This is a genomic window from Achromobacter arsenitoxydans SY8, from assembly GCF_000236785.1.
In the GTDB taxonomy this organism is placed as follows: domain Bacteria; phylum Pseudomonadota; class Gammaproteobacteria; order Burkholderiales; family Burkholderiaceae_B; genus Achromobacter; species Achromobacter arsenitoxydans.
The window spans coordinates 1-54,431 of record NZ_AGUF01000102.1; the positions used below are offsets into that span (position 1 = coordinate 1).

At 67.0% G+C, this 54,431-nt stretch carries 52 protein-coding genes; 15 read left to right on the forward strand and 37 right to left on the reverse strand.

Annotated elements, in window-relative coordinates; genetic code table 11:
* The 6 genes from KYC_RS27645 to ppc form a co-directional block, all read right to left on the reverse strand.
* The coding region (locus KYC_RS27645) for a T6SS effector BTH_I2691 family protein (protein WP_008168846.1) at positions 1-1,277 on the reverse strand (1,277 nt) is incomplete at its 3' end.
* Positions 1,274-2,218 carry a DUF4123 domain-containing protein gene (locus tag KYC_RS29175; RefSeq protein WP_081478127.1) on the reverse strand — a complete coding sequence of 315 codons (945 nt, stop codon included), beginning with the start codon at positions 2,216-2,218 and terminating at the stop codon, positions 1,274-1,276. The genes KYC_RS27645 and KYC_RS29175, both read right to left, overlap by 4 nt.
* Positions 2,215-2,475: a hypothetical protein gene (locus KYC_RS27655; protein WP_238532004.1), complete on the reverse strand. Its 261-nt coding sequence runs from the start codon at positions 2,473-2,475 to the stop codon at positions 2,215-2,217. The genes KYC_RS29175 and KYC_RS27655 overlap by 4 nt, the downstream gene beginning before the upstream one ends.
* A gap of 296 nt (positions 2,476-2,771) precedes the next feature.
* Positions 2,772-3,170: a VOC family protein gene (locus KYC_RS27660; RefSeq protein WP_008168852.1), complete on the reverse strand. Its 399-nt coding sequence runs from the start codon at positions 3,168-3,170 to the stop codon at positions 2,772-2,774.
* A 51-nt stretch (positions 3,171-3,221) separates the two neighbouring features.
* A complete protein-coding gene (locus KYC_RS27665) occupies positions 3,222-4,046 on the reverse strand; it encodes an alpha/beta fold hydrolase (RefSeq protein ID WP_008168855.1) in 825 nt (274 codons plus the stop codon).
* On the reverse strand, positions 4,043-6,892 hold the full coding sequence (gene ppc, locus KYC_RS27670; protein ID WP_008168857.1) for a phosphoenolpyruvate carboxylase: 2,850 nt from the start codon (positions 6,890-6,892) through the stop codon (positions 4,043-4,045). Before ppc ends, KYC_RS27665 begins: the two co-directional genes overlap by 4 nt.
* Positions 6,893-7,058: 166 nt before the next feature.
* Between ppc and queC the strand changes: the two genes are divergently transcribed.
* On the forward strand, positions 7,059-7,778 hold the full coding sequence (gene queC, locus KYC_RS27675) for a 7-cyano-7-deazaguanine synthase QueC (RefSeq protein ID WP_008168859.1): 720 nt from the start codon (positions 7,059-7,061) through the stop codon (positions 7,776-7,778).
* A 502-nt stretch (positions 7,779-8,280) separates the two neighbouring features.
* On the opposite strand, the gene KYC_RS27680 is transcribed toward queC, so the two are convergent.
* Both KYC_RS27680 and KYC_RS27685 read right to left on the reverse strand, forming a co-directional pair.
* On the reverse strand, positions 8,281-9,519 hold the full coding sequence (locus KYC_RS27680; protein ID WP_008168861.1) for an MFS transporter: 1,239 nt from the start codon (positions 9,517-9,519) through the stop codon (positions 8,281-8,283).
* On the reverse strand, positions 9,516-10,061 hold the full coding sequence (locus KYC_RS27685; protein WP_043519442.1) for a GNAT family N-acetyltransferase: 546 nt from the start codon (positions 10,059-10,061) through the stop codon (positions 9,516-9,518). Before KYC_RS27685 ends, KYC_RS27680 begins: the two co-directional genes overlap by 4 nt.
* A 123-nt stretch (positions 10,062-10,184) precedes the next feature.
* On the opposite strand from KYC_RS27685, the gene KYC_RS27690 reads away from it, so the two are divergent.
* From KYC_RS27690 to KYC_RS27705, 4 genes are all read left to right on the forward strand, one after another.
* Complete coding sequence (locus KYC_RS27690; protein WP_008168865.1) at positions 10,185-11,081, forward strand: LysR family transcriptional regulator; 897 nt, start codon at positions 10,185-10,187, stop codon at positions 11,079-11,081.
* Positions 11,082-11,144: 63 nt separating this feature from the next.
* Positions 11,145-11,960, forward strand: coding sequence for an AraC family transcriptional regulator (locus KYC_RS27695; protein WP_008168866.1), 816 nt, complete (start codon positions 11,145-11,147; stop codon positions 11,958-11,960).
* Between the two features lie 106 nt (positions 11,961-12,066).
* Positions 12,067-13,935, forward strand: a complete 1,869-nt coding sequence (ilvD, locus tag KYC_RS27700; protein WP_008168867.1) for a dihydroxy-acid dehydratase — start codon at positions 12,067-12,069, stop codon at positions 13,933-13,935.
* A 144-nt stretch (positions 13,936-14,079) separates the two neighbouring features.
* Positions 14,080-14,961: a LysR family transcriptional regulator gene (locus KYC_RS27705; RefSeq protein ID WP_008168868.1), complete on the forward strand. Its 882-nt coding sequence runs from the start codon at positions 14,080-14,082 to the stop codon at positions 14,959-14,961.
* Between the two features lie 39 nt (positions 14,962-15,000).
* On the opposite strand, the gene lpdA is transcribed toward KYC_RS27705, so the two are convergent.
* The 10 genes from lpdA to KYC_RS27755 form a co-directional block, all read right to left on the reverse strand.
* The gene (lpdA, locus tag KYC_RS27710) at positions 15,001-16,398 is read right to left on the reverse strand and encodes a dihydrolipoyl dehydrogenase (RefSeq protein WP_043519444.1); all 1,398 of its coding nucleotides are present in this window, start codon (positions 16,396-16,398) and stop codon (positions 15,001-15,003) included.
* Positions 16,399-16,406: 8 nt separating this feature from the next.
* A complete protein-coding gene (locus tag KYC_RS27715) occupies positions 16,407-17,714 on the reverse strand; it encodes a pyruvate dehydrogenase complex dihydrolipoamide acetyltransferase (RefSeq protein WP_008168870.1) in 1,308 nt (435 codons plus the stop codon).
* Positions 17,715-17,724: 10 nt separating this feature from the next.
* Positions 17,725-18,213 (reverse strand): VOC family protein, encoded by a 489-nt coding sequence (locus KYC_RS27720; protein ID WP_008168871.1) that lies wholly within the window; start codon positions 18,211-18,213, stop codon positions 17,725-17,727.
* A complete protein-coding gene (locus KYC_RS27725) occupies positions 18,210-20,393 on the reverse strand; it encodes an alpha-ketoacid dehydrogenase subunit alpha/beta (protein ID WP_008168872.1) in 2,184 nt (727 codons plus the stop codon). Before KYC_RS27725 ends, KYC_RS27720 begins: the two co-directional genes overlap by 4 nt.
* Positions 20,394-20,429: 36 nt before the next feature.
* Positions 20,430-21,224 (reverse strand): SDR family NAD(P)-dependent oxidoreductase, encoded by a 795-nt coding sequence (locus tag KYC_RS27730; RefSeq protein WP_008168873.1) that lies wholly within the window; start codon positions 21,222-21,224, stop codon positions 20,430-20,432.
* Positions 21,225-21,259: 35 nt separating this feature from the next.
* Positions 21,260-21,979 (reverse strand): ABC transporter ATP-binding protein, encoded by a 720-nt coding sequence (locus tag KYC_RS27735; protein ID WP_008168874.1) that lies wholly within the window; start codon positions 21,977-21,979, stop codon positions 21,260-21,262.
* Positions 21,976-22,728, reverse strand: coding sequence for an ABC transporter ATP-binding protein (locus KYC_RS27740; RefSeq protein WP_008168876.1), 753 nt, complete (start codon positions 22,726-22,728; stop codon positions 21,976-21,978). The genes KYC_RS27735 and KYC_RS27740 overlap by 4 nt, the downstream gene beginning before the upstream one ends.
* Positions 22,725-24,005, reverse strand: a complete 1,281-nt coding sequence (locus KYC_RS27745) for a branched-chain amino acid ABC transporter permease (protein ID WP_008168877.1) — start codon at positions 24,003-24,005, stop codon at positions 22,725-22,727. The genes KYC_RS27740 and KYC_RS27745 overlap by 4 nt, the downstream gene beginning before the upstream one ends.
* Positions 24,002-24,943 carry a branched-chain amino acid ABC transporter permease gene (locus KYC_RS27750; RefSeq protein ID WP_008168878.1) on the reverse strand — a complete coding sequence of 314 codons (942 nt, stop codon included), beginning with the start codon at positions 24,941-24,943 and terminating at the stop codon, positions 24,002-24,004. Before KYC_RS27750 ends, KYC_RS27745 begins: the two co-directional genes overlap by 4 nt.
* 149 nt (positions 24,944-25,092) lie before the next feature.
* The gene (locus KYC_RS27755; protein ID WP_008168879.1) at positions 25,093-26,328 is read right to left on the reverse strand and encodes a branched-chain amino acid ABC transporter substrate-binding protein; all 1,236 of its coding nucleotides are present in this window, start codon (positions 26,326-26,328) and stop codon (positions 25,093-25,095) included.
* A gap of 490 nt (positions 26,329-26,818) precedes the next feature.
* On the opposite strand from KYC_RS27755, the gene KYC_RS27765 reads away from it, so the two are divergent.
* Complete coding sequence (locus KYC_RS27765; RefSeq protein ID WP_008168881.1) at positions 26,819-27,556, forward strand: SDR family NAD(P)-dependent oxidoreductase; 738 nt, start codon at positions 26,819-26,821, stop codon at positions 27,554-27,556.
* Positions 27,557-27,726: 170 nt separating this feature from the next.
* A complete protein-coding gene (locus KYC_RS27770) occupies positions 27,727-28,473 on the forward strand; it encodes a FadR/GntR family transcriptional regulator (RefSeq protein ID WP_008168883.1) in 747 nt (248 codons plus the stop codon).
* Positions 28,474-28,499: 26 nt separating this feature from the next.
* On the opposite strand, the gene KYC_RS27775 is transcribed toward KYC_RS27770, so the two are convergent.
* The 6 genes from KYC_RS27775 to KYC_RS27800 form a co-directional block, all read right to left on the reverse strand.
* Entirely contained in the window at positions 28,500-29,837 is a 1,338-nt protein-coding gene (locus KYC_RS27775; protein WP_008168885.1) for an NAD(P)H-dependent oxidoreductase, read from the reverse strand.
* 71 nt (positions 29,838-29,908) lie between these two features.
* Complete coding sequence (locus KYC_RS27780) at positions 29,909-30,469, reverse strand: 5'-3'-deoxyribonucleotidase (protein ID WP_008168887.1); 561 nt, start codon at positions 30,467-30,469, stop codon at positions 29,909-29,911.
* A 36-nt stretch (positions 30,470-30,505) separates the two neighbouring features.
* On the reverse strand, positions 30,506-31,036 hold the full coding sequence (thpR, locus tag KYC_RS27785) for an RNA 2',3'-cyclic phosphodiesterase (RefSeq protein WP_008168888.1): 531 nt from the start codon (positions 31,034-31,036) through the stop codon (positions 30,506-30,508).
* 109 nt (positions 31,037-31,145) lie between these two features.
* Positions 31,146-31,937: a chemoreceptor glutamine deamidase CheD gene (gene cheD / locus KYC_RS27790; RefSeq protein WP_043519435.1), complete on the reverse strand. Its 792-nt coding sequence runs from the start codon at positions 31,935-31,937 to the stop codon at positions 31,146-31,148.
* A 333-nt stretch (positions 31,938-32,270) separates the two neighbouring features.
* Positions 32,271-33,179: a cell division protein FtsX gene (locus tag KYC_RS27795; RefSeq protein WP_008168890.1), complete on the reverse strand. Its 909-nt coding sequence runs from the start codon at positions 33,177-33,179 to the stop codon at positions 32,271-32,273.
* On the reverse strand, positions 33,176-33,934 hold the full coding sequence (locus tag KYC_RS27800) for a cell division ATP-binding protein FtsE (protein WP_008168891.1): 759 nt from the start codon (positions 33,932-33,934) through the stop codon (positions 33,176-33,178). Before KYC_RS27800 ends, KYC_RS27795 begins: the two co-directional genes overlap by 4 nt.
* Before the next feature lie 290 nt (positions 33,935-34,224).
* Here KYC_RS27800 and KYC_RS27805 point away from each other — a divergent pair, with 290 nt between their 5' ends.
* From KYC_RS27805 to KYC_RS27825, 5 genes are all read left to right on the forward strand, one after another.
* The gene (locus KYC_RS27805; RefSeq protein ID WP_008168892.1) at positions 34,225-35,241 is read left to right on the forward strand and encodes an amino acid ABC transporter substrate-binding protein; all 1,017 of its coding nucleotides are present in this window, start codon (positions 34,225-34,227) and stop codon (positions 35,239-35,241) included.
* Between the two features lie 168 nt (positions 35,242-35,409).
* Positions 35,410-36,600: an amino acid ABC transporter permease gene (locus KYC_RS27810; protein ID WP_043519437.1), complete on the forward strand. Its 1,191-nt coding sequence runs from the start codon at positions 35,410-35,412 to the stop codon at positions 36,598-36,600.
* A gap of 1 nt (position 36,601) precedes the next feature.
* Positions 36,602-37,702 carry an amino acid ABC transporter permease gene (locus KYC_RS27815; RefSeq protein WP_008168894.1) on the forward strand — a complete coding sequence of 367 codons (1,101 nt, stop codon included), beginning with the start codon at positions 36,602-36,604 and terminating at the stop codon, positions 37,700-37,702.
* A gap of 61 nt (positions 37,703-37,763) precedes the next feature.
* Complete coding sequence (locus KYC_RS27820; protein WP_008168895.1) at positions 37,764-38,504, forward strand: amino acid ABC transporter ATP-binding protein; 741 nt, start codon at positions 37,764-37,766, stop codon at positions 38,502-38,504.
* Positions 38,505-38,693: 189 nt separating this feature from the next.
* Complete coding sequence (locus KYC_RS27825) at positions 38,694-39,710, forward strand: Bug family tripartite tricarboxylate transporter substrate binding protein (protein WP_008168896.1); 1,017 nt, start codon at positions 38,694-38,696, stop codon at positions 39,708-39,710.
* A 570-nt stretch (positions 39,711-40,280) separates the two neighbouring features.
* On the opposite strand, the gene KYC_RS27830 is transcribed toward KYC_RS27825, so the two are convergent.
* A complete protein-coding gene (locus tag KYC_RS27830) occupies positions 40,281-40,640 on the reverse strand; it encodes a hypothetical protein (RefSeq protein ID WP_008168897.1) in 360 nt (119 codons plus the stop codon).
* Between the two features lie 52 nt (positions 40,641-40,692).
* Between KYC_RS27830 and KYC_RS27835 the strand changes: the two genes are divergently transcribed.
* Entirely contained in the window at positions 40,693-41,055 is a 363-nt protein-coding gene (locus tag KYC_RS27835) for a glyoxalase superfamily protein (protein ID WP_043519448.1), read from the forward strand.
* A gap of 14 nt (positions 41,056-41,069) precedes the next feature.
* Here KYC_RS27835 and KYC_RS27840 read toward each other — a convergent pair whose 3' ends face one another.
* The 12 genes from KYC_RS27840 to gtdA all read right to left on the reverse strand — a co-directional run bounded on the left by KYC_RS27840 (position 41,070) and on the right by gtdA (position 52,306).
* Positions 41,070-41,762: an ABC transporter ATP-binding protein gene (locus KYC_RS27840; protein WP_008168900.1), complete on the reverse strand. Its 693-nt coding sequence runs from the start codon at positions 41,760-41,762 to the stop codon at positions 41,070-41,072.
* A complete protein-coding gene (locus tag KYC_RS27845) occupies positions 41,762-42,514 on the reverse strand; it encodes an ABC transporter ATP-binding protein (RefSeq protein WP_008168902.1) in 753 nt (250 codons plus the stop codon). The genes KYC_RS27840 and KYC_RS27845 overlap by 1 nt, the downstream gene beginning before the upstream one ends.
* A complete protein-coding gene (locus KYC_RS27850) occupies positions 42,511-43,539 on the reverse strand; it encodes a branched-chain amino acid ABC transporter permease (protein ID WP_008168904.1) in 1,029 nt (342 codons plus the stop codon). The genes KYC_RS27845 and KYC_RS27850 overlap by 4 nt, the downstream gene beginning before the upstream one ends.
* A 10-nt stretch (positions 43,540-43,549) precedes the next feature.
* Positions 43,550-44,464 carry a branched-chain amino acid ABC transporter permease gene (locus KYC_RS27855; protein WP_008168906.1) on the reverse strand — a complete coding sequence of 305 codons (915 nt, stop codon included), beginning with the start codon at positions 44,462-44,464 and terminating at the stop codon, positions 43,550-43,552.
* An 85-nt stretch (positions 44,465-44,549) separates the two neighbouring features.
* Positions 44,550-45,725, reverse strand: coding sequence for an ABC transporter substrate-binding protein (locus tag KYC_RS27860; RefSeq protein WP_008168909.1), 1,176 nt, complete (start codon positions 45,723-45,725; stop codon positions 44,550-44,552).
* 73 nt (positions 45,726-45,798) lie between these two features.
* The gene (locus KYC_RS27865; protein ID WP_043519438.1) at positions 45,799-47,022 is read right to left on the reverse strand and encodes a 3-hydroxybenzoate 6-monooxygenase; all 1,224 of its coding nucleotides are present in this window, start codon (positions 47,020-47,022) and stop codon (positions 45,799-45,801) included.
* 19 nt (positions 47,023-47,041) lie between these two features.
* Positions 47,042-48,394, reverse strand: coding sequence for an FAD-dependent oxidoreductase (locus KYC_RS27870; protein ID WP_008168912.1), 1,353 nt, complete (start codon positions 48,392-48,394; stop codon positions 47,042-47,044).
* Between the two features lie 52 nt (positions 48,395-48,446).
* Positions 48,447-49,463 (reverse strand): Bug family tripartite tricarboxylate transporter substrate binding protein, encoded by a 1,017-nt coding sequence (locus tag KYC_RS27875; RefSeq protein WP_008168913.1) that lies wholly within the window; start codon positions 49,461-49,463, stop codon positions 48,447-48,449.
* Entirely contained in the window at positions 49,456-49,836 is a 381-nt protein-coding gene (locus KYC_RS27880) for a chorismate mutase (protein ID WP_008168914.1), read from the reverse strand. Before KYC_RS27880 ends, KYC_RS27875 begins: the two co-directional genes overlap by 8 nt.
* A complete protein-coding gene (gene maiA / locus KYC_RS27885) occupies positions 49,833-50,471 on the reverse strand; it encodes a maleylacetoacetate isomerase (RefSeq protein WP_008168915.1) in 639 nt (212 codons plus the stop codon). The genes KYC_RS27880 and maiA overlap by 4 nt, the downstream gene beginning before the upstream one ends.
* A gap of 15 nt (positions 50,472-50,486) precedes the next feature.
* On the reverse strand, positions 50,487-51,185 hold the full coding sequence (locus tag KYC_RS27890; RefSeq protein ID WP_008168917.1) for a fumarylacetoacetate hydrolase family protein: 699 nt from the start codon (positions 51,183-51,185) through the stop codon (positions 50,487-50,489).
* Positions 51,186-51,238: 53 nt separating this feature from the next.
* Positions 51,239-52,306, reverse strand: coding sequence for a gentisate 1,2-dioxygenase (gene gtdA, locus KYC_RS27895; RefSeq protein ID WP_008168918.1), 1,068 nt, complete (start codon positions 52,304-52,306; stop codon positions 51,239-51,241).
* A 182-nt stretch (positions 52,307-52,488) separates the two neighbouring features.
* Between gtdA and KYC_RS27900 the strand changes: the two genes are divergently transcribed.
* Both KYC_RS27900 and KYC_RS27905 read left to right on the forward strand, forming a co-directional pair.
* Complete coding sequence (locus KYC_RS27900; protein WP_008168919.1) at positions 52,489-53,424, forward strand: LysR family transcriptional regulator; 936 nt, start codon at positions 52,489-52,491, stop codon at positions 53,422-53,424.
* On the forward strand, positions 53,421-53,969 hold the full coding sequence (locus KYC_RS27905) for a hypothetical protein (protein WP_008168920.1): 549 nt from the start codon (positions 53,421-53,423) through the stop codon (positions 53,967-53,969). The genes KYC_RS27900 and KYC_RS27905 overlap by 4 nt, the downstream gene beginning before the upstream one ends.
* Positions 53,970-54,431: the final 462 nt, after the last annotated feature.

Genomic DNA, 54,431 nt, shown 5'->3' on the forward strand with positions numbered 1-54,431 from the left:
AGAGGCGCTTCGGTGATGCCGCCGCGCAGGCATAGTTCCAGGGTCTGGATATAAGCGGCCACCGAGTAGACGTTTCGCGCATCGTAGTCGTACCGCTCGATCAGGCGAAACAAGGGATCGTGGCGAATCTGGCTTTCGTAAAGTTCAGCCATCTGATCCACTTGCTGCTGCAAGCGATCCCTGGCGGCCTCGAAGGTCTTTTCCCAGGCCGCGCGCGCCGCTTCGTCGTAGCGCTCGTCAAGGCGCGCGATCAGGCTCTTAGCCTTGTGCTCCACCTGTTCGGCGCGTTCGCGTGCAGGATCTCTGAATATTGGCGGACTGCCGGCTTCGCTGGGCATTATTTCCCAGCCCGCATTCGGTCTTTCGGGAACAAAGTCGTCGGCCGCTTGCTTGCAGAGTTCGCGCAGGCGCTTGAGGGTTTCCGAGGTGAAGAACTTGTAGTGATTGACGGGGTCGGCCTCGAAGGCCTGCCGCTCACGCACCCAGCCCGCGCGCTGGTGATTGATTTCCTGCACCAGGCCAACCGGATCCGGCAGCACCACCGCCAGCACCCCGTTGGGCAAGTGCTCACACTGGGCCTGAACCCGCACAAACCCGCGCAAGGCTTCAAGACGGTGATTGCGGGTGCAGAATCCGTGCACACTGTTGAAGTCGCCTGCCGTGGGCGAGGCGTACTCCAGCACTTGCTGGTCGACCTGCAGCGCATCTTCCGTCATGGCGATTCCCACACTGGCGGGATCGTTGCGCGCCGCTTTCAGGTCGAGCTTGAGGAATCGCGGCTCGAGCGAGGTCTTGTCCTGACCGAAGCCTATTTCATAGCGCTGCAGCACGCTTTCCGACCACGGGTCGCTGGAAAAGGCGATCCACGCCTCTGAATGACGTGCGGTGTTGATGTTGATGAACGAGGCAGGGGTAACGTGGTCAGCCTTGATGCACTTTTCGCTTAAGGGCTGAGGCTTGGCGCGCGGTATGGCGAAGGGGTTGAACTGGCGCAGCGCGCCTTCAGGCGTGACCTGGTAGGCCTGCCACAGCGCTTTGTCCAGCAGCACATACAGATAGCCCTGGCGCAGGGTGCGCGGTTGATCCAGCCGCATCTGTACGGCTTCCAGACCACCGGCGCCGGCGACTGCCCGCTTCCCCATGGCCAGCGGCGAAGGCGCATACGCGGCCCGCAACGGCAGAATCGGAAAACCCATGCGCTCGCAAGCGTTGCAGTCTCCGGTGGGGTTGGGCACGGCGTGGTGCAGGGCTCTGCTAAGCAATTGGCTGGTGTTCATGAGTAGTTTGCTGCTTGCGGCAAGGAGGCAAAAATATCTTTCCAGTCGGCGGCGTTGTAGCGTTCGAAGCGGGCTTCCAACGGAGCCACACCCTTAACGGCATCAAGAATGTCCCGTTGGATCTTCGGATGCCTGGGCAATTGCGGATGAATCCCAACCCGCTGCAGACAGAGCGCGATGATGTCGCGACTGTCCCTGAGCCCAAGCTGCTGGGCGTCACGGACAAGCCGGAAGGCATGGACGCCAGCCTGCGGGGGCAAAATCCCCGCTCCGTTCCACCGCCAGGGCGCGAACGAATGGCGGCCTTGCTGCGCGAGCCGCCAAGCGTCCAGAAAATCGCTCACCAGCTTCGCCGCGCGCTGCGTATGACGGACCAAGTCGGCGTCTTCTCTTTTGGCGTTTGATGGGCCGCCCGGCAATATGGAGAAGCTGCCCCAAGTGGTTGGAAGCAGCCAGGCGCTGATGGGGGAAAGCACTCCTGCAAGCCCAGTCCCCAGGGCGGCTGCAAGCAGCTCCAGGCGCAGCGGTTCGTACCATGGGGTCATGGAGTTGCTTGAACTGGACGAGGAAATTCGGCATTGCTCGGCCACGTGGCGGGCAACAGCGCCGAGCGGAGCCGGACTCAGCAGCCATCCGCAGACGTACCGCTTTTTGTAGGCGAGGTCTTCCTGCGCGTAGCAGGCGCTGAGTTCAAGGAGCCGTTTCGAGCATTCCCGTCCCGGCGCCGCAAGTTCCACCAAAGCCGGACACGCTTCGCGCGCATAGGCAAGGTCAGGCCGCAAGATCCGTTCGACCGCGGCCTCGCCGCGATCCTGGCTCAGCGACGGAACGCTCAGGGGATGGGATGATTCGCACTCGGCCAATGCATCGACGAGCAAGTACAGGTGATCATGCGGGCCACGATGCCGTTCGGCGAAGGTTAAGACGTGTTCCGCAGTCATCGGCAGCGCTCCGCGCACTTAGCCTTGGACCCGGTGTTCAAGTGACTGAGCTGAGCCAGGCTGTTTCCGCTGCCGCCGCCGGCATGCAGTTCATAGTCTTCGGTGCGCTGCAGGTTCGACTGACCAGCCTGCAGTTCTGAGCGCCCTGCCACCTCCGGTACATGGCGGACGTTGATGGCGGGATTGGCGCAGGCCAGTTTGATCGAAATGCTGTCGATGGGGGCGAAGGTGAAGCGTAGATCGGATTGGGAAGGCATGGCATGCTCCGTGCAGCGACAGGCCTTGTTCGCCAGAGCGGGCGAATAGCCCGCCTGTGAATAGGCGTCCGCTTGCAACGATGGATTGCGGTGGATGCGCGTGGATTCAGCGCTCAATCCTGAGCAATCGCCGGCTTCTCGTATACGGGACTAGTCCTGATCTATCGGGCGATTGCTAGGACTTGTCCTAATCGCATCGAAGGGATATCTACCCTTAATGGAATCCCTCTGATGCGAAGCCAGCGCGCACGACCGGGACATCTTGGGATGTCCTGCGACTCCTGACCGCCAACGCGCTAAGTGTCGGCCGGCGAATGGCAAGCCACGCAAAGCTTGTTGCCGTCAGGATCGCGAAAATAGGCGCCGTAGTAATGCGCGTGATACTCGGGCCGCAGGCCCGGGGGGCCTTCGCAGGTGCCGCCGTTTTCCAGCGCGGTGCGATGCGCCCGGCGGACGGCTTCTCTGGAATCAGCCATGAAGGCGATCATCTGGCCGTTGCCGGGTGCATGAGGCTGGCCGTTGTAGGGGCGGCATATCACGAAGTAGGGGCGTTGCTGCCCATGGCTTTGCCAGCCCGCCCAGGGCCGGTCTTTTTCGCAGAACCGCGATTCGATGCCCAGGATATCGAACATGGCGCTGTAGAAATGCAGGGCGCGATCGAAATCGCTGACGCTGACAAAAATGTGCGAGAACATCTTTCGTATCTCCTGCGGGCGCAACCGTCAGCATCTGGAGATTGCGCCCGCTCAAGCGCAGCGCTTGATCAGATGCCTGATCAGGCCGGTGACGATATCGGGCTGCTCCAGGCCCGGCAGGTGGGCAACGCCCTGCAATTCGTGGGCTTCTGCATTGGGCAGCAGTTGTGCGACCAGGCTGGCGCGCTCCTGGATATGGGGAAAGTCCAGATTGCCCCAGATGACCGTGGACGGCGCGGTGATCGTCTTGAGGTGATGGTATGCCTGTCCATCGTCGCGATTGGTCCCCGATGGCGTGGCGGCCAGCGCGATGGCGTTCATCTCCAGGAACAGGCGCCGCATGGGGCCGCTTACCCGTCCTGGGGCAGCCAAGGGGCCGTCCAGGAACAGGTGCGCTTTGATCTCGTTGAGCCTGTCGAGGTCTTTGGATGCTTCCGCGTTTTGTTGCCGGATGACCAACGCCTGTAGTTCAGGCGTGTAGACCGCTGCCGGGGCGCCGTTCACCGTCGGCGAGATCAGCACAAGCCCACGCACCCGCGCCGGGTGCGACACCGCAGCATTCAAGGCGATGTTGGCGCCCTGTGAACAGCCGACCAGAATCGCCGGAGCTGCGCCGGCGGTTGCGTCGATGACCGCAAGCAGGTCCGCTACGGAGGAATGGCTTTCCGCTGGCGCCTGTGTCTGCCCAAAGCCGCGACGGTCGTAGCAAATCGCCAGGTAGTCCGATCCACTGGCTTTCATCTGCGCATGCCACATGCGTTTGTCGCAGATGTTGGCGTGCAGAAACACCACGGGGGCGCCGCTTCCAGTCATTTCCGCGGCAATGGTGGCGGCGCCCGAGGTGACCTTCAAGGCAGCATTCACGACGGCGCTCACCCCGAATTCCGCAGCCCCGCCGCGATCCCGTTGATCGTCAGGTGGATCGCGCGCTGCACGCGCTTGTCGACTTCGGCGGTGGGGTGCTTTTGCGCGGCGCGGTGGCGGCGGATCAGGTCGATTTGCAGGTAGTTCAGCGGGTCGATGTAGGCGAAACGCTCGCGCAGCGCGATCTGCAGGGTGGGGTTGTCGGCCAGCAGTTCGCGCTGGGTCAGGAGCTTGAGCATGGCGAGCGTGCGGCCGTGTTCGGCGCTGATGGCGCCGAAGATGCGTTCGCGCAGGGCGCGCTGCGGGACGAGTTGGGCGTAGCGGGCGGCGATGGCGAGGTCGGATTTGGCCAGCACCATCTCCATGTTGGAGAGCAGGGTGCGGAAGGCGGGCCAGTCGCGGGCCATTTCGCGTAGCTGGGCCAGGCGGCCGCGGCGCGAGCGCGGGGCGTCGGGGGCGCCGGCCTCAAGATAGGCCTCGATGGCGGAGCCCATGCCGTACCAGCCGGTGAGCATCAGGCGGCATTGAGCCCAGGAGAAGCCCCAGGGGATGGCGCGGAGGTCTTCGATGCGTTGGCCTTTCTTGCGGGACGCGGGGCGCGAGCCGATGTTCAGGCCGGCGATTTCGCTGATGGGGGTGGCGGCGAAGAAGTATTCGGCGAAGCGGGGCGTGTCGTAGACGAGGCCGCGGTAGGTGCGCTGCGCGGTCTCGGACATGAAGGACATGGCGGGGCCGTGGTGCGCCATGTGGGCGTCTTCTGCGCTGGTGGCTTCGGCGCGCGGGGCGAGGCTGGATTCGAGGGTGGCGGCGACGAGCAGTTCGAGGTGCCAGCGGCCGACTTCGGCGTCTTTGTATTTGCTCTGGATGACCTCGCCCTGTTCCGTCAGGCGGATCTGGCCGGCGACGGTGCCGGGGGGCTGGGCGAGGATGGCGTCGAAGCTGGAGCCGCCGCCGCGGCCGACGGAGCCGCCGCGGCCGTGGAAGAGGCGCAGGCGGACGTTGCGGGTGGAGAAGACGTCGACCAGTGCGCGTTCGGCCTGGTAGAGCGACCAGTTGGAGGTGAGGAAGCCGCCGTCCTTGTTGCTGTCGGAGTAGCCCAGCATGACTTCCTGCGCGCCGTTCTGCGCGAGTTTTACGCGCTGGCGGACTTCGGGCAGGTCGAGCCAGGCGGCCATGATGTCGGCGCCGCGCTGCAAGTCGGGAATGGTTTCGAAGAGGGGCACGACCATGAGGCCGTCTTCGGCAGGGATGTCCTGGCCGGCGGGGGCGATGAGGCCGGCTTCTTTTTGCAGCACCATGACTTCGAGCAGGTCGCTGAGGGTCTCGGTGTGGGACACGATGGTCTGGCGCACGGCCTGCTTGCCGTAGCGGGCGCGGCCGGCGGCGGCGGCGCGCAGGACGGCGAGTTCGCGGGTGGTGTCTTCGCTGTAGGCGATCCAGGGCGAGGCGAGCGGGCGCGCCTGCGCCAGTTCGGCGCGCAGCAGTTCGACGCGCTCTTCTTCGGTAAGCGCCAGGTAGTCCAGGGGCTTGCCGTCGCGGGTGGCGCCGGCGCGGGAGAAGAGTTCGGCCAGGGCGTTTTCGTGGACGTCGGAGCTTTGGCGCAGGTCGACGGTGGCAAGGTGAAAGCCGAAGACTTCGACGGCCTGCTGCAGGCCGGCCAGCCGCAGCTTGGCGACGGGCGCGCCGTGGTGGGCGGCGAGCGATGCGGCGATGACGGCGAGGTCGGCCGACAGTTCGGCGGGCGCGTCGTAGGCGGAGGCGGCGACGGTGCTGCGGCGGGCCAGGTCCTGGCCGGTGAGGCGCAGCGCGGTGGCGGCCAGACGGGCGTAGACGCCGACGAGGGCGCGGCGGTAGGGTTCGTCGCGGCGGTGGGGGGAGTCGTCGCCGCTGCTGTCGGCCAGCGCCAGCAGTTGCGGGTCGGCGGCGATGAGGAGGGTGGTGATGGACAGTTCGGCGCCCAGCGCGTGGACTTCCTGCAGGTAGTGTTCGAACAGGACGGTGGCTTGGCGCAGCAGGGCGCGTTCGAGGGTGGAGGCGTCGACGTTGGGATTGCCGTCGCGGTCTCCGCCGATCCAGCTGCCCATGCGCAGGAAGGGTTCCAGCGGCGCGGGCGGGGCGGCGAAGGGCTTGGCGGATTCGCGGCTCAGCAGCTTGGACAGGTCGCCGTACAGGCGGGGGATGACCTGCAGGAAGGTGCTGCGGTAGTACGAGAGCGCGTTTTCGATTTCGTCGGCCACGGTGAGCCGGGTGTAGCGCAGCATGCGGGTCTGCCACAGGGTGGCGACGCGGCCGAGCAGGGCGGTGTCGAGTTCGGCCTGTTCTTCGGGGGTGAGCTGGGCTTCGCGCTGCGCGAGGGCGGTGGAGATTTCGCGGTGCACGTCGAGGGTGCTTTTGCGCTGGACCTCGGTGGGGTGGGCCGTCAGGACCGGCATGACGCAGGCTTCGGCCAGCAGGCGGCGGATGCGGGCCAGGCCGACGCCTTGCCCGCCCAGGATCTGGATGGCTTCGCGCAGGCTGCCGCGGGCGGGCGTGTTGTCGGCCAGGGCGCGGGCGCGCTGGCGGCGGTTCTGGTCGCGGTCTTCGGCGATGTTGGCCAGGTGCAGGAAGTAGCTGAAGGCGCGCGCGACGGAGTTGGGGTCGCTGCCTTGCAGGCGCTTGACGCGCTGTTCCAGCAGTTTGCTGTCGGCGTCGTTGCCTTCGCGGCGGAATTTGACGGCGGTGCGGCGCAGGGTCTCGATGGTGTCGAAGACGCGCTTGCCTTCGCATTCTTCGATGACCTCTCCTAACAGTCGGCCCAGGAGCCGGATATCGTGACGCAAGGGTTCTGCGGAATCGGACTGCGTGCGCTTGGCATTCATCGTGCGGGGATCCGTCTGGCGGCTGTGGGAAAGGGGACGTCGAAGCGGGCGTTACGGGTGAACCTTGAAAATGACCCGGTCGATTTTACGCAGCGTTCCTTACGGGGAAGGCGGTTTGCTCGGTTAAAGTTCCAGTTGTCCCTTCGTCATTCCAGAAGCCCCCTTTATGCAAAATCATCAACGTCGCGCGCTCGTGCTGTTTTCGGGCGGCCAGGATTCCACCACTTGCCTGGCCTGGGCGCTGGACCGCTATGCCCATGTGGAGACGGTGGCGTTCGATTACGGGCAGCGCCATCACATCGAACTGTCGGCGCGGCTGAATGTGCTGCGCGAGATCCGCGCGAATTTCCCGGATTGGGCGCCGCGCCTGGGCGAGGACCATCTGCTGGACCTGAAGGTGCTGGGGCAGGTGGGCGATACGGCCATGACCAGCGACCGGGCGATCGAGATGCAGGCCAACGGGCTGCCGAATACGTTCGTGCCGGGGCGCAATCTGCTGTTCCTGACGCTGGCCGCTGCGCTGGGGTACCGGCGGCAGCTGGATGTGCTGGTGGGCGGGATGTGCGAGACGGATTTTTCGGGGTATCCGGATTGCCGCGACGACACGATCAAGGCGCAGCAGGTGGCGCTGGGCTTGGGGCTGGGGTCGCGGGTGACGATCGAGACGCCGCTGATGTGGATCGACAAGTCGGAGACGTGGGCGCTGGCTTATCAGTTGGGCGGGGATGCGCTGGTTGAGACGATTGTTGAGGAAAGCCATACCTGCTATCTGGGGGAGCGGGGGGCTCGGCATGACTGGGGCTATGGGTGCGGGGAGTGTCCGGCTTGCAAGCTTAGGAAGATTGGGTGGGAGAAGTGGGTGGTGGCTTCTGCTGCTGAGGGGTGATGATGGGCTGTGGGCTGTGGGCTGCGTTGCTGGTTCTTTTGACGCCCGGCGTGGCGGCGGCCTGGGGCGCGCGGGGCTACGATTGCGGTCCGGAGCGTTCGCTCCGGACTGCCCCTTCCTCATCCTTGTTGCCGCCTGCGGCGGCTGCCTTCGGATTCCGTCGGGCGCATCTACACGCCCCGCGCACCCCAGGCCGCCGCCACGCCGGGCTCCTGTGGTTTGAGCTTCACGGGGGCTGGGGCGGGCGGGGTTCTTTAGGTTCTTGCCAGCGCTGGGGTGGGGTTAGAGCGTCTTGCGGGGCCCGCCCCTGGCCTGCCGCGCGGGCGGCGGGCCTGGGGCTTACGCGGTGTCTTGCGTCGAGGTGATGGCGCTGCGCGTGTGGGGGCGTTTGGTGTGTCGTGCTTCGTTGCTCACCAAGCGTCTGACACCCGCCAGGGACGCCGGTCCGCATTGCGTCAGCGCCCTGTGGGTGTCAGACACCGTCCCATGTGACCAGTGCGGCTCACGCCGTCTCTTGCCTGGCTGGCGCTGCGCCGGGCGCACGGGCGTCCGCCTCGGGCGTCTCGTTGGCCTGTCCGATGAATTTCCATCTAAGCATGAACGCCGCGGCTGCGATGATGGCGGCCAGGGTTGCCGACACGGCCATGGCCGCGTGCGCGCCTTGCCATTCGATGATGAACGCATACGCGATCGGAGCCGCGGCGGTCAGCAGGAAGCTGGGGATCAGCAGGGAGCCGACGAGGGCGCCGTAGCTGCGGAAGTCAAAGAGGGCCAGCGGCAGCGTGCCGCGGGTGATGGTCATGAGGCCGTTGCAGGCGCCGTAGAGCAGGGTGTAGGCGGCGGTGGCGTAGAGGCTGCCGCCGGACAGCAGGGCGAGCAGGAAGCACAGCGGCAGCGCGGCACCCACGGCCAGGTTGAGGGTCAGCGGGTGCAGGCGGGAGCCCAGGGCGACGTCGCCCAGGCGGGCGGCGAATTGGCCGATGCCCCACAGGGCCGCGACGCTGGCGGCGGTGGCCGCGGCCAGCCCCAGGCCTGAGAGCAGGGAGAAGATGTGGGCGGCGTTGCCGGCGGCCAGGAAGTTGGTGAGCATCGCGATGACCGCGTACAGGGTGCCGGCCAGTCGGCGTTCGGCGGGGGTTCGGGTCAGGCCGGTGTTGGATTTGCCGTGGTCTGTTGCGGCGGCGGCGTGGCGCTGGCGGGGCAGGGCCAGGTAGAGGGGCACGGTGGCCAGGGCCAGCGCGGCGTAGGCCAGCGCGGCGCCGCGCCAGCCTAGCGATTCGGCCAGCGCATGGCCAACGGGCCACATCACGGTGGAGGCCAGGCCGCCAAACAGGGTGATCTGGGACATGGAGCGCCGCGCGGCGGGGCCGGCGGCGCGGGCCAGGGATGCGAAGGCGGCGTCGTAGAGGCACAGGCGCATGCCCACGCCCAGGACGGCCCAGGCCGCGAAATACAGGACGGGGGAGTGTGTGGCGGCGAGCAGGGCGCAGCCTGCGGCGGACAGCGCGGCGCCGGCAGGCATGACCCGGTGTCCGCCCCAGCGGTCCACCGCAGCGCCGGCGGCGGGCGATACCAGCGCCATGACCACGATGGCGGCCGAGAAGCCGCCGTAGACGAGGGGGGCGTCCCAGCCCAGGTCGGCGGTCATGGCCGGGCCCAGGGCGCCGATCAGGTAGAAGGTCACGCCCCAGCCCACCAGCTGGGTCAGGCCCAGGCAGATGATGGCGCGCGCGGGAATCATGGCCGCTGCGGGGGCGTCGTGTCGCCTTCGCCCAGGCTGCGTTGCATCAGGACGGTATCGCGCCATTCGCCATGCTTGTGTCCCACGGACCGCAACGTGCCTGCCGGGTGGAAGCCCTGGCTGGCGTGCAGCGCCAGCGACGCGGCGTTGCGGCTGTCGCCCACCACCGCCAGCATCTGGCGCCAGCCTGCCGCCGTGCAGCGCTCTACCAGCGCGGCCAGCAGCTTGCCGCCGATGCCCAGTCCGGCGCGGCCGGCCTTTACGTAGACGGAGTCTTCGACCGTGTGGCGGTAGGCCGGGCGCGGGCGGTAGGGGGTGACGTAGGCATAGCCGACGACTTCGCCGGCGATCTCGGCCACCAGGTAGGGCATTTCCTTTTCCAGCACGCTGGCGCGGCGCTGGCGCATTTCGGCGATGGGCGGCGGCTCCAGTTCGAACGAGGCGGTGCCGTGCTGTACGTGGTGCGCGTAGATGGTCTTGATGGCGGGAAGATCGGCTTCCGCGCTGTCGCGGATGAGGACGGTGGGCGTATGGGGCGACATGGAATGGCCGGCGAGGTGGGTGGCGAAAGTTTGGTCAGGCAGCCGCCAGTGTGCGGCAAGCGATTTCATTAATAAAGCTTTGGTCTATTATGCTTTTCATAAGTAAAACTTTGGATTGAGCCGATGCGTGGCCTGAACCTGGACCATTTGCGCACGTTTGCGCAGGTCATCGAACTGGGCAGCTTTTCCGCCGCCGCCGAGCGCGGCGGGGTGACGCAGCCGGCGGTCAGCCTGCAGATCCGCCAGCTGGAGCGCCGGTTCGGGGTGAAGCTGGTGGAGCGCATCGGCCGGCGCGCCGGGCCGACGGCGGCCGGGCTGGAACTGCTGGCCCATATCCGCGTGATCGACGGCGCGCTGGCGCAGGCCGAGCAGGCCATGACCGCGCACGCGTCGCAGGTGTCCGGCCGGATCCGGCTGGGCACGGGCGCCACCGCCTGCACCTATCTGCTGCCGCCGCTGCTGGCCGACCTGCGCCGCCGCTTTCCGGCGCTGGACATCGTGGCCAGCACGGGCAATACGGCGGACATGCTGCGCGGGCTGGAGGCCAACACGCTGGACATTGTGCTGATCACGCTGCCCGCGCCGGGCCGCATGTTCCAGGCGACGCCCGTGATGGAAGACGAATTTGTGGCGATTTTTCCTGCGCGGGACGAGGCCGCCATTCCCGAGGTTGTCACGCCGCAATCCCTGTCGCGGCTGCCGCTGGTGCTGTTCGAGCCCGGCGCGCGCACGCGGCGGCTGGTGGACGACTGGTTCGAGGCGGCGGGCGTGGCGGTCAAGCCCATCATGGAACTGGGCAGCACGGAGGCGATGAAAGAGATCGTGGCGGCAGGGCTGGGCTGCGCGGTTCTGCCCCGGCTGGCGGTGTCGGGGGCGGGCCGGCGCGATGCGCTGGCGCTGCGGTCGCTGACGCCGCGCCTGTCGCGCGACCTCGCCATCGTCCTGCGCCGCGACAAGCCGCTCAGCCGCGGGCTGCGCCATCTGCAGGATGCGCTGCTGGCGCTGGCGCCGGTCTCTTGAGGCCGCGAACCAGGGCCGCAGTCCGGTACCATCTGGCGTCAACCGAGCTGCAATCATCGAGAAATGGACATGCCTGCCCCTGCGCCGAGCCGTTCCCCGGCCGATCTGGACCTGTTTCCCTATGAGTCTTCGCGCCGCCCCGTGGCCGGGCTGGCGGTGGACTATCAGGACGGCCATCGGGTCAAGCGCCACCGGCATCGCCGCGGGCAGCTCGTCTATGCGATTTCGGGCGTGATGGTGGTGGATACCGACGCGGGCATCTGGATCGTGCCGCCCACGCGCGGCGTCTGGGTGCCGGCCTGGGTGTCGCACGGCATTCGCATGAGCGGCGAGCCCCGCATGCGTACGGTGTTCATCGAGCCGGGCGCAGCAAAGCACCTGCCGGCGCAATGCTGCGTGCTGTCGGTGTCGCCGCTTTTGCGCGAGCTGATGGCGGCCGCTGCCGAGGTGCCGTTGGATTGGGCGCCGGACACGCGCGACGGCCGGCTGATGATGCTGCTGCTGGACGAGCTGCGCCAGGAACCCGTGCTGCCGCTGCATCTGCCGCAGCCGTCGGAGCCCAGGCTGGCCCGCATCTGCCGGGCCATCGTGCGGCATCCGGAACGTCAGGACGGGGCGGCCGACTGGGCGCGGGAATTGGGGGTGGACCCCAAAACCGTGCATCGCCTGTTCGTGCGCCACACGGGCATGACGTTCGGCCGCTGGCGCCAGCAGGCGCGGCTGCTGGCCGCGATGGAGCGCCTGGCGCGCGGCGAGCGTGTGCTGGATGTGGCCCTGGACCTGGGCTATGACAGTCCCAGCGCATTTGCCGCGATGTTCCGCAAGGCGCTGGGGGAGTCGCCCAGCGCGTTCGCGGCACGCGGGCAGGCGTCCGCCTGATGGCCATTGACCGGCTCCGGCGCGGCCGCCGGGCGGTCCCGCCCCGAACCAGCGTATTATTTACCGTTTTGCCGCCCACGCTAACAGCTACAGCCTGAGACAGATCATGCCGCACTACCGTTCCCGCACCTCGACCCACGGCCGCAACATGGCCGGAGCCCGCGCCCTGTGGCGCGCCACCGGCATGAAGGACGGAGACTTCGGCAAGCCGATCATCGCGGTGGTGAACTCGTTCACGCAGTTCGTGCCGGGTCACGTGCACCTGCGCGACCTGGGCGCGCTGGTGGCCAAGGAAATCGAAGCCGCGGGCGGCGTCGCCAAGGAATTCAACACCATCGCCGTCGACGACGGCATCGCCATGGGCCACGGCGGCATGCTGTATTCGCTGCCGTCGCGCGAACTCATTGCCGACTCGGTGGAATACATGGTGAACGCGCACTGCGCCGACGCCATGGTCTGCATCTCGAACTGCGACAAGATCACCCCGGGGATGCTGATGGCCGCCATGCGCCTGAACATCCCGGTCGTGTTCGTGTCCGGCGGCCCGATGGAAGCGGGCAAGGTCAAGTCGCCCACCGACGGCACCGTCATCGCCAAGATCGACCTGATCGACGCCATGATCAAGGCGGCCGATCCCAACGTGTCGGACGCCGACGTGGCTGAAGTCGAACGCAGCGCCTGCCCGACCTGCGGCTCCTGTTCCGGCATGTTCACGGCCAACTCGATGAACTGTCTGACCGAAGCCATCGGCCTGGCGCTGCCGGGCAACGGCACCATCGTGGCCACGCACGCCTGGCGCAAGGGCTTGTTTGAACAAGCCGGCCGCCTGGTCGTGGACCTGTGCCGCCGCTACTACGTTGAAGAAGACGAATCCGTCCTGCCGCGCAGCATCGCCACCAAGAGCGCGTTCCAGAACGCCATGGCGCTGGACGTGGCCATGGGCGGGTCGACCAATACCGTGCTGCATCTGCTGGCCGCGGCGCAGGAAGCCGGCGTGGACTTCACCATGGCCGACATCGACCGCATTTCGCGCAAGGTGCCCTGCCTGTGCAAGGCGGCGCCCGCCACCGACAAGTACCACATCGAAGACGTGCACCGCGCCGGCGGCATCCTGGGCATCCTGGGCGAGCTGGCCCGCGCCGACCTGCTGGACCTGTCCTGCGGCAACGTGCACAGCGGCACGCTGGGCAACGCGATCCAGCAATGGGACGTGGCCGGCGGCGCTGGCGAAGCGGCGCAGAAGTTCTACCGCGCGGCGCCCGGCGGCATCCCGACCACGGTCGCCTTCAGCCAGGACGCCACGTTCCTGACCCTGGACACGGACCGCAAGACGGGCTGCATCCGCAGCAAGGAAAACGCCTACTCGAAGGACGGCGGCCTGGCCGTGCTGTACGGCAACCTGGCGGAAAAGGGCTGCATCGTGAAGACGGCCGGCGTGGACGAGTCGCAATGGGTCTTTACGGGCCGCGCGCGCGTCTTCGAAAGCCAGGACGACGCCGTGGAAGGCATCCTGGGCGACAAGATCGTGGCGGGCGACGTGGTGGTGATTCGCTACGAAGGCCCCAAGGGCGGTCCGGGCATGCAGGAAATGCTGTATCCCACGTCCTACCTGAAGTCCAAGGGCCTGGGCAAGACCTGCGCTTTGTTCACCGATGGCCGCTTCTCGGGCGGTTCGTCGGGCCTGGTGATCGGCCATGCATCGCCGGAAGCGGCGGAAGGCGGCACGATCGGCCTGGTGGAAGAAGGCGACGTGATCGAGATCGACATCCCGAACCGCAAGATGCATCTGGCGGTCTCCGACGAGGAACTGGCCCGCCGCCGCGCCGCGATGGACGCGCGCGCCGACGGCTGGGAGCCCGTGGGCCGCGAGCGCGTAGTGTCGCAGGCGCTGCAGGCGTATGCCGCCCTGGCGACGTCGGCGGACCGCGGCGCGGTGCGCGATCTGTCGCAGCTCAAGCAGAAGGGCAAGCGCTGATGGGCTGATTGCCTGTTGCGAGGAAAAAGCGGCGCTTTTGGCGCCGCTTTTTTTTCGCAGCTACGCCTGCGTCATGGCCGTCGTGGCAGTGCGATTCCTGGCCGCCGATAAAATCCTACGGGTCACCCACCGGAGCCCACCGCCATGTCCCTAAACTCCGAAGCCCTGCGCCTGTTCCTCGGCGTGGTCGACGCCGGTTCCCTCAGCGCCGCCGCCGAGATGCTCGGCCAGACCGCGTCGGGCGTCAGCCGTGGGCTGCAGCGGCTGGAGGAAGACCTTGGGGTCACGCTGCTTAACCGGACCACGCGCCGCATGGAGCTGACCGAGGAGGGCAGGCATTTCCTGCCGAAGGCCCGGCAGATCGTCGCGTCGCTCGAAGAGGCCGAGGAATGCATGCGCATGGTGCATCAGCGTCCGGCGGGCCGCTTGCGGGTGGATGCGTCGGTGCCGGTGATGTTGCATTGCGTGGTGCCGCATGTGGCGGAGTTCCGGCGCGAGTATCCCGAGATTTCGCTGGAGCTGACCAGCAACGACCGCATCGTGGACCTGATGGAGCATCGCACCGATGTGGCGCTGCGCATGGGGCCGCTGACGGATTCCACCCTGCACGCGCGCGCCATGCGGCCATCGCCGCGCTGGCTCATGGCCAGCCCGGACTACGTGGCCCGGCGCGGCGCGCCCAAGACCGTCGAGGATCTGGCCGGGCACGAGCTGCTCGGATTCACCCAGCCGGAAAGCCTGAACGTCTGGCCGCTGCGCCACGCGGGCGGCACGGGCTATCTGATCACGCCGACGCTTGCGACGTCCAGCGGCGAGACGCAGTTCCAACTGGCGCTGCTCGGCGTCGGCATTGCGTGCGTGTCGGATTTCATGGTGCGGGACGAAATCCGGGCGGGGCGGCTGGTGAAGGTGATGGAAAGCGAATACACCGATCACCTGCAGCCCATGCACGCCGTGTACCACCGCAACACGCAGCTTTCGCGGCGCATTGCGTGCTTCCTGGATTTCTATGCGGGGCGGATCTAGCGGCGGCCTTGCGGCCATCCGTTGCCCGCCCGCCGCGCCCTACGCGTGCAGCGCCCGTCCAAAGGCCGCCAGTACCGATTCGTGCAGCGTCTCCGACAGCGTCGGATGCGCGAACACGGTGTGCATGAGGTCTTCCTCGGTGGCCTCCAGCGAAGCCGCCACCCCGTAGCCCGTGATCAGTTCGGACGCTTCCGGATGGATGATGTGGGCGCCCAGCAGTTCGCCGGACTTCGCGTCGAACACGGTCTTGACCAGGCCCTGGTCTTCGCCCATGGCGATCGCCTTGCCGTTGCCGGCGAAGGTGAACTTGCCCACGCGGATGTCGCCGCCATGTTGTTTGGCGTGTTCCCGGGCGCGGGCTTCGGTCATGCCGATGCTGGCCACCTGCGGATAGGAGTACGTGCAGGCGGGGATGCGCAGCGGGTCGATGGGATGGGCGGGTTTGCCGGCGATGGCTTCCACGCACAGCACGGCCTCGTGGCTGGCCTTGTGCGCCAGCCAGGGCGCGCCGGCCACGTCGCCGATCGCGTAGACGCCGGGTTCGCCCGTGCGGCACAGGCCGTCGGTGACGATGTGCGTCTTTTCGACCTTCACGCGGGTCTGCTCCAGGCCCAGATTCTCCACGTTGCCGACGATACCGGCGGCGACGATGACCCGGTCGACTTCAAGGTCGGTCTTCCTGCCTTCGTGGTCCAGCGTGACTTTCACGCCCGTAGCGGTCTGCGACGACGCCGTCACTGCGCAGCGCGTCAGCACGCGGATACCTTGCTTTTCGAAGGCTTTGCGGGCCAGCTGCGAGATTTCGGCGTCTTCCTGCGGCAGGATTTCCGGCGTCATGTCGATCAGCGTGACCTCGGCGCCCACCGCGCGATAGAAGCTGGCGAACTCCGCGCCGATGGCGCCCGCGCCCACCACCAGCAGCGACTTCGGGATTTCGGCGGGCACGAGCGCCTGCCGGTAGGCCCAGATGCGCTCGCCTACGGGCAGCGCAGGCAGTTCGCGGGCGCGCGCGCCGGTGGCCAGGATGATGTGCTTGGCTGACAGCGTGGCGCCGTTGTCCAGCGCCAGCTTGCCGGACCCGGCAAGCCTGGCGCTGGCGGCGAACACCGTCACCCCATTTTTCTTCATCAAGTGCGCCACGCCCTGGCCCAGGCGGCCGGCCACCTTGCGCGACCGGGCGACCATGGCCGCAAGATCCGGCCGCGCTTCGCCTGCGCCCGTCACGCCGTAGTGCGCGGCCTCGCGGCACGCGCGCAGCACCGTCGCGCTGTGCAGCAGCGCCTTGGTGGGAATGCAGCCCCAGTTCAGGCAGATGCCGCCCAGCTCCGCGCGCTCCACCAGCGCCACCGACATGCCGAGCTGCGCGGCGCGGATGGCGGCGACATAGCCGCCGGGTCCGCCGCCAACCACGACAAGGTCAAAGCTCGTTTTCGTCATGGCGATGCTCACAGCAGGATCCGCACGGGATTTTCGATCAGCGTGCGGAAGGCGGCCAGCCAGCGCGCGCCGACCGCGCCATCCACCACGCGGTGGTCGGCCGACAGCGTGACGGTCATGACGGTGGCGGCGGCGAGCTGCCCGTCCTCGTTCACGACCGGCCGGCGCTCGGCCGCGCCCACGGCCAGGATGGCGGCCTGGGGCGGGTTGATGATGGCGGCGAACTGGCTGATGCCGTACATCCCCAGGTTGCTGACCGTGAGCGAGCCGCCCGTGAATTCTTCGGGCTTCAGGCGGTTGACCTTGGCGCGTCCGGCCAGCTCGACGATTTCGCCCGCGATGGCGGACAGCGATTTGACGTCCGCGTCGCGCACGATGGGCGTGACCAGGCCGCCGTCGGTCGCCACCGCGACCGAGATGTCGGCGCCCGCGTGGTACTCGATATCGTCGTCGTGCCAGGAGGCGTTCACCTCCGGCACTTCGCGCAGCGCCAGCGCGGCGGCGCGCACGATGAAGTCGTTGACCGACAGCTTGACCGCGCCGCCGTGGTTGGCCTGCGAGCGCAGGGCCAGCAGCGCGTCCATGCGGCAATCGACGGTCAGGTAGAAGTGCGGCACATGCTGTTTGCTTTCGGTCAGGCGGCGCGCGATGGCGCGGCGCATGCCGGTGTGCGGAACCCGGCGCGCCGCGGGGCGGGCGGCGCTTGGCGTGCCGGCGGCAGCCGGGGCCGGGGCGCGGTCGCGCGCAGCTTCCACGTCGCGGCGCACGATGCGGCCATGCGGGCCGGTGCCCGTGATGCCCAGCAGATCCACATGCCATTGGGCGGCCAGGCGGCGGGCCAGCGGACTGGCAAAGAGGCGGCCGCCCGGAATGGGCGCGTTTGTCGCGGGGGCCGCGGCCTTGGCTTCTGAAGCGGCGGCGCCTGCCGGCTGCGGCGCAGCGGCAACTTGCGCGGCGGCCGGTGCGGGTGGGGCGGCCGGCGTTCCGGCGGCCGGCGTCCCGGCGGCCGGCGCTCCGTCAGCCTGCGCCCCGCCGTGTTCGGCCAGCGCGCGGTCGATCGCCGTCGGATCCTCGCCTTGCGCAATCAGCACGCCGATCACGGTGTTGATGGGCACCGAGGCGGGCCCGGCCTGCACGATGATGCGGCCCAGCACGCCCGCCTGTTCGGCGTTGATCTCGACGATGGCCTTTTCGGTTTCGATTTCCGCCAGCGCATCGCCCACGGCGACGCGGTCGCCTTCCTGCTTGAGCCACTGGTGCAGGGTGCCGCCCGAGGCGTCGGCGGCAACGGAGGGGAGCTTGATAAGGTATGCCACGATGTTCTTCCTATTCAGCGGCGCCGGCCAGGTCGGGCCGGTACGCGGCGGGATCGTCGTATTCGACCAGTTCCAGCACATTGCCTTCGGGGTCGCGGAAGAAGGCCAGCCAGGTGCCCGGCCGCACTTCCATCGGCGCCGGGGTGCTGTCGAAGACGACGCCCTTCGATTTCAGGCCGCGCACCACGCCGGGCAGGTCGCGCACGATGAAGGTCAGATAGGCGGCCCCCTGGCGATCCAGGATGGCCGCGCCCCGCGCCGCGGGCTCGGGCTTTACTGCGGGCTGCAGCAGCTTGACGCGCTCGCCGTACGGCGTCTGCAGGCGCGCCACGTCGTAGCCGTGGGGCGTGAGGCCCGTGGCGCGGGCCTTGTCTGCGGGCACGGTCACGCGGTTCACGAGCGTAAGGCCGACGATGCCGGTGTAGAACGCCAGCTGCGCGTCCAGGTCCGCGCAGCAGATGCCGACCTCCATCGGCACGGTCATGTGCAGGGCGCTCATGCCTGTTCTCCCAGGTCCGCCAGCACATCTTCCAGCCCCGCGACCACTTCGTCGGTATCGGCGAACGCCGCGCGCTCCAGCACCTTGGAGATGCTGGGCGACGCCTCGCCGCCGGTTACGCGCTTGACCGGCTGGTCCAGCCAGTCGAAGTAGCGGCGCTGGATCTCGTCGGCCAGCATGGCGCCGTAGGACGTGCCGCGCGCGCCTTGCTCTACGATCAGCACGTTGTTGGTCTTGCGGATGCTGGCGCCGATGGTGTCCCAGTCCAGGCTGGCGCGGTCCAGCGTGCGCAGGTCGATGACCTCTGCGTCCACGCCGGCGCGCTCGGCGGCCGCCAGCGCGCGGCTGACCATGGACAGGTAAGTCAGGATGGTGACCTTGCCGCCCTCGCGGCGCACGCGCGCCTTGCCGAAGGGGATGGCGTAGTCCAGGTCGCCGTCGGGCACTTCGCCCGACGAGGCGTACAGGTCCACGTGCTCGATGACCAGCACCGGATCCTTGGAGGCCAGCGCCGTGTTCATCAGGCCGACGTATTCGTAGGGCGTGGACGGCGCGACGATGCGCCAGCCGGGCGCGGTGGCGAAGATGCCGGCCGGGTCCATGGAATGCTGCGAACCGTAGCCGGTGCCCATCGCGACCTTGGTGCGCAGCACGAAGGGCACGTCGATGTCGCCGCCGAACATGTGGCGCGCCTTGCCGATCTGGTTGAAGATCTGGTCGGCCGCCACCCACATGAAGTCGGGGTACATGAATTCCACGACCGGCTTGTAGCGGCCGTCCATTGCCAGGCCGCCGCCCAGGCCGGCGAACGCGTTCTCGGAGATCGGCGTGCCCAGCACGCGGTCAGGATACTTGTCCTTCAGGCCGCGGGTGGCGCCGTTGGTGCCGCCCTTCAGGCGGTGCACGTCTTCGCCCAGCACGACCACGCCCGGGTCCGTTTCCATGCGGCGGTCCAGCACGTCGGCCACGGCGTCGACGAACTTGCGTTCGACCTTTGCGCCGCCGTGGTCCGCGGCATCCTGGTAGCGCAGGCCGGCCAGTTCCGAGCCGTCGCTGCGCAGGCCCACGTCGCGGAAGTCGGGGCTGGGCCAAAGGTCGGCGCGCACGCGGCGCTTGCCGCCGTCGCCGGCCTCGGTCAGGCGGCTGGACACGTCTTTCATGACGTCCTTGCAGCGCTGGCGCAGCGCATCCACCTCGGCTTGCGTGACGAGCTTGCGGCCGATCATTTCCGACGCGATCCGGTCCAGCGGATCGCGCTGGCGCCATTGCGCTTCTTCGTCTTTGGTGCGGTAGCCGAAGGCGCTGCCGGGGAAGGGACCGTTCTGGTGGAAGAAGCGGTAGACGTCCACCTCGACAATGGTTGGGCCCTTGCCGGCGCGCATGTGCGCCACGGCTTCCGACATGGCCAGGTGCACGGCCAGCGGGTCCATGCCGTCGACCTTCCACGACGGGATGTTGAAGGCCAGGCCGCGCGCAGACAGGCGCGGCTCGGCGGTGGATTCTTCCACGGTGGTGGACACGGCGTAGCGGTTGTTCTCGATGAAGAAGCACAGCGGCGTCTTCCAGGCGGCCGTCAGATTCATCGTTTCCAGCACGGACCCGATGTTCACCGCGCCGTCGCCGAAGTAGGTCACGGCCACGCGGTCGGTGCCCGCGTGCTTGTGCGCCCAGCCCGCGCCGGCCGCCAGCGGCACGCCGCCGCCCACGATGGCGTTGGTGCCCAGCGCGCCGGCTTCAAGCCAGCGCAGGTGCATGCTGCCGCCGCGGCCGCGGCAATACCCGTCCGCCAGGCCCATGATCTCGGCCAGCGTCTTGTGCAGGACCTCGTCGATGGCGGGCGTGAGCGGGTTACGCGGGGCCAGGCCAAGCGGCGCCACATGCTGCAGCGCCTTGGCCAGGAACTGGTGGTGGCCGCGGTGCGAGCCGTTGATCTGGTCGCCGGCGCCCAGCGCCAGCACCGAACCGACGGCGCCGCCTTCCTGGCCCACCGACGAGTGGGCGGGTCCGTGCACCAGGCCCTCGGCGGCCAATTCCAGCACGGCTTCTTCAAAGGCGCGGATCCAGTGCAGCTGGGTCAGCATCGTGCCGAGCAGGGCGGGGTCCGCCTGCTGCCAGTCCGAGGCCTCGGCCGTCAGTTGCCGCCAGGGCGCCTGGGGCTCGAGCGGTTGGTAGGTGGCCATGAGTGAATCTCCAGAGTGTTTTTAGCGTCGGTGCGATTAGAGGTAGCTGTAGCGGCTCCAGCCGCCGTCGGCCACCAGGGTGTGTCCGGTGATGTAGGCGGCCTGGCGCGATGCCAGGAAAACCGCCAGGTCGGCCATTTCGGCCGGCTGCGCCATGCGGCGCAGGGGCGTGCGTTGCTTCAGGAGTTCGGGGTCCAGCCGGCCGCGCGCGGCCAGGTCGCGCACCAGGTCGGTCTCGACATAGCCGGGCGCCAGCGCGTTCACGCGCACGCCCATCGGGCCCCATTCCACGGCCAGGGTTTCGGTCAGCAGCACCACCGCGCCCTTGGTGGCGCAGTAGGCGGCGCGGTCCGGCGCCGCCACCACGCCGTACATCGAGGCCAGGTTGATGATGCTGCCCGAGCCGGCGGGCACCATGCGCCGGCCGGCGGCCTGCGCGCACAGGAAGACGCCGGTCAGGTTGATGTCCACGGCGCGGCGCCATTCGTCCACGGTGACGTCCAGCGTGGGCTTGTTGGCCGAGACGCCGGCGTTATTGACCAGCACGTCGATGCGGCCCCAGGCCTGTTCGACCTGCGCGAAGGCGCGCTCGACCGCGTCGGCGTCGGTGACGGACGCCTGCACCGCCATGGCCTGCGCGCCGGCGCCCGAGGCCGCCAGTTCTGCGGCGGCGGCGTCCAGCGCGGCGGCGTCCAAGTCCAGCAGCGCGACGCGCGCGCCCTGGCGCGCGAAGGCCTGCGCGGTGCTGTAGCCGATGCCTTTAGCGCCGCCGGTGATCACGACCGTCTGGCCGCGCAGTTCGGCATGGATGACTTCAGAGGGGTTGTCCAAGATGTGTGCCTGTAGGGGATGAATACGTGGCCGGCTCAAACCGCCAGCCATTCCTGGACGACGTCCTGGCGCTCATGCAGCTGCGCGGGCGGTCCTTCGAACACGATGCGGCCATGGCCCATCACGCTGACGCGGGTGGACACCTTCAGGGCGATGGTCAGCTTCTGTTCCACCAGCACGACGGACACGCCGCGCTTGTGGATGTCGCGGATCACGTCGGCGATCACTTCGACGATCTTCGGCGCCAGCCCTTCCGTGGGCTCGTCGATCAGCATGACCTTGGGATTGCCCAGCAGCGAGCGGCACATGGTCAGCATCTGCTGTTCGCCGCCGGACAGGTTGCCCGCCTTGGTGTTGCTGCGTTCTTTCAGGCGCGGGAAGTAGTCGAACATCTGCGCCACGGTCCAGAACGGCGCGTCGTCGCGCCGCGGCTGTTCGCCCATGCGCAGGTTCTCGTCCACCGTCAGGTTGGCGAAGACCTCGCGTTCCTCGGGCACGAAACCCAGGCCGGCGCGGGCGATTTCGAACGGGCGCTTGTTGGTGATGTCGCGGCCTTCGATGGCGATGCGGCCGCCGGTCACGTCCACCAGCCCCATGATGCTCTTCATGGTGGTGGAGCGGCCCGCGCCGTTGCGGCCCAGCAGGCTGACGACTTCGCCGCGCCCGATCGACAGGTCGATGCCGTGCAGGATGTGGCTCTTGCCGTAATGGGCATGCACGCCCTGCAGCGACAAGAGCGGGGATTGCGTCGTCATACCGTTTCCTCTCCCAGGTAGGCTTCGCGCACGCGGGCGTCGCCGCGGATGGCGGCGGGCGTGCCGGTTGCCAGGATTTCCCCGTAGACCAGCACGCTGATGCGGTCGGCCAGCGAAAACACCACCTGCATGTCGTGTTCGACGATCAGCAGGGTGCAGTCGCGCGTCACTTCCTTGATGAGTTCGACCGTGTAGTCGACCTCGTGCTGGGACATGCCGGCCATGGGCTCGTCCAGCAGGATGACCTTCGGGCGCGACGCCAGCGTCATGCCGATTTCCAGCGAGCGCTGCTCGGAGTAGTTCAGGTCGCCGGCCGCGGTGTCCTGCTTGGCCGTCAGCCGCACCTTTTCCAGCAGGCGGTCCACGTCCTCGTTCACGGCGCGGTTGCGCGCGATGGGGCGCCAGAAGTTGTAGACCAGTCCGTGCATGCGCAGCACCGCCAGGCGCAGGTTTTCGCGCACGGACAGGCGCGGGAACACGTTGGTGATCTGGAACGAGCGCGCCAGCCCCAGGCGGTTGATAGCCTCGGGCGCCAGCCCGCCGATGGAGCGCGAGCGCAGGTTGATCTCGCCCGACGTGGGCGCGAACGAGCCCGACATCAGGTGGAACAGGGTGGACTTGCCCGCGCCGTTGGGGCCGATGACGGCGTGGCGTTCGCCGGCCTCGATGGCCAGGTTCACGCCGCGGATGATCTGCGCTTCGCCGAAGGACTTGCGCACGTCGGTCAGGGTGAGGATTTCGTGGCTCATTTGGCGGGCTCCAGCAGGGGGGCGGCTTCGCCGGCGTCGCGCCACAGGGCCAGCGCCCAGCGGCAGGCTGCAAGGCCGGCGGCAAACAGCGCCAGCGGAACCAGCCAGGTCGACACGGCAAGCGGCGCCCAGTCCTGGCCGAACAGCGGGATGGCGGGCCAGCCGGCGTCGGGGTTCATGGCGAGCAGGGCGCGGTAATCGCGGGCGAACATGCGTTGCAGCAGTTCCACCGTGAAGACGGTGGCGCCGGTCAGCAGCAGGCCGCCGGCCACCGACACCGCGGCGCGCGGCAGCCAGTTGGCCAGCCCGCGCTCGCGCAGCGACTTGGCCGCGCGCTGCACCAGGCCGACCAGGCCGTCCGGCACGAACAGCATCACCAGGACGAACAGAATGCCCTGGTACAGCAGCCACGACCGCGTGATGTCGGCCAGCGTCTGCGACAGGAAGGTCAGGATGGAGGCGCCCAGCACGGGACCCAGGAAGGCGTTGACGCCGCCGATGTAGGCGAACAGCACCGCGTCCGTGGACAGCTTGACCTCGAACAGCACGTAGTTGCCGGCCTCAATGTTCAGGGCCTGCAGGCCGCCGGCGATGCCGGCGAACATGGCCGACAGCGCGAACACCATGGTCTTGAGCGCATGCGGCCGGTAGCCCAGGTAGCGCAGGCGGTTGGCGTTTTCGCGCAGGCCCAGCGTCAGCCGCCCCAGCGGGGTGCGGGTCAGGCCGTACAGCGCGGCCAGCGAGATCAGCACCCAGGCCAGCACCAGGAAATACACCTCGATGTCGGAGCCGAAGGTGAAGCCCCAGGCCGGCATGCGCATGGCGGATACGCCCGCCTCGCCGCCGAACACGCCCTTCAGGTGCGGCGCCAGCGCATGCAGCAGTTCGGCCAGCGCCAGCGTGATCATCGAAAAATACACGCCTGAGCGCATGGTGGCGAACCAGCCGGCGACCAGGCCGAACAGCAGGCCGGCCACGCCGCCCACGAGCGGCATCAGGGGCGTGGGCAGCAGGCCCGCGCCGCCCAGCGCATTCATGGCGTGGATGGTGGCGAAGGTGCCGACGCCGAAGTACGCGGCATGGCCGAAGGACAGCATGCCGCCCTGGCCGGCCAGCAGGTTGAAGGCGCAGGCGAACAGCGCGGCGATCAGCATCTGCACGGCGGCCACCAGCTGGCCCGCGGGCAGCAGCCACGGCAGCGCGCACAGCGTGGCCACGCACAGGATCAGCAGCAGCGCGCCGGTGGCGCGGCGGGTATGGGTCATGGCCTGGGTCATGCCTGTTCTCCCTTCAGGCCCGACGGCTTGACCAGCAGCACCACCAGCATCAGCAGGAAGGGCAGGGTCGCGGCAAGGCTGGATATCTTCACGGTCATCAGGCCGCCCACGCTTTCCGCCCATTCACGCGCGCCGAACAGGCCGAACAGGGTGGCAAGGCTGGCGTCGATGCCGACCGAAAACGAGCTGATCAGGCCGATCAGCAGCGAGGCGATCATTGCGCCTTCAAGTGAGCCCAGGCCGCCGACCACGACCACCACGAACACCAGCACGCCCAGTTCCAGCGCCATGTTCGGATTGGTGGTGTAGAACGCGCCGGCCACGGCGCCGGCCAGGCCGGCCATGGCTGCGCCCACGCCGAACACGCTCATGAAGACCAGCGGCACGTTGTGCCCCAGGGCCTCGGCCATGCGCGGACGGTAGATGGCCGAGCGCACCACGATGCCCACGCGGGTGCGCGACAGCAGCAGGTAGATCACGGCGAACATCGCCAGCGACACGCCGCCCATCAGCAGGCGATAGAAGGGATAGTCCGCATCGAATACCCGGAACGCCGCGAAGTTCAGGAACTGCGGCACGCGGTAGTCGACCGGGAAGTCGCCGTAGAACAGCTTGATCAGCTCGGCGACGATGAACGCCAGGCCGAAGGTCACCAGCAGTTCCTGCGCGTGGCCGAACTTGTGCACGCGCCGCAGGAAGAAGCGCTCGACGCCCATGCCCAGCACGCCCGCGATGACCGTGGCCAGCACCAGCGCCGTCCAGAAGCCCGTGACGGGCGTCAGGGTGTAGGCGGCGTACGCGCCTATCATGTAGAACGATGCGTGCGCGAAGTTCAGCACGCCCATCATTCCGAAAATCAGTGTCAGGCCCGCCGACACCATGAATAGCAGCAGGCCGTAGATCACGCCGTTCAACAGCGAGACGGTAAAGTATTCCATGTCCGCTCCAGGATTCTTGCGCGGGACGCCAGGCGTCCCGCGAGCGTTTGCGCACGTTGTTTTTGCCCGGCCCGCGCCGGGTGTGCGCTTGTCATGGGCTGGCGGCGGGCCGCGCGCGTGTCGTCAACGCGCAGCCCGCCGCGCCCGCATCACTTCGGACGCTGCATCTTGCAGGTGCCCTGCACCGGCGCGGACACATCCGCCGCGGCCAGCACCTTGACCGGCGAAAAGCCCATGTCGGTGCCGTCTGCCTTGTACTTGGCGTCCTTGCTGACCTTGGACACCACCATCGGCAGCTGCACCTGGTGGTCTTCGGCGCGCATCGTGTAGTCGCCCAGCGCCGACTTGTACGTGACCTTCTCCAGCGCGCTGGCCAATTCCGGCACCGACAGCTTGCCGTCCTGCGGCTTGACCTGTTTAAGCGCCTCGCCCAGGAAGCGCACGCCGATCACGGTCTGCGGTTCGGTGTAGCTGGGGTAGTGGCCGGTCTTGGACTTGTAGTCCTCGGCGAACGCGGCGCCTTCTTCGCCGGCGGCCTCGATGTTGTACGGGTGCGCGATGTAATGGCCCAGCGCGACGTCGCCGGCGTTGGCCAGGTTGCCCACCTGGTCCAGGAACACCGTGGCGAAGCGCACCTTCAGGCCGGCGGCCTGCGTGGCCTTCATGAGCAGCAGCAGGTCGTTGGACCAGTTGCCGGTAATCACCGTGTCCGGCGTGGCCGAACGGATGCGCGCGACATAGGGCGCGAAGTCCTGGATCTTGTTGACTTCGTGCAGCGTCTTGCCCACCACTTCGTAGCCATACTGCTTGGCGAAGCGCTCGGTGGCGCCTTCCATGTCCTGGCCCCAGGAGTAGTTCTGGTTGATGGCGTACACGCGCTTGCCCAGCGTGCCGTCGGCCGACATCACCGACGCCAGCGCCTTCACGCGCAGGTCGGCGTTAGTGGTGAAGCGAAAGTGGTAGAAGTGGCACTTCTGGCCGGTCAGTTCCAGCGCTTCGCCGCCCACGTTCAGGAACACGATTTCCTTGCCCGGGTTGCGCAGGTTGTGCTTGCGCACGTCTTCCGTGAGCTGGCCCGAGATGGCCGACGACGAGCCCTGCAGCAGCACCTGCACGCCTTCGGCGGCGGCGGCGCGGAAGCGGTCGGACGCGCCCACGGGGCCGCCCTGGTTGTCGAACTCCACCAGTTCCAGGGGCTGGCCGTTCCAGCCGCCGGCCGCGTTGATGCGGTCCAGCTCGTATTTGACGGCGGCGCGGAACATCAGGCCGGTCGAGGCCTGGGGGCCCGACAGCGTTTCGATCAGGCCGATCTTGACGGGTGCGGCCTGGGCCGAGGCGGCGAGTCCGGCCAGGCACAGCAGGCCGGTGGTGAAAGCCAATTTCATGCGTGTCTCCTCCGTGGGACGGGAGTGGGGTGATTTTGTTGATCAGGCAGGCGCGGCGGCCGCAGCGCCCGCATGCCGGAAGGGCGAGCGGGCGTGGCGAATCGGGGACGAGGGGATGGAGCGGGCCACGGACGCGGAACGCGCCGGGGCGCAGCGCCGGCCGGGCAAAACATGGGGCCGCCGGGGCGTCTGGATGTGCGCCGGCGGACGTGCCGAGGGCGCGGATGCGGTCATGCTGCCGGTGAAGGTCACCTGGTTGTCCCCTGCCTGTTATGCGGCGTGCGCCGTGTTTTTCTGACGAACTTGCCTGGAAGCGCGACTTGATTTACGCTTTGCCGACAAGTTGTCAGGCAACTTTATTAAGTTGTCCGATAAATCATAGGGCAAGCGTTTTTCTCGTGTCAAGCAGTGGATTCAGGAGTTCAATCTGGATTGCGCGGCGGTCGCGAGAGGCATGCGAACCCGCAAAAAACAGGTTCCAGGAGACAGGATGATTTCGTTCGAAGGGCAGGTTGCCGCCATCACGGGCGCGGGCAACGGCATCGGTCTGGCCACGGCGCGCCTCATGGCTGCGCACGGCGCGCGGCTGGTGCTCACCGACATCGACAACGCGCGGCTGCAGGAGGTCGCGGCCGAACTGGACCCCAGCGGGCAGCGGATCTACACGCACGCGCTGGACGTGTCGATATCGCACGATTGCGAGCGCGTGTTCGAGGCCGCGGCCCGGCATTTCGGCGGCCTGGATCACCTGGTCCATTGCGCCGGCATCTACCCGGAGCAATTGGTCAAGGACACCAGCGACGAAGCTTGGCGCACGCTGATGCGTGTCAACCTGGACGGTACGTTCTACGTGTGCCGCGCCGCCCAGCGGCATCTGCGCCACGATGGGTCGATCGTCTTATTGACGTCCCTGGCCGCGCAGCGCGGCAGCTATGCGCACGCCGCCTATTCCGCGTCCAAGGGCGCCGTGCAGAGCTTCACCCGCAGCCTGGCGCTGGAATTGGCGCCGCAGATCCGCGTGAACGCCGTGGCGCCCGGCATCATCGCCACGTCCATGACCCACGACCTGATCGGCCAGAAGGGCGCGCAGCTGCTGGAAAGCACACCGCTGCGCCGCTTCGGCACGCCCGAGGAAATCGCGGGAACGATCGCGTTCCTGTGTTCGCCGCTGGCGGCCTTCGTGACGGGCGAGGTCATGCAGGTCAACGGCGGCATCTACATCGCCTAGCGCGCGGCGTGGCTTGGCGGCGCTCCAGGACAACCGGCAAAAATCCTATAATTTTCAAGGGCGCCGCCGCTGCCAGAAGCGGGCATTGCCGCGCGGAACCCCTGCGCGGGACACTCCTATAAACACGGCTGCCGCGCCAGCGCGCCGCCCTCACGTTCCAACGATTCCACATGCAGCCCAGTCAAGACCAAGATCCGCAACGCGCCGCACCCCGGAGTTCGCTGTCCGCGGCGGTGGCGGATGCCCTGGCCGATCAGATACGCCAAGGCGTGCTGGCCCCCGGCGACCGCCTGCCCACCGAAAAGCAACTGACCGAAATCCATTCGGTCAGCCGCGCGGTCGTGCGCGAGGCCCTGGCGCGCCTTAAATCCGAGGGACTGATCACCTCGCAGCAGGGCAGCGGCGTGTTTGTCGATCCGAACTTCCAGAAGAACGCCTTCCGCATCGCCGCGCCCACGCCGGGCGACAACCAGGACCTGGAACACATCCTGGAACTGATGCTGTCCATCGAAGTCACGGCGGCGCGCTACGCGGCGCAGCGGCGTACCGAGCCCGACCTGAAGAAAATCCGCCAGGCGCTCGTGGGCATGGAGTACGCGCTCATCAACGACAAGCTGGGCGACGAAGAAGACTATCAATTCCACCAGGCCATCGTGCAGGCCACGCACAACCCGCACCTGGTGGCGCTGAACGATTACCTGGAAGCGAACGTGCGCCGGGTCATCCGCAGCGCGCGCCACAACACGGCGCGCATGTACGCCGAGCGCATGGCCGCCGTGCAGAGCGAGCACCAGGCCATCTTTGCCGCGATCGAATCCGGCGACCCGGACGCCGCGGGCCGCGCGGCGGAACAGCACCTGCGCAACGCGGCGGACCGGCTGCGGCTGTTCCAGGCGGAACGGCCGGCGCCGGTCTAACCGCTACCGCAAAGCCCGCCGGGCCCCTACGCGAACGTCTGCTCCATTTCGCGGCGGAACTGCACCGCCGTCGAACGCTCGTCGTATTCCACATCGCGCCAGCGGATCGCCTGCGATTGGCGCACCGGATTCTTCAGCTTGACCTGGTGCGACAGGCCCAGCGGCAGATAGCCTTCCTCGACGGAGTCGGGCGCGGGCATCAGGCGGCCGTAGACCGTGTAGCCGCCTTCGCCGTCCAGGATCTGGCCGGCCTGCAGGTCGCGCTTGGCGGTGGCGACCACGTCGCCGTGCCAGCCGGCCGGCGCGCCCGTGGGTTCGCGCCGCAGGCCCACGCTGGCCACGCTGATGCCCAGCTCCAGCCCGATCAGGTGATAGGGCTTGTACATGGCGGTGAAGTTTCCGCTGGGATCGGTGACCAGGCCGTACTCCTGGAAGCAGCGCCGCACGTAGTCGCTGTCCGCCGCCAGCGTCACGTAGACGCCCCAGCGCAGGTCTCGGAACACCGGCCGGCCGTCGCGTTCCAGAGACGAGATCACTTCGACCTGGCCGCGGTGGTGCAGGATGCCGCCGTCTTCGCGCGGGCGCAGCACGCGGGCCAGGTCGTCCACGCCGCAGGGCGGAAAATGCAGGCCGGATGGCGAAGGCAAAAGGCCCGTGGCGTTGGACACCGCGGCCATTTCGATGGCGCTCTTGGTGCCGTCCAGGAAGCTGTTGAACATCTGCGCGTTGAAGTCGCCCGCCGCCACCATTTCGGCCGTGAAGCCGTAATAGGGCCAGACGGTGTCGGGCGTGGAGGTGTGGAATTCGGGCAGGTACTTGGTGCCCTTGCCCGCGGCCATGACCTCGAAGCCGCTGGCCCGCGCCCAGTCGACCATTTCGCAGATCAGCGCGGGCTGGTCGCCGTAGGCCAATGAATAGACGATGCCGGCCTCGCGCGCGCGGCGCGCCAGCAGCGGGCCGGCCAGCGCGTCGGCTTCGACGTTGACCATGATGATGTGCTTGCCGTATTCGCAGCAGGTCAGTACGTGGCCGATGCCGGCGGCTGCCTGGCCGGTGGCGTCGATGACGATGTCGACGTCGGGGCTGGCGATGACGGCGCGGGCGTCATCGCAGAAATAGACTTTGCCGTTTTTCAGCGCGTCATTGATGCTGGTGGCGTTGAGCGCGCTGGCGGGCCAGCCCACCCGGGTCAGCGCGGCCCGGGCGCGGTCGGGCACCAGATCGGCCACCGCGACCAGGCGGATCCCCGGCGTGCGCGGAGCCTGGCTCATGAACATCGCGCCGAACTTTCCGGCGCCCAACAGTGCAACACGCAAGGGCTTGTGGTCGGCTTCTCGCTGCTTGAGCAGACGGTGCAGATTCATGGCGCGGGCTCCTCCTGGGTGGGGCGTACGACTCCACAGGATAGTCCCAAACAATGACAGCTGAACAGGACTCAGGCATCTGCCGTATAGAGCTCGCCCGCCAGCACGTTGCGCCAGTTTTGCCAGGTGATGCGCGGGCGGTCGACGACCTCGCGGTTGTAGGGTGCGTCGAACAGGATGTGCTTCCAGCGCGGCCGCGCGGCGCCCTCGATCTTGGGCTTGTCGTCGATGAGCAGATGGCCCTGCACCAGCGTCTTGTCCTTGGTCAGGATCAGCCGGTTGGTGGCATCGCGGCCCAGGTGTTTTTCCACCCACAGATACTTTTCCGCGACGCAGTTCTCGAACTGCGACAGGGGCGACGAGCAGATGCGCACGTCCATGCCCAGCGCCAGCAGTTCCTTCACCGCGTCCAGCGCGCCCGGCACGGGCGGCAGGTTGCGGATGAAGCCCGGCGCCGTATAGATGGCCTCGGCCATGCCGCGTAGTTCGGGGGCGTAATCCTCGCGGATGTAGAAGGACTTCCGGTCTTCGAAGGCCACCGGCGCGATGTCGGGGTGGCGTTCGCGCCAGGCGTCGATGAACGCATGTTCGAAGTCGGCCAGCACGCCGTCTTGATCCAGCAGGATGATCATGGTGGTCCCAGGTGGTTGCAACCCCAGGATTGTGCCTCAGCCGTCGCGTGGCCGGGACTGCGCCACCATGCGGTAGCGGCTGCCGCCAGTGAGCGATTCGGACGCCACCAACACCATCCGGTCGTACTGCCACGGCAGGAGCGCGGGCGCTTCCTCGGGCGGATGGGCGTGGGTGATGTTGCGCAGCAGCGTGACGTGCGGGCGGAACGGCTGGGTGGGCGGCGCCAATCCATAGCCGCTCAGCCATTGCCACAGATCGTCATGTGCGGCCTGCAAGCCGGCGGGCGTTTCAGCCGGCCCGGCCCAGAGGATGCGCTGGCGGCCGAAGACCCCGTAACGCTCCATGGCGGTCTGGCCGGGCGCGAGCCGGCGTTCCGGGGTGGCGGCTGCCAGTTCGTCCGCCAGCGCGGCGTCGACCGGGCCCAGAAAGGCCAGGGTCAGGTGCAGCGTCTCGGTGCGCATGGCGCGGCCGCCGCAGGTCAGGCGCGCCTGTTGCGCCCAGCCGGCAAGCGACGCCGCCAGCGGGGGCGACGGCCACAGGGCGAAGAAGAGGCGGACGGTGGACATGCGCAGATTGTAGGGGCGCGCATCGAGTTGCGGCAGCCTCCCGATCCGCCGTCCCTCGGCGGGCAGTGCGCGCCGGACGCCCTTGTGCAGGGCTTCCGGGCGGGCGGGATCAGGTGCCGGCCGTCTCGGGCTTGGTCCGGCGCGTAACGCCGGTATCAAAGCGCTCGACGCCGGGACGCGCCGGACGGTCGAAGCGTTCCACGCCCGGGCGGTTCAGTCGGTCCACGCCAGGACGGTCCGCGCCAAGACGTTCCACGCCGGGACGGTCGAAGCGCTCCACGCCGGGCCGCGTGAACCGTTCGATGCGGGGCGGGGAGGCCGTCTTGGCCGCCACGCTTTGCGCCGCAGCCTGTTCGCGCTTGGCGATGATTTCTTCGGCGCGCTGGTGGTGCGGCGCCATCTTGCGCACCATCACCCGGCCGTCGCGCGGGAAGTAATTGATGCGGCGGGCGTGCACGTCGCCGAGGTCCTGGGCCTTGACGGGGATGCCTTCGGTCTTCAGGTAGTTCAGGACGAATTCGCCGTTGCGCTCGCCGATGTTCATCTGCTGCATGGCCGCCAGCACCGCGCCGCCGCCGAACACCTTGGCTTCCAGGCGATCGCGCGAGGCGCCCGCCTTGAGCAGTTCGTTGATCAGGACTTCCATGGCGAAGGCGCCGTAGCGCATGGTCGCCGACGCGGGCGACTGCATGTCGCCTTCCGGCAGCATGAAGTGGTTCATTCCGCCCACGCCTGTAACCGGATCGTGGATGCATGCGGCGACGCAGGACCCGAGCACGGTCGAGATCATCAGGTTTTCATCAGTGACGTAGTACTCGTTGGGGAGCACCTTCACTGCCTGACATTGGAACGCGCTGTCAAAGTAATGACGTGTTGCGCGGGCTTCAAGACGAGCGACCATGAGACTGAAATCTGGGCAAAAACGGCGATTGAGACACTAGAAATGCTAGGCGTAGCGGTGTTTGTATCAAAACATGTACAAAAATGTCGCTTTATTCTTGCATATCCCGGCAGTCAAAGGGAGAAAACTATGTAAATGCGACCGAGGACCGTCGTTTATGGGGGAATCCCGCCATCCGGCCCGGCAGCCCGGGCGCCCGCGCGGATGGCTGACAACCATCCTACACAGGGCGATAGGCGGTCTTTCCCCGGATCACGGGGAGGAACGGGCTTCATACGGAGCTTTAAGCCCGGCGCGGACCGGGCTTGGCCGGAAGGGCGTCAGCTGGCGGGCCTAGAAGCGGGTGCTGCGGGTAACCGACCAGCGGGCGGACAGGGCGCCCAGGGCGGCCGAGGCGATGACCGCGCCCACCAGCACTGAGGCGCCGGGCAGGTGCAGGGCGAACTCGGCGCCGTAGCTTCGGGCCAACCCCACCAGGGCGTCGTTCAGGGGCGACAGCGCGATCGCGGCCACCCCGATGGCCAGCAGCGAGGCCAGGGCGCCCGAAAGCGCACCCAGGTACAGAAAGGGCCGCCGCACGAAGGATTCGGTGGCGCCGACCAGCCGCGCCACGCCGATTTCCTCGCGCTGCGAGAGCGCCTGCATGCGCACGGTATTGAAGACGGTGGCCAACACCACGACCGCCACGCAGGCGGCCAGGAAACCCAGGCCGATGCGGGCAAAGCGCAGGATGGCTTCCAGCCGCTGCACCCAGGCGCTGTCGAGCTGCACCAGGTCTACGTGGTTCCATTGTTTCCAGGCCGATGCCAGGGTGTCGGCGCGGCCGGCAAGGTTGTCGCCTTCGGCCAGCGTGACCACCACCGCGTCGGGCAGCGGATTGCCCGGCAACACGGCCAGCGCCTGCTGCCAGGCGGGATTGGCCCGCAGGTCGGCCAGGGCGTCTTCGCGGCCCACGACCCGGACCGCGCGCACATCCTGCTGGAATTCGTCTTTGATGCGCTTGGCAACGTCCGCGGCCGCGCCCGCGGGGGCATCAACCCGCATGAACACGGTGACCTCGGGCGTAACGGACATTTCGCGCGCCACCGGTTGCACCGACACCAGGATGGCGCTGCCCAGCAGCGGCAGCGCCAGGGCCAGCGCCATGACCAGCAGGTTGGCAAGCGAGGAGAACGGCTGCTTGATCAGCCGGCGCAGGGTGACCAGGAGCGCGTAGCGGTGTTGCCGCAGCCAGGCGTTCATGCGGATTCTCCCGGGCGGCCCAGGCCCGGTTCGGCGCGGCCCTGGCGGGACGCGGCCTGGGCGGGCTGCGGCGCGGCTTCGGCCGGGGCGGCGGGGCCGTGGGAATCGGCGAACTTGCCCGGATCAATGCGCAGGGTGCGAGTGGCGTAGCGCGCCATGAGGTCCTGGTCGTGCGAGGCGATCAGCGTGGTCACGCCGACGCGGTTGAAGTCGCGGAACACATTCATGATGCGTTGCGCGTTGTCATGGTCGAGGTTGGCCGTGGGCTCGTCCGCGATCAGGATGGCCGGCCGGTTGACGATGGCGCGGGCGATCGCCAGGCGCTGTTGTTCGCCGCCCGAGAGTTCGATGGGATTGAGGTCTTCTTTGCCCGACAGCCCCACCTTGTCCAGCGCGGCACGCGCGCGCGACGCGGCGGAGTCCCAGGGATGGCCCTGGACGGCCAGCGGCAGCATCACGTTTTCGAACGCGCTTCGATCGAACAGCAGATGGGTGTCTTGAAGAATGACGCCCACCGCGCGCCGCAGGTAGGGCCTGGCGCGGGCGGGGAGCTTGTCCAGCCGCTGGCCGTTGACCTGGATGGACCCGCGGCTGGCGGGCTCCAGCCCGCCGATCAGCTTGAGCAGGGTGGACTTGCCGGCGCCGGACGGCCCCGATACGAAAACGAATTCTCCCGCGCTTACGCGGAAGTTGATGTCGGCCAGGATATTGCGGCCGCGACCATATGATTTGAATACGTGCTGGAATTCGATCATGGCGGCTGTCAGATGAAGCCGCCATAGTAACTCGGGGACAGTAAGGCAGCCTACACCCTTGTCGGGAGGGCGGACGCGCAGCGTCGTACGGATGGCCGAAGCCGTGTTCGCGAGGCCCAAAACGCGTCCCTGATTTCCGTCAAAAACAGCGTTTCATTTCATCCAGTGTCCCTATATTTCAAGGGAATTCCCGGATGCGCCGCGTGCTTGGCGGACGCTACCATCCGCCCAATGCGTCGGCCCAACCCGGCCTGCGCTTTGGATTCGCTTCATCCCACACGGAGATCACGATGAAAGTACTGAAACTCGCTGCCATTGGCGCTGCCCTGCTTGCTGCATCCTCGGCTGCCAACGCGGGCGCAACCTTCGATAACGTCAAGAAGAAAGGGTTTGTCCAGTGTGGGGTTTCGACGGGTATCCCGGGCTTCTCCATCGCTGACAGCAAGGGCGAATACAAGGGCATCGACGTGGACATGTGCCGCGCCATCGCCTCGACGATGTTCGGCGACGCCACCAAGGTGAAGTTCACCCCCCTGAACACGCAACAGCGCTTCACCGCCCTGCAGTCCGGCGAAGTCGACGTGCTGACCCGCAACACGACCGTCACGCTGACGCGCGACACCACCCTGGGCCTGATCGGCGTGGGCGTGAACTACTACGACAGCCAGGGCGTCATGGTCTCCAAGGACCTGAACGTCAAAAGCGCGAAGGAACTGAACGGCGCCACCATCTGCGTGCAGCCGGGCACCACCACCGAACTGAACCTGGCTGACTGGTTCCGCAGCCAAAAGATCGAATTCAAGCCTGTCGTGATCGACAAGTACGACGAGATCATCCGCGCCTTCTCGGCCGGCCGTTGCGACGCCTTCACGACCGACAAGTCGCAGCTGGCTTCCACCCGCACCACGCTCGAGAACCCGGACAAGTTCGTCATCCTGCCGGAAGACTTCTCCAAGGAGCCGCTGGGCCCCATGGTCCGCCAGGGCGACGAGCAATGGTTCAACATCGTGCGCTGGTCGCTCAACGCCATGCTCGAAGCCGAGGAATACGGCATCACCAAGGCCAACGTCGACGAAATGACCAAGAGCCCCAACCCCAACATCCAGCGCATCCTGGGCGTGACCCCGGGCATGGGCAAGAACCTGGGCGTGGACGACAAGTGGGCCTACAACATCATCAAGAACGTGGGCAACTACGGTGAGAGCTTCGAAAACACGCTGGGCAAGAACAGCGCGATGAAGCTGGAACGCGGCTTGAACGCTTCGTACAAGCAAGGTGGCTTGATGTACGGCTGGCCGGTGCGCTAACGCGCGGCTGCCTGGCAAAACGGAGCGCGGCGCTCCGTTTTGCCTAGGGCCTGTCTGCACTTGACGTGTATTCTTGACAGGCCCTAACCCGCCTTCGGGCGGGCGGCAGAAGTGGGTGGCGCGGCTTTTCCGGATGGCCACCCGGTGTCCGACTTCTGTAGATTCATCATGACGACTCCCAACAAAAACGCCCCGCTTTCGGCACCCCCACGGCGTCTGAACTGGAACGATCCCGGCGTGCGCTCCGTGGTCTACCAGGTGCTTGCGCTGACCGCGGTAGCCTGGGCCGTGTGGTTCCTGGTTTCAAACACCCTTCATAACCTTTCCGTGCGAAATATCGCCACGGGCTTCGGTTTCCTGAACCGCGAGGCCGGGTTCGCGATCGGCGAAACGCCCATTGCCTACAACCCCGCGGACACCTACGGCCGCGCCATCCTGGTGGGCCTGCTCAACACGCTGCGCGTGGCCGTCATCGGCATCGTGCTGGCGACGATCCTCGGCACCCTCATCGGCATCGGCCGCCTGTCCAAGAACTGGCTGGTGTCCAAGATCACGTCCGTCTATGTCGAGGTGATGCGCAACGTGCCGCTGCTGCTGCAGCTGTTCTTCTGGTATGCGCTGATCACCGAAAACATGCCGGGTCCGCGCCAGGCGCACAACCCGCTGCCGGGCGTGTTCATTTCCAACCGCGGCCTCAAGGTGCCGTCGCTGGAAGGCAATTCGCTGGACTGGATGCTGGCCGGGCTGGGACTGGCCATCGTGGCCATCATCCTGCTGGGTCACTGGGGCAAGAAGCGCCAGGAAGCCACAGGCCATATCTTCCCGCTGGGCCGCGTGGCCATCGGCTTGCTGATCGGCCTTCCCATCGTCGGCTGGCTGGTCAGCGGCGCGTCGCTGACGCTGAACATGCCTGAGCTCAAGGGCTTCAATTTTTCAGGCGGCCTGACGCTGTCGCCGGAGTTCGCCGCGCTGCTGGCGGGCCTGGTGATCTACACGTCGGCGTTCATCGCTGAAGTGGTGCGCTCGGGCATCCAGGCGGTCAACAACGGCCAATGGGAAGCCGCGGGCTCGCTGGGCCTGCCGCGCGCCAAGGTGCTGCGCCTGGTGATCCTGCCGCAGGCGCTGCGCGTGATCATCCCCCCGATGACCAGCCAGTACCTGAACCTGACGAAGAACAGCTCGCTGGCCGTGGCTATCGGTTACCCCGACATTGTGTCGGTGGTGAACACCACGCTGAACCAGACGGGCCAGGCCATCGAGGGCATTCTCATCATCATGGGCGCGTACCTCACGGTCAGCCTGTCGATCTCGATCTTCATGAACTGGTACAACAAGCGCATTGCGCTGGTGGAGCGTTGATATGAGCAGCACTACGCATACCCCCAGCGAAGCCCTGCCGCCGCCCAGCAACCAGACGGGGGTGTGGGCGTGGCTCAAGTCCCGCCTGTTCTCGTCGCCGCTGAACATCCTGATCACGGTGCTGCTGGCGTGGTTTCTGCTGATGGCGATTCCGGCGCTGGTGGAGTGGGCCTTCATCAAGGCCAACTTCGATGCGGCCAACGCCCAGGAATGCCGTGCAAGCGGCGGCGCCTGCTGGGCGTTCATCATCGAAAAGCACCGGCTGATCCTGTTCGGCACGTATCCGTTCGATGAGCAATGGCGGCCGCTGATCGCCACCATCATCCTGGTGGCGGTGATCGTCTGCAGCGGCATCCGCCGCTTCTGGAACTGGAAGCTTGCCGTCATCTGGACCGTGGGCCTGACGGCCGTGGCGCTCCTGATGTGGGGCGGCGTGTTCGGCCTGACCTACGTGGAAAATTCGCGCTGGGGCGGCCTGCCGCTTACGCTGATCCTGTCCACGTTCGGCATCGCCTTCGCGTTCCCCATCGGCGTGCTGCTGGCCCTGGGCCGGCGCTCGAAGATGCCCGCGATCAAGGCGCTGTGCGTCGTGTACATCGAGCTGATCCGCGGCGTGCCGCTCATCAGCCTGCTGTTCATGTCGTCGGTGATGCTGCCCTTGTTCCTGCCGGAAGGCTTTTCGATCGACAAGCTTCTGCGCGCGCAGATCGCCATCATCATGTTCGCGGCGGCCTATATCGCCGAAACGGTGCGCGGCGGCTTGCAGGCCATCCCGAAAGGGCAGTACGAGGGCGCGGATTCGCTGGGCCTGAACTACTGGCAGCAGATGCGCAAGATCATCCTGCCGCAGGCGCTCAAGATTGTGATTCCGCCGCTGGTCAGCATCTTCATCGCGCTGTTCAAGGACACGTCGCTGGTGGTGATCATCGGTATTTTCGACCTGACGCTGGCGGCCAAGGCAGCCTTGTCCGACGCGGCATGGCGCGGATTCGGGGTGGAGGCGTACCTGTTTATTTCGCTCATCTACTTCGTTTTCTGCTTCTCCATGTCCAAATACAGCCAGGCGCTGGAAAAACGCCTGGCCACGGGTCACGCACGCTAGCAATATGCCGCGCGTCCGCCGTAAGGCGGGCGCGCCCAGCGATACTTACGGGAGTACAGGCATGTCGGATGCCATTATTCGTTTGCAGGACGTGAACAAGTGGTACGGCCAGTTCCACGTGTTGCGCAATATCAACCTGGACGTCGCGCCAGGCGAGCGCATCGTGGTGTGCGGACCCTCGGGTTCGGGCAAGTCCACGATGATCCGCTGCATCAACCGTCTGGAAGAGCACCAGAAGGGCCACATCATCGTGGACGGCACGGAGCTCACCAATGACCTGAAGCACATCGAGACGATCCGCAAGGACGTGGGCATGGTGTTTCAGCATTTCAATCTTTTCCCGCACCTGACGGTGCTGGAAAACCTGACGCTGGGCCCGATGTGGGTGCTGAAGAAGCCGCGCGCGGAAGCCGAGGCGACGGCGATGAAGTATCTGCAGCGCGTGCGGATTCCGGAGCAGGCTACGAAGTTCCCCGGCCAGTTGTCGGGCGGCCAGCAGCAGCGCGTGGCGATCGCGCGTTCCTTGTGCATGAACCCCAAGATCATGCTGTTCGATGAGCCCACTTCCGCGCTGGATCCGGAAATGGTGAAGGAAGTGCTGGACGTGATGGTCAGCCTGGCCCAGGAAAGCGGCATGACGATGATTTGCGTGACCCACGAAATGGGGTTTGCGCGGAAGGTCGCCAACCGCGTGATCTTCATGGACCGGGGCGAGATCATTGAACAGAACACGCCGGACGAGTTCTTCGATAACCCGCAGAACGAGCGGACCAAGCTCTTCCTGAGCCAGATCCTGCACTGATCCGCCAAAGCCGCCTTCGGGCGGTTTTTCTTTGGGCGGAGGATATTGCCGGCGCCGGGCGGCCAGGGGGGGGGAGGGGGCCAATCCGTGGAAGTCCGGCAGAACTTCCTGGTATCCCTTTGTTACGACCTTCGCGCCTGTGGGGTATGCTACTGACCGCCATTGATCTGGAGTGAGGAGAACACCACCATGACACATACCCCCCGCAGCGCTGTGCGCCGCGCCCTGTTGCAAGGCGCCGTGGCGCTGGCCGCTACCCTGCCTTTTGCCGCGCCGGCGCTGGCGCAGGCTACCGATTTCCCGACGAAGCCGATCCGCTTTGTCGTTCCCTACCCGCCTGGCGGTCCGCTGGACACGATGGCCCGGATGCTGGCCGAGAAGGTGCGCGGTTCGCTGGGCCAGCCGGTGATCGTGGAGAACCGTTCGGGCGCGGGCGGCAATATCGGCGCGGACCTGGTGGCCAAGGCGCAGCCCGACGGCTATACGCTGGTGATGGGCGCGGTGGCGACGCACGCGATCAATCCCTGGCTGTTCGCCAATCTGCCTTACGATCCGGTGAAGGATTTCGCGCCGGTGACGATCGTGGCGGCGGTGCCGAACGTGCTGGTGATGAATGTGGAGTTCGCGCAGAAGAACAAGATTGAAAAGCTGGCTGACCTGATCGACTATGCGAAGAAGAATCCGGGCAAGCTGAATTACGGTTCGGGCGGCAACGGCAGTGCGGGTCATCTGTCGGGCGAGTTGCTGAAGGCGCGCGCGGGGATCAATGTCGAGCACATCCCTTACCAGGGCGCGGCGCCGGCGCAGTTGGCGCTGCTGTCGGGCCAGTCGGATTTCATGTTCGACAATCTGGCGGCGTCGGCGCCGCTGATCAAGGACGGCAAGGTTAAGGCGCTGGCGGTTACGACGGCGAAGCGTTCGTCGTTGCTGGCGGATGTGCCGACGGTGGAAGAGTCGGGCGTGAAGGGCTTTGACCTGGGTACGTGGTTCGGGGTGTTCACGACGGGCGGCACGCCGGCGCCGGTGGTGGCGAAGCTGAACAAGGCCTATGTGGAGGCGATGGGACAGGATGACGTGAAGCAGCGTTTGCTGACCATGGGGTCCGAGGCGAAGGCGATGACGCCTGAGGCATTTGCGGAGTTCGTGAAGGCCGAGAAGGCGAAGTATCAGGAGATTGTGAAGATCTCGGGTGCTAGTTTGAATTGATGTTGATGGGCGTCTTTTGTTGAGATGCCTGTTGTGTGGTTTTTTACGCCTGCCGGGGGTTCCTGGCGGGCGTTTTTGTTTTTTGCTCTGGTTCTGGCTTTGGCTTTGGCTTTGGCTTTGGCGGGGGGCTGCGTTGCTGGTTCTTTTGACGCCCGGCGCGTCGGCGGCCTGGGGCGCGCGGGGCTACGATTGCGGTCCGGAGCGTTCGCTCCGGACTTCCCCTTCGTCATCGTCGTTGTCGCCTTCGGCGACTGCCTTCCGATTCCCTCGGGCGCATCTACACGCCCCGCGCACCCCAGGCCGCCGCCACGCCGGGCTTTGGTGATTGGATCTTATCGGGCGCTGGGGCGGGTAGGGTTCTTTAGGTTCTTGCCGTCATCTGTGGTGGGGGGGAAGCGTCTTGCGGGGCCCGCCCCACGCCGGCCGCGCGGGCGGCCTTGTGGGGCTTACGCGGCGTCTTGCGTCGTGGCGATGACGCTGCGCGCATGGGTGGCCTTTGGCACATCGCCTGTGTCTGACACCCCACATGGGAAGCGATGGCGCCAAGTGTCAGGCGCCCATTTCAAAGCGTTATTGTTGGGGGCGCGTGATTAGGCCTTGCAGCAGGCGTTCCAGCAGTTGCCTGTCGTAATCTCCGTCGGTGATCCGGTACTGTTCAGGATCGCGGTTCACCCAGGAGTCGGCGACGATCCAGTCGCTGCCGTCCTGTTCCAGGCGCAATGCGTAGATCCAGTTCCCCGTCCAGCTTCGATGCAGGCGGAGCCAGCCGTCGTGCAGGTAGATGAACCACTTGTCCTCCATTTCCCGCGGGATGCTGCCTGCTTGCAGGCGAGCGTATTCGTCGGCGCTGTAGCGGGCCTGGAAATTCAGGGGTTCGCGTTGGTCGGGGGCGGGCAGGTGTTTCCAGGAGTCGGGTGTTGCGATGGGCATGTTTGGGCCAGTGGTCTATGCTGTTTTTTTCGCATACTACCAAGAGCCCGACATGCATCTGCAAGCCGCCATACCGATCCTGCGCATTTTCTCGGTGGAGAAGGCGCGCGATTTCTATCTGGATTTTCTGGGGTTTACGTGGGACTGGGAGCATCGCTTCGAGGCCGGGTTTCCGCTGTATGCGCAGGTGCATCGCGGGGATCTGGTGCTGCATTTGTCGGAGCACCATGGCGATGCGACGCCCGGGTCCGCCGTGTTTGTGCGGATGCGGGGCGTGGATGACTATCACGCGGAAGTCAGCGCGAAGGGGTACGCATACATGCGGCCGTGCGTGCAGGATCAGCCATGGGGGCGGGTGATGGCGGTGACTGATCCGTTCGGCAATCGGCTGACCTTTTGCGAATCGCAGGACTAGCGTTCCGCGCCGCGCTATACGCCCAGGTAGCGATGCGCCAGTTCGGGCTGCGCGGCCAGTTCAGCCGGGCTGCCTTGCCAGACGACGCGGCCTTTTTCCAGGACGTGGTGGCGGTCTACCAGTGTGGCCATTTCCTTGAGGTTTTTGTCGATCACCAGGATGGTCTGGCCTTCTTCCTTCAGGCGGCGCAGGCAGTTCCAGATTTCCTGGCGGATGAGGGGCGCGAGGCCTTCGGTGGCTTCGTCCAGGATGAGCAGGCGCGGATTGATGAGCAGTGCGCGGCCCACGGCGAGCATCTGTTGTTCGCCGCCGGACAGGGTGCGGGCGGATTGGGTGCGGCGTTCCTTCAGGCGCGGGAAGAGGTCGAACACGCGCCCCACGTGCCAGCCTGCGCGCGTGTTGCGGGCGGTGGCGATGAGGTTTTCTTCGACCGACAGCGAACCAAATACGCGGCGGCCTTCGGGCACCAGGCCGATGCCGAGCTGCGCGATGCGGTGTGGCGCCAGTCCGGCGATGGGCTTGCCATCGAGCAGGATGTTGCCGCCCTGGGCGGGCAGCATGCCCATGAGGGTTTTGACGGTCGTGCTCTTGCCCATGCCGTTGCGGCCGATCAGGGAGACGACCTGGCGCGGGGCGATGTCGAGGTCTACGCCGAAGAGCACTTTGCTGGCGCCATAGCCGCCCTGTAGTTGTTTGACTTGCAGCATCAGTCCTCCTCGCCCAGGTAGGCGGCGCGCACGTCGGGGTGGCGGCGCACCTCGTCGGGCGTGCCGGTGAAGATGGTTTTGCCGTAGACCAGCACGGTGACGCGGTCGGCCAGCGCGAAGACGGCGTCCATGTCGTGCTCGACCAGCAGGATGGCGTAGCGGCCCTTGAGCGTTTGCAGCAGGGCGGTCATGCGCTGGGATTCTTCGGCGCCCATGCCGGCCATGGGTTCGTCCAGCAGCAGCACGGAGGCGTCCAGCGACAGGGCCATGGCCAGTTCAAGCTGGCGCTTTTCGCCGTGCGCCAGGGCCGATACGCGTACATCGTAGCGGCCGCCCAGGCCGACGCGCTCCAGCGCCTGCCGCGCCGGTTCGCGCAGCCGCGTCATGCGCCTGGCGTTGCGCCATAGGTTGAAGCCGCCGGGGCTGTGCGCCTGTACGGCCATGGCGACGTTGTCTTCGGCGGTGAAGTCGGGATAGAGCTGGCTGATCTGGAAGGACCGCGCGAGTCCTGCCGCGGGCCGCTTGTGGGCGGGCATGCGGGTGATGTCGCCGCCGTCTAGCCATATGCTGCCGGCATCGGGCAGGATTTCGCCGCTGATCTGGGACAGCAGTGTGGTCTTGCCCGCGCCATTGGGGCCGATGAGCGCGTGCAGTTCGCCGGGCCTGACTTCCAGGTTGACGCCTTGCGTCGCGTGGACGGCGCCGAAGGATTTCTTCAGGCCCCGGATTTCGAGTTTGGGATGTCCGGTCATTGCTTGCCTCCCGCCAGCCAGCCGTAGACGCCGCGCTTGCCGAACAGCACCACCAGCACCAGCACCGGGCCCAGGATCAGCATCCAGTGTTCGGTCCAGCCGGTGGCGACCTGTTCCAGCCCCAGGTATACGGCGACGCCCAGGACGGGGCCGAAGATGGAGCCCATGCCGCCCAGGATCACCATGGCCATGAGTTCGCCCGATTTCTGCCAGGCCGACATGTCGGGGCTGACAAAGAGCGCGTAGTTGGCCCACAGTGCGCCGGCAAGGCCCGTGCCGGCGGCCGACAGCACGAAGGCCGTCAGCCGGTAGCGCAGCGGAGCCAGGCCTAGTCCGATGCTGCGGCGAGGGTTCTGCTTGATGCTCTGCAGCGCCATGCCGAACGGGGAATTGACGATGCGCCGGCAAACGATGATCCAGGCGGTCATCAGCGCCAGGCAGACGTAGTAGAAGGTGGCGGGATGGTTCAGGTCCAGGCCGGGCAAGGTGTTGCGCGCGTCGATGGACAGGCCGTCGTCGCCGCCGTAGATCATCAGGCCGACCAGGATGAAATACAGCATCTGCCCGAAGGCCAGGGTGATCATGATGAACTGCACGCCGGACGTGCGCAGCGACAAAAAGCCCACCGCCAGCCCCGCCAGCGCGGCCACGGCCACCGCCAGCGGCCACATGATCAGGGCGGCATTGCTGCCGCTCCAGCCGAACAGCGTGTCGCCCTGGCCCAGGTGAAAGCCGGCGATGCCGATGACATAGCCGCCCAGGCCGAAGAATGCGGCGTGGCCGAAGCTGACCATGGCGCCGTAGCCCAGGATCAGGTCCAGGCTGAAAGCCGCAATGGCGTAGATGAGAAAGCGCGTCATTAGGTTGATCAGGAAGCTTTCGCCCGTGGCCGACGCGATGGCCGGTACCAGGACGAACAGCAGCAGGCCGACCGCGTTGACGACGGCGCTTCGGGTGATGCGTGTTTCGCGTGCGCTGACGCGCAGATCAGGCAGGGCGTCCGTCGATGGAGTTCGAGTGTTCATGGATTTTTTCCTAGCGCTGGGCAGGCACCAGCCCGCGCGGCTTGAACAGCAGCACGACGGCCATCAGGATGTAGATGCTGGCGGACACCAGGCTGGAGCTGGCCGAGTCCGACAGTTCGGGAGGGAGCATGCGCGACATCCAGAAGGGGATGTAGGCGCGTCCCAGCGCGTCGGTCATGCCGATCATCAGCGAACCCACCAGCGCCCCGCGCACCGAGCCCACGCCGCCGACCACGATGACCACGAAGGTGGTGATGAGGATGCGTTCGCCCATGCCGATCTCCACCGCCAGCAGGGGCGCGGCCATGACGCCGGCAAAGCCGCAGAGCAGGGCGCCCAGCGTGAAGATCAGGGTGAACAGGCGCTGGATGTTTACGCCCAGCGCGTCGACCATTTCGCCGTCGTCGGCGCCCGCGCGCACCAGCATGCCGACCCGCGTGCGCGAGATCAGCAGCCACAGGCCCAGGGCTACCAGCGCGCCTGCGCCGATGAACGCCAGCCGCATGACGGGGTAGTTCAGGCCGGGCAGCAGCGCCACCGATCCCGACAGGAATGGCGGGATGTCCATGAAGGGCGGGCTGCGCCCGAACAGCACGGTCACCAGTTCATTGGTGAAGAGCGTCAGCCCCAGCGTGGCCAGCACCTGGTCCAGGTGGTCGCGGCGGTACAGGTGGCGTATGACCAGCAGTTCGACGATCAGGCCGTAGAGGGCCGCGCCCGCCAGCGCGGCCAGCAGGGCGGCCGCGAACGATCCCGTGGATGCGGCTGCGCTGGCGGCGCAGAACGCGCCCACCATGTAGAACGAGCCATGCGTCAGGTTGATGACGTTCATGATGCCGAAAACCAGCGTCAATCCCGCCGACAACAGAAACAGCAAGGCGCTGTACTGCAGGCCGTTCAGAACCTGCTCCAGGAACATCAGCATTGCGACTCCTTCTTGGGAGAGTCTGTGTGATGGCGGCGCGCGGGGAGCGGCGAGCCCGGTCCCCGCGCGGCCGGAAACCGCGTTCTTACATCTTGCAGTCCGCCGCGTGCACGTCGGTGTGATTGCGGGCAAGGACCTTCAGGTTCTTGTAGACCAGCTTGCCGTCGGGGCCCGCCTCGATATGCAGCAGGTACCAGTCCTGGATGGGATGCTGGTTCGATCCGAACTTGAAGTTGCCGCGAACGCTGGGAAAGTCTGCGCGGCGCAGGGCGTTGCGGAAGTCGTCGGGACGGCCGGCGATGTCGCCGTTCACAGCCTTCAGGCCGGATGCGATCAGGTTGGCCGTGTCGTAGGCCTGGGCCGCGTAGGCGGTGGGCGCGCGGTTGTAGGCCTTGGTGAAGGCCTCGACGAAGTGCTTGCTCTGCGCGTTGTCCAGGTCGGCGCTCCACAGCGAGCTCAGGTAGAAGCCCTTGCCCGCCGTCCCGGTGGCGGCCAGCATGCGGTCGTCCATCGAGTAGATGGGCGTGATCATCTTGATCTTGTCGGCCAGGCCGGAATTGGCGAACTGTTTGGTCAGGTTGATGCCCGCGCCGCCCGGATGGAACTGGAAGATGGCGTCGGGATTGAGCGAGCGGATGCGCGCCAGCTCCACCGAGAAGTCGGCCTGCTCCAGCTTGGTGTAGATCTCGTCGGCGATCTCGCCCTTGTAGGTGCGCTTGAAGCCGGCGACCGCGTCGCGGCCCGCCTGGTAGTTCGGGGCCATGATGACCACGCGCTTGGCGCCGAGTTCGTTGGCGGCCATGCCGGCGGTGTCGGCGTATGAGTCGTTCTGGAACGCCACAGCAAAGTAGTTGGGATTGCAGGCCTTGCCGGCGTAATTGGAGGGGCCGGCGTTCAGGCTGACGTAGAAGGCTCCCGCGTTCAGCACGGTGGGGCCGACGGCGGCCATCACGTTCGAGAAGTTGATGCCGGTGAACAGGCGCACGCCGCCCTGCACCATCTTGTCGGCAATCTGCTTGGCGTTGGCGGGCTTGAGCGCGTCGTCCTCGACACGCACGTTGACGGGCACGCCGCCCAGCTTGCCGCCGCCCTCCTTGACGGCCAGCAAGAAGGCGTCGCGTTCGTCTTCGCCGATATAGCCGGCAGGCGTGGACAGGGTGCCGATGAAGCCGATGTCCACGGGTTTCTGCTGCGCGCTGGCCGCGTACGAGGCCAATGACAGCATGACGGCGGCGGCGCCGCGGATGGTGCGTTTGTGCATGGTTGTCTCCTCTTGTGCTTATCTTTGTTTGCCGCATGTTCTGCGCCACGCGGCGTTTTTCCTGCAAGTTTGCCTACTGCTGCATGCCTCCCGCGAGGCAGTTTTCCACTTTCCAGCCGTACAGCCACTGCAATGCGTCATAGAACTGGGACTGGCTGCGCCCTGTCCACAGCATGTTGCGCACGGTGCGCTCCACGCCCCGCGCGTGATAGAGCCTGCCCATCTCGCGCGTGGACCACACCACGCGCGCGCTGCGCGGGATGCGGACCGATTCGTACAGCCGGAAGGCCGCCTGCAAGTCGTGGTCGCAGTGCCTGACGGCCTGGCCCAGCGTCACGGCGTCTTCCAGCGCCATGCAGGCGCCCTGCGCCATGTATTGGGTCATGGGGTGGGCGGCGTCGCCCAGGATCGTCGCGCGGCCCTGGCCCCAGCGTTCGACCGGCTCGCGGTCGGCGGTGGCCCAGCGCTTCCAGGACGTGGGGCGGTCCAGCATCTGGTGCGGGGTGGGGTGGATGCCCTGGAAGTACGACAGGACTTCGTCCTTGCTGCCCTCGCGCACGCCCCATTCTTCCTTTTCGCGGCTGTGGAAGGTGACGACCAGGTTGTATTGCTGGCCGCCGCGCAGGGGGTAGTGCACCAGGTGGCAATGCGGGCCGGCCCACAGCACGGGCGCGTTGATGCGCAGTTCCTCGGGCATGTTGTCGCGCTCCACCACGGCGCGGTAGACGACGTGGCCGGTGACGCGGGCCGGGTCGCCCACCATGCGCTCGCGGATCACGGACTTGACGCCGTCCGCGCCCACGATGGCGTCGGCGCGGTAGCGGTTGCCTTGCGTGTCGACGACTTCGACGCCGTGCTCGTCTTGCGACATGCTGGCGATCTGGGTGGACGTGCGAAAGCGGATCAGCGGGTCCTGCTGCACGGCTTCCAGGATGGACAGGTGGATGTCGGCGCGGTGGATCACCGCGTAGGGGCCGCCGAAGCGCGCGCGGAAGGCTTCGCCGGTGTCGATACGCACGACTTCCCTGGCGTCCACCGCGTCCATCATGATGATGTGGTCGGTAAAGACGGCGCGTTCGCGCGCCGTGCGGCCCACGCCCAGGGCGTCCAGCGCGGCAAAAGCGTTCGGTCCCAGCTGGATGCCCGCGCCGATCTCGCCGATGTGCGCGGCCTGCTCCAGCAGTTGCACGGCGATGCCCTGGCGGGTCAGCGCCAGCGCGGCCGCCAGGCCGCCGATGCCGCCGCCCACGACGATCACGGTTTGGGTCTTAGGCTTTGCAGCCAGGTTGCTAGTCATGTCGGAATCTCGCGCGGGTTCAGTCTTGGCCGCCCAGGAAGGCGCCCTGCTTCTTCAATTGCGCCTGCAGCGCGGGAATGGAAACGTCGCCAGGCGCGATGCCCGCGCGCAGCGCCATCGCGGATGCCGTCCCCGCGGCCTCGCCCATGACGAAGCAGCTGCCGCTGACGCGCGCGGCCGACTGGCCTTCGTGCGTCATGGACGCGCAGCGGCCCGCCACCAGCACGTTGTCGGCCACGCCCGGGCCGCGCCGGGGCACCATCATGCGGAACGGAAGCTGGTTGTAGCCGCGCGATTCGGGTATGGGCGGCCACATCCATTGCACGTCGCCGGCCGTGTGCATTTCGAGCGGCCAGCCGTTCACGCCGATGCTGTCCGGGAAGTCCGCGCAGCCCAGCACGTCCTCCTTGCTGAGCACGGCCTCGCCCACGATTCGGCGCGTCTCGCGGATGCCCAGCTGCGGGGCGATATCCAGCACATAGGCCTGCTCGAAGCCGGGCACCTTGGCGCGCAGGAACGCCAGGTAGTTCATGATCTGTCGGCGGCCTTCCAGTTCGCCCGCCGACAGCGAGCCGGCGTCGGTGCCGTCCGCCGCGCTGCCGTCCGCGTTGGCCAGCTGTGTGACGTTGACCCGCCATTCGTAGTCGTGCTTTTGCGGGCGGACGATGGCGCCGCGCCGCGGAAAGGTGAATTCGCCGCTGGCGGCGGCCTGGTCCATCAGTTGCGGGATGGTCTTCCAGGCTTCCTGTGCGCGTGCGCCGTCCACGTTGCCCACCTTGAACATCAGCGTGGGGTAGAGCATGTGGCCATGCGCGTCGCCTTTCTCGAAGGGCAGGCCGCCCCATTGGGCGATGTCGGCGTCGCCCGAGCAGTCGATGAAGATCTTCGCCCGCACGGCGCAGCGGCCGGACTTGGTTTCCAGGAACAGCGCGTCCACGCGGCCCTGCGCGTCGCGCGCGAGGCCCGTGGCCAGGGCATGGAACAGCACCTGCGCGCCGCTTGCCTGCACCAGGCCGTCGGCGGCGCACTTGAAAGCCGAGATGTCGTAGGCCTGAGCGTGGATCTTGCCCAGGATCAGGTGCGGATCGTTCAGCCCGTCCATTGCGCGCATGCGGTCCAGCAGATCGTCGGTCATGCCGTGCACCACCTGCCGGATATCGCCATGGATATTGGCGTGCAGTCCGCAGAAGTTGGACACGCCCGCGGCGGTGCCCATGCCGCCCAGGAAGCCGTAGCGCTCCACGAGCAGTACGCTGGCGCCGTTGCGGGCGGCGCTGGCGGCCGCCAGCACGCCGGCCGGGCCGCCGCCCAGGACGACCACTTCATATTCGCCGTACAGCGGAATCTGGCGGGCGGGTTCGGTGATGACCATCTGAATCTCCTTGCGTATTGCTATCGGCGCGCGGCGCGGCCGCGCGTCGCACTTATTGGCCCTTGATGCCCAGCTTCTTGATCAGGGGCTCCCAGCGCTTGAGCTCGTCGTCCATGTAGCCGCGGAACTCGGCGGGCGTGTCGCCCACGGGATCCATGAACTGCGCCTGCAGCCGCTTGGCGACTTCGGGGTCGCGGATGGCCTGGATGAGCGCGTCCGACAGCTTTTTCTGCACATCGGCGGGCGCCTTGGACGACACCACGAAGCCGATCCACGCCGACCCCTCGATGCCCTGCACGCCCACTTCGGCCAGGGTCGGGATCTCGGGCAGCAGCTTGGAGCGCTGGGACGAGGTGACCGCCAGGGCCTTCAGGCGGCCGTCTTTCACCATGGGCATGACTGCGATGGGGGGCAGCGCGGCGAACTGGGTGTCGCCCGACAGCAGCGAGGTCAGCGCGGCGGGCGACGACGGGTAGGGCACGTGGGTGGCGCGCGCGCCGATCTGCTGCAGCAGCAGTTCCACGGCCAGATGCGACACGGTGCCGGCGCCCGGCGACGGGAAGTTGTACTTGTCGGGATTCTTCTTCAGCGCGTCCAGCAGCTGGCCGATATTGTCGATGCCGGCGCTGGCGGGAACGACCAGCACGTTGGGCTGGTGCACGGCCAGGGTCAGCGGCGAAAGGTCCGTAGCGGGCGCGTAAGGCAGTTTGTCGAAGAGCAGGGTGTTGTTCACCAGCGGGCCGGTGATCGACACGCCAAAGGTGTAGCCGTCGGGCTTGGCGTTGGCGATGGCGTAGGTGCCGATGTTGCCGCTGGCGCCCGGCTTGTTCTCGATCACGATCGTCTGGCCCAGGATCGCGCTGGCCTTTTCGCCGACGATGCGGGCCACCTGGTCGGGGCTGGATCCCGGCCCGAACGGCACCACGGCCTTTAGCGGCTGGGTGGGCCAGGCGTCGGCGGCGGAGGCCGCAGCCAGCGGCGCCAGCGCGGCAAGGCTCAGCGCCAGGGTGCGGATCGCAAGCCGGCGGGCGAGCGCGCGGCCGGGCTGCAGAGGCAAGGAATCAGTCATGCGTGTCTCCCACGTTCTTCATCGTGTCGAAATAGGTCTGCTCGTTGGCGATAAAGGCGGCCACCATCGCGCGATAGGTCGCGTCCACCACCTGCTCCAGGTTGGAAAAACCCTGGTTGTGGCGCTCGGCAAGCTGCCTGGCCTTTTCGAAGACCTGGGCCTGGCGCGCGGGCGCGCTCACCTGGAAGGCGTCGCGCTTGAAGCGGGCGGCGTCCTTCACGTACATCGCGCGTTCGGCGATCAGCCGGACGATCTCGTCGTCCAGCCGGTCGATGTTGGCGCGCACATCAGCCAGGTTGGCGCACAGGGGGCGATAGGCGGGATCGGTGTATTCGCGCAGCGGCGCGCCCTGGGTGTCGGGTTCTTTGCTCACTTGGTGTAGTCCGGTTGCTGGGCGGGCGCGGCCTGCTGGAAGGCGGGCTGCGCGTTGCAGTGTTCAAAAATGCGCAGGATGCGCGGATAGGCGGACAGGTCGCAGCCCATACGCTGGGCATTGGCTACCTGCGGCACGAGGCAGCAGTCGGCCAGCGTGGGGGCATCGCCAAAGCAGTACGCGCCGTGGCCGTGGCGCGCCAGCAGCGCCTCAACCGCGGTCAGGCCTTCGCGGATCCAGTGGTGGTACCAGGCGTTTTTTTGTTCGTCGCTGGCCCCCAGCACCTCTTGCAGGTAGCGCAGGATGCGCATGTTGTTGACGGGGTGGATGTCGCAGGAGATGGCGTCGGACAGCTCCAGCACGCGGGCGCGGGCCAGCGTGTCGGCCGGGATCAGGCGCGGTTCGGGGTGGGTGGCGTCCAGGTAGTCGATGATGGCGAGCGACTGCGACAACTGCGTATCGCCGTCGATCAGCAGGGGAACGCCTGCGGAGGGGTTCCTGGCCACGTAGTCCGGCGCGCGCTGTTCCTGCTTGCGCAGGTTCACGGGCAGGTATTCATAGGACAGGCCCTTGAGCGCGAGCGCGATGCGCACGCGGTAGGAGGTGGAGCTGTTGAAGAAGCTGTGGAGTTGCATGCGTTTGTCCTCCGATCAGGCCATCTGTACGCTGAGCGTGCCCAGCCCGTCTACGCCGCCGACCATCCTGTCGCCGCGCACCACGGGGCCCACGCCTTCGGGCGTGCCGGTGTAGATCAGGTCGCCGGCTTCCAGGCGGAAGTACCGGGACAGGTAGGCGATGGTTTCGGCGATGGACCAGATCAGCTTGCCGATGTCGCTGCGCTGCTTGTCGGCGCCGTTGACCTGCAGCCAGATGCCGGCCTGTTCGATGCCGCTGACCGATTGGGCGGGATGCAGCGGGCCGATGGGCGCGCTCAGGTCGAAGGCCTTGCCCAGTTCCCAGGGGCGGCCGGCTTCGCGCATCTTCATCTGCAGGTCGCGGCGCGTCATGTCCAGTCCGACGGCATAGCCCCAGACGTGTTGCAGGGCCTCGTCGACCGCGATGTTGGCGCCGCCCTTGCCGATGGCCGCGACCAGTTCGATCTCGTAGTGCAGGTTCGCGGTTTCGGGCGGGTAGGGCAGGGACAACGTGGCGCCTTCGGCCACGGGCACGACGGCGTCGGCGGGCTTGCAGAAGAAGAACGGCGGTTCGCGGTCGGGGTCGAAGCCCATTTCACGGGCGTGGGCGGCGTAGTTGCGGCCCACGCAGTAGACGCGGCGCACGGGAAAGCTGTCCTGGCTGCCGGCGATGGGCGCGGCGACGGGAGCGGCGGGAGCAAACACAAAAGACATGGATCACCATTTGAAGGTGGGGGAAATTTCGGAATGCGAAGGGGCGCGGCGGTTCAGCCGACGCGTTCTTCGCGCCAGAGGCCCAGCGCGGCCTGCACCGGGCGGTCGGAATAGCTGAACAGCGTGGCGTCTTCCAGCGCGGCCAGCTGCACGGGCATCCAGGAAGGCGCCACGAAGACGTCGCGCGGTCCGAAGTGGAATTCCTGGTCGCCGATGCGGGCGGTGCCGCGGCCTTCGACGACGCTGTAGACGGTGGAGTCGGTCGTGCGGGTGGTCTTGCCCTGGAAGCCGGCGGGCAGGAACTGCATGAAGGTGGCCATCGTCGGCATTGGATAGCCGCCGGTGGCGGGGTTCAGGTAGCGCAGCTTGACGCCGTCCCAGGGGTCGAGCTCGCCATGGCGGTAGAGCTCGTCCAGGGCTTCGCGGCTGCGTTCGTAGGGATAGTTGAAGATCGGCGACGAGCCGCTGGAGGCCTGGTGGCGCACGGGCGCCATGTTGTGGCCGAAGCGCGCCATGCTGTCGCCTTCGGGGCGCGTGACGGGCTGGGTGGCCGACGGATAGTTCTCGGCGAAGCCGGCGTCCAGGAAGCGCAGCAGGGGGATGTCCAGGCCGTCCAGCCAGACCACCGGTTCGCCGCCCTCGACGGTTTCGGCGTTGCCGTGATCGTGCCAGGTCCAGGACGGCGTGATGATGAAGTCGCCCGGGTGCATGGTGGTGCGTTCGCCGTTGACGGCGGTGTAGGCGCCGCGGCCTTCGACGATGAAGCGCAGGGCCGATTGCGTGTGGCGATGGCTGGGCGCGACTTCGCCGGGCAGGATCAGCTGCAGGCCCGCGTACAGGCTTTGCGTGATGCTGGCCTGGCCGGGCAGTCCGGGGTTTTCCAGGATCAGCACGCGGCGCACGGCTTCTTCGGCGGTGATCAGCGACCCCGACGCCATGACGTCGTCGCGCACGTCGTCGTATTTCCAGATGGCGGGAATGCAGCGCGGCGCGGGTTGACGCGGCACCAGGTTGTGCAGCGATTCCCACAGGGGCGCCATGTGCTTTTTGGCGATGCGCGCGTAGTAGAGGGCGCGGTCCGAGGCAGCGCTGTCCGCGCCGGTGGGGTGACCGTCGTGCATGGTTGTCTCCTGTATGTCCGGCTGGTGCCGGCTTCTACGGGTGGCCGCCGCGTGGGTTCGCGGCTGGTCCTTGATTGGAGACGATTATGCGCAAGCAGCTATGTGGTTTGAAATGAAATTATCTTATTATCCATACGAATAAAAACATACCTACGAGACAACCCCCCAAGACGAGGGCCTGCATGGACTGGACCCACCGCTTGCGGCTGCGCAATCTGAAGATGTTGCTCAGCCTGGCCCAGACCCGCAATATCAGCCATTCAGCCGCGATGCTCAATACGACGCAGCCGGGCCTGTCGAAATGGCTGAAGGATCTGGAAGACGATATCGGACTGCCGCTGTTCGAGCGCCATGCGCGGGGTCTGCGCCCGACGCCGCATGGCGATGTGCTGATCGCGCACGCCCAGCGGGTGGAATCGCAACTGGACCGCGCCAGCGCGGACATGGCGGCGCTGCGCGAGGGCGGCGGCGGCCGGGTGGTGATCGGCGCGTCGGGCGCGTCGGCATCCGACACGGTGCCGCTGGCGGTGATGAAGCTGCTGGAGCGCATGCCGCAGGCGCGGGTGAAGCTGGTGGAAGGCACCACGGACCGGCTGCTGGCGCAGTTGGCGCAAGGCGAGCTGGATATCGTGGTGGGGCGTTCCGCGCCGGAGCATCATGATCCGGCGATCCGCTTCGAGGCCCTGTACCTGGAGCCGATCCACCTGGTGGCGCGGCCCCGGCATCCGCTGTTCGCGGTAGAGCAGCCAAGCTGGCGGGACCTGTTGTCGTATCGCTGGATCCTGTGGCCCAAGGGCACGCCGATCCGCAACGCGGTGGACGCGGCGCTGGCCGCGGCCGGACAGGCGCCGCCGGCGGACCATATCGAGTCGAATTCGGTCACGGTCAATCTCACGCTCATCAACAACAGCGACATGATCGGCGTGGCGTCGCACCGCGCGGCGCTGCGCTTTTCGCAGATGCGGGCGATGCGCATCATCCCGGTGCGGCTGTCGGGCTTCGGCTCCGTGGCGATGTACTGGCGCGAGGACGGCTTCCGGCCGGTGGCGGTGGAGGAGGCGATGGCGGCGTTGCGGGGGACGGTGGCGGAACATGCGCCGGGAGCGGCGCGGTCGTGACGCCCGGCCCGGCTTCGGGACTGAACGCCCTGATCGGTCAGTGCCGCAGGCTGGAGGCGGCGCTGGCGAGCGGGGAGGATGCCGTTTCGTCTGCGGCGATGCATCGTTTTGTTGCGCAGATGGACGCGGGGCGTACGCCGCCGGGGATGTGGTCGCCGCTGGCGCTGGCGGTGCTGGTGATGGCGGGCGGGCTGGGGGTCGGGATTGAGGTGCTGAGCCTGCTGCTGGGTGTTGCGGGTTCGGCAATGGCGGCGTTTGCGCTGGTGGTGGTGTGTGCGGGGACGGCGTTGGGGCTGGCGATTGGAGTTGTGCTGCTGATGGCTGGGCGGGCTGCAGGGCTGGTGTTGCTGAAGTGGTTGTCGATCGGCTTGGTGGTGGTGGGGGCGTTTGGGGTGATTGCCTGGACGCAGGGGGATGTGCGGGCCGTGGGGCCGGTGGTGGCGGTGGTGGGCGGGTTGGGGGCCTGGTTGGTGATGAATAGTTCGGGGTTTTATGTGTTTGTGGGGTACCGGGTGGCTTTGCGGTGGCTGGCTGGGCGGAGGTAGGGTTTTTTACGTTGATGGTTTCTGGATTAGGGGGTGAGCGGGGGCGTGCTTTTGGCGCCTGCTTGGCGTGGCTGGATTGCTGGTTCTTGAGACGCCCGGCGCGTCGGCGGCCTGGGGCGCGCGGGGCTACGATTGCGGTCCGGAGCGTTCGCTCCGGACTGCCCCTGCGTCAACCTCGTCCGCCTTCGGCTCCCTACGGTTTCCCTCGGGCGCATCTACACGCCCCGCGCACCCCAGGCCGCCGCCACGCCGGGCTCCTGTGGTTTGAGCTTCACGGGGGCTAGGGCGGGCGGGGTTCTTTAGGTTCTTGCCAGCGCTGGGGTGGGGTTAGAGCGTCTTGCGGGGCCCGCCCCTGGCCTGCCGCGCGGGCGGCGGGCCAGGGACTTACGCGGGGTCTTGCGTCGAGGGGTGACGCTGCGCGTGTTGGCGGGGGGCTAATTGCGTGTCTGACACCCTCAGGCT

What these genes read in the sequence shown, in the direction of transcription:
- KYC_RS29175 (WP_081478127.1), bottom strand. Translation starts at nt 2,218, where the DNA reads ATGACTGCGGAACACGTCTTAACCTTCGCCGAACGGCATCGTGGCCCG.
- KYC_RS27655 (WP_238532004.1), bottom strand. Translation starts at nt 2,475, where the DNA reads ATGCCTTCCCAATCCGATCTACGCTTCACCTTCGCCCCCATCGACAGC.
- KYC_RS27660 (WP_008168852.1), bottom strand. Translation starts at nt 3,170, where the DNA reads ATGTTCTCGCACATTTTTGTCAGCGTCAGCGATTTCGATCGCGCCCTG.
- ppc (WP_008168857.1), bottom strand. Translation starts at nt 6,892, where the DNA reads ATGAATGCCAAGCGCACGCAGTCCGATTCCGCAGAACCCTTGCGTCAC.
- queC (WP_008168859.1), top strand. Translation starts at nt 7,059, where the DNA reads ATGCAAAATCATCAACGTCGCGCGCTCGTGCTGTTTTCGGGCGGCCAG.
- KYC_RS27680 (WP_008168861.1), bottom strand. Translation starts at nt 9,519, where the DNA reads ATGATTCCCGCGCGCGCCATCATCTGCCTGGGCCTGACCCAGCTGGTG.
- KYC_RS27685 (WP_043519442.1), bottom strand. Translation starts at nt 10,061, where the DNA reads ATGTCGCCCCATACGCCCACCGTCCTCATCCGCGACAGCGCGGAAGCC.
- KYC_RS27690 (WP_008168865.1), top strand. Translation starts at nt 10,185, where the DNA reads ATGCGTGGCCTGAACCTGGACCATTTGCGCACGTTTGCGCAGGTCATC.
- KYC_RS27695 (WP_008168866.1), top strand. Translation starts at nt 11,145, where the DNA reads ATGGACATGCCTGCCCCTGCGCCGAGCCGTTCCCCGGCCGATCTGGAC.
- ilvD (WP_008168867.1), top strand. Translation starts at nt 12,067, where the DNA reads ATGCCGCACTACCGTTCCCGCACCTCGACCCACGGCCGCAACATGGCC.
- KYC_RS27705 (WP_008168868.1), top strand. Translation starts at nt 14,080, where the DNA reads ATGTCCCTAAACTCCGAAGCCCTGCGCCTGTTCCTCGGCGTGGTCGAC.
- lpdA (WP_043519444.1), bottom strand. Translation starts at nt 16,398, where the DNA reads ATGACGAAAACGAGCTTTGACCTTGTCGTGGTTGGCGGCGGACCCGGC.
- KYC_RS27720 (WP_008168871.1), bottom strand. Translation starts at nt 18,213, where the DNA reads ATGAGCGCCCTGCACATGACCGTGCCGATGGAGGTCGGCATCTGCTGC.
- KYC_RS27725 (WP_008168872.1), bottom strand. Translation starts at nt 20,393, where the DNA reads ATGGCCACCTACCAACCGCTCGAGCCCCAGGCGCCCTGGCGGCAACTG.
- KYC_RS27735 (WP_008168874.1), bottom strand. Translation starts at nt 21,979, where the DNA reads ATGACGACGCAATCCCCGCTCTTGTCGCTGCAGGGCGTGCATGCCCAT.
- KYC_RS27740 (WP_008168876.1), bottom strand. Translation starts at nt 22,728, where the DNA reads ATGAGCCACGAAATCCTCACCCTGACCGACGTGCGCAAGTCCTTCGGC.
- KYC_RS27745 (WP_008168877.1), bottom strand. Translation starts at nt 24,005, where the DNA reads ATGACCCAGGCCATGACCCATACCCGCCGCGCCACCGGCGCGCTGCTG.
- KYC_RS27750 (WP_008168878.1), bottom strand. Translation starts at nt 24,943, where the DNA reads ATGGAATACTTTACCGTCTCGCTGTTGAACGGCGTGATCTACGGCCTG.
- KYC_RS27755 (WP_008168879.1), bottom strand. Translation starts at nt 26,328, where the DNA reads ATGAAATTGGCTTTCACCACCGGCCTGCTGTGCCTGGCCGGACTCGCC.
- KYC_RS27765 (WP_008168881.1), top strand. Translation starts at nt 26,819, where the DNA reads ATGATTTCGTTCGAAGGGCAGGTTGCCGCCATCACGGGCGCGGGCAAC.
- KYC_RS27770 (WP_008168883.1), top strand. Translation starts at nt 27,727, where the DNA reads ATGCAGCCCAGTCAAGACCAAGATCCGCAACGCGCCGCACCCCGGAGT.
- KYC_RS27775 (WP_008168885.1), bottom strand. Translation starts at nt 29,837, where the DNA reads ATGAATCTGCACCGTCTGCTCAAGCAGCGAGAAGCCGACCACAAGCCC.
- KYC_RS27780 (WP_008168887.1), bottom strand. Translation starts at nt 30,469, where the DNA reads ATGATCATCCTGCTGGATCAAGACGGCGTGCTGGCCGACTTCGAACAT.
- thpR (WP_008168888.1), bottom strand. Translation starts at nt 31,036, where the DNA reads ATGTCCACCGTCCGCCTCTTCTTCGCCCTGTGGCCGTCGCCCCCGCTG.
- cheD (WP_043519435.1), bottom strand. Translation starts at nt 31,937, where the DNA reads ATGGTCGCTCGTCTTGAAGCCCGCGCAACACGTCATTACTTTGACAGC.
- KYC_RS27795 (WP_008168890.1), bottom strand. Translation starts at nt 33,179, where the DNA reads ATGAACGCCTGGCTGCGGCAACACCGCTACGCGCTCCTGGTCACCCTG.
- KYC_RS27800 (WP_008168891.1), bottom strand. Translation starts at nt 33,934, where the DNA reads ATGATCGAATTCCAGCACGTATTCAAATCATATGGTCGCGGCCGCAAT.
- KYC_RS27805 (WP_008168892.1), top strand. Translation starts at nt 34,225, where the DNA reads ATGAAAGTACTGAAACTCGCTGCCATTGGCGCTGCCCTGCTTGCTGCA.
- KYC_RS27810 (WP_043519437.1), top strand. Translation starts at nt 35,410, where the DNA reads ATGACGACTCCCAACAAAAACGCCCCGCTTTCGGCACCCCCACGGCGT.
- KYC_RS27815 (WP_008168894.1), top strand. Translation starts at nt 36,602, where the DNA reads ATGAGCAGCACTACGCATACCCCCAGCGAAGCCCTGCCGCCGCCCAGC.
- KYC_RS27820 (WP_008168895.1), top strand. Translation starts at nt 37,764, where the DNA reads ATGTCGGATGCCATTATTCGTTTGCAGGACGTGAACAAGTGGTACGGC.
- KYC_RS27825 (WP_008168896.1), top strand. Translation starts at nt 38,694, where the DNA reads ATGACACATACCCCCCGCAGCGCTGTGCGCCGCGCCCTGTTGCAAGGC.
- KYC_RS27830 (WP_008168897.1), bottom strand. Translation starts at nt 40,640, where the DNA reads ATGCCCATCGCAACACCCGACTCCTGGAAACACCTGCCCGCCCCCGAC.
- KYC_RS27835 (WP_043519448.1), top strand. Translation starts at nt 40,693, where the DNA reads ATGCATCTGCAAGCCGCCATACCGATCCTGCGCATTTTCTCGGTGGAG.
- KYC_RS27840 (WP_008168900.1), bottom strand. Translation starts at nt 41,762, where the DNA reads ATGCTGCAAGTCAAACAACTACAGGGCGGCTATGGCGCCAGCAAAGTG.
- KYC_RS27845 (WP_008168902.1), bottom strand. Translation starts at nt 42,514, where the DNA reads ATGACCGGACATCCCAAACTCGAAATCCGGGGCCTGAAGAAATCCTTC.
- KYC_RS27850 (WP_008168904.1), bottom strand. Translation starts at nt 43,539, where the DNA reads ATGAACACTCGAACTCCATCGACGGACGCCCTGCCTGATCTGCGCGTC.
- KYC_RS27855 (WP_008168906.1), bottom strand. Translation starts at nt 44,464, where the DNA reads ATGCTGATGTTCCTGGAGCAGGTTCTGAACGGCCTGCAGTACAGCGCC.
- KYC_RS27860 (WP_008168909.1), bottom strand. Translation starts at nt 45,725, where the DNA reads ATGCACAAACGCACCATCCGCGGCGCCGCCGCCGTCATGCTGTCATTG.
- KYC_RS27865 (WP_043519438.1), bottom strand. Translation starts at nt 47,022, where the DNA reads ATGACTAGCAACCTGGCTGCAAAGCCTAAGACCCAAACCGTGATCGTC.
- KYC_RS27870 (WP_008168912.1), bottom strand. Translation starts at nt 48,394, where the DNA reads ATGGTCATCACCGAACCCGCCCGCCAGATTCCGCTGTACGGCGAATAT.
- KYC_RS27875 (WP_008168913.1), bottom strand. Translation starts at nt 49,463, where the DNA reads ATGACTGATTCCTTGCCTCTGCAGCCCGGCCGCGCGCTCGCCCGCCGG.
- maiA (WP_008168915.1), bottom strand. Translation starts at nt 50,471, where the DNA reads ATGCAACTCCACAGCTTCTTCAACAGCTCCACCTCCTACCGCGTGCGC.
- KYC_RS27890 (WP_008168917.1), bottom strand. Translation starts at nt 51,185, where the DNA reads ATGTCTTTTGTGTTTGCTCCCGCCGCTCCCGTCGCCGCGCCCATCGCC.
- gtdA (WP_008168918.1), bottom strand. Translation starts at nt 52,306, where the DNA reads ATGCACGACGGTCACCCCACCGGCGCGGACAGCGCTGCCTCGGACCGC.
- KYC_RS27900 (WP_008168919.1), top strand. Translation starts at nt 52,489, where the DNA reads ATGGACTGGACCCACCGCTTGCGGCTGCGCAATCTGAAGATGTTGCTC.